The organism is Demequina rhizosphaerae (assembly GCF_000971255.1).
In the GTDB taxonomy this organism is placed as follows: Bacteria; Actinomycetota; Actinomycetes; order Actinomycetales; family Demequinaceae; genus Demequina; species Demequina rhizosphaerae.
Genome location: NZ_BBMC01000006.1, coordinates 111,345 through 168,574 on the forward strand (window position 1 = coordinate 111,345; position 57,230 = coordinate 168,574).

Below are 57,230 nucleotides of genomic sequence, written 5' to 3' on the forward strand. Positions count from 1 at the left end.
CGGTGAGGTTGAAGAAGTCGAACGGGCTGGTGCCCGCGGAGCTGGGGTCCTCCAGTACGAGGTGGTCGATGCGGGCCTGCGTGAGGTTGTCCGCCGTCAGGGTGACGCGGCCCGACGGGTAGTCCTCGGGCGCCGTGCCCGCTGGCGGGTCGCCGAGCGGTCCGCCGGTCCACTGCTTGTCGAGGCCCACGTTGAGCGGCACGTCGACGATCGCGATGACGTCCGAGTCCTCGTCCGTGTAGGTCTCGTCGTCGATCACCGCGGTGGCGCCCGCGTCATCCCGGATGAGCGCCTCGCCGTCGGCCGGGTCGCCCTCGTTGTAGGAGTCGTGGCCGGTGACCGGGGTGCCGTCCGAGCGGCGGTCGTCGCGGATCTGGAAGTTGAGGGTGATGGGACGAGACTCGTCGAAGGTGCGCGCGACACCGGAACCGGCCGGGGGCGCCGTCGGGTCGGTGGTGGTGAGACGTGCCGATCCCTCGACGAACACGAGCCGCACGCCGATCGTGTCGGCCTGCTCCGCGGCGGTCAGGGTGTACCCCGGGAAGGTGCCGTCGCACGCGTCGGGGCACGGGTCGTTGGTGGCGTCGACCCAGCCCTGTCCCTCGCGGTAGAGCTCGACCGCCTGGACCTGGTCCCACTGGATGAGGGGGTCCGTGGCGGTGGTGATCGGGTCGATCGAGACGAGGTCGAAGGCCTCGTAGAAGGACTCCGCGATCGGCGTGCCCGCCGGGTCGGGGATGTCCGAGATGGTCATCGAGTCGACGCCCGAGACGCCGCCGGTGCCCCACAGGAGCTCGGCCTGGATGATGTCGCCGGTGCGCGCCGCGACCACCTGCTGGATGATGTCCTTCTCGACGTACTCCCCGGTGCCGCCGTTGCCGTTGCCGCCGGAGTCCGGGTCGATCGGCAGGATCTCGACCTCGTCGCAGCCCTCGTCGGACAGGGCCGGGTCGGTCAGCTCGGAGTCGGCGCCCGCGGTGGCGCAGTTCTCGATGACGAGGGGCTCGTCCCCGATGTAGTCCTCGGCGAGCTCGAAGACGATGTTGGGCTGCACCGTGGTGCCGGGCGGGAAGCCCGTCTCCGAGGTCGAGTCGTAGACGAACTGGAGGCCGCCGATGTCGTCCGGCCACGGCCCGGAGTAGGACCACGTCGTCGGGCCCGTGATCGGGCCCGCGAGGGTCTCCCACGAGTCGCCGTCCCAGTAGTTGACGGTGAGCGTGCTGTTCGCGAGCACCGCGACCGACGCGATCTCGGTGGGGTCGAAGGCGTCCCAGAACTCGCTCGGCAGCACCGGGGTGTCGTCCGTCGCGCTCGTCGCCGGCGGGTCCTGGACCACGATCTGGTCGGCGCCGACCGTGGTCGCGTCGTCGGGGAACGGCACCTCCGTGGGCGCGGTGGTGGTGCCGCCCGGCAGGGTCGCGACGATCCACTCTCCCGCGTTGCCGAAGATGGCGCCGGGGATGAGGTTCTTGCCCTGCGTGGCGTCGAGCAGCGCGAGGAAGGTCGAGAAGTCGTCATCGGCCTCGTCGGTCCCCGACACGTCCGACGGGGAGGTGCCCTCGACCCCCACGGTGTCGTCGTGCTGGGTGAGCTCGTTCGGGTCGTCGGGGTCGGTGCCGAGCGTGACGTCGACGGTCGCGGTGGCGTCGGGCGGGATGGTGCCCTCGAAGTCGATCGTGAACCGCTCGACCTCGCATCCGGCGGCGGGGTCCGGCGGCACGGCGCCGTCCGCGAAGGACGTCGGGCCGTCGGTGCCGCCGCCCACGCACTCATAGGTGATGGTCGCGGACGTCGCCCCGGCGGGCCACACGGGCGCCGAGGGGAAGCCCTCGAACGACATCGAGTCGTCGAAGCCCGGCGTGCCGTCCGCCGGCTCGGTGAGGCTGAGGTGCGCGAGGTCCTCGGTCCACGTGTTCGTCCCGGTGAGCTCGGCGTTGAACTCGCTGCCGTGGGGCGCGCTGTCGGGGGTGACCGTCTTGCCGGCCTCGACGGACGGCACGTTGGGCAGCAGCGTGTAGGTGTCGTCGGCGTTCGCGGACGCCGTCGCATCGTCCCGCGAGACCTCGCTCGTCGCGGTGTTCGTCACGGGGATCGCGGTGTCGACGGCGCCGTTGTCGCGCTGCTCGAGACCCGCGGTGATGGTCGCGGAGGAGCCCGGCTGGATGAGGCCGCCCGTCGAGCTCGAGTAGGTGACGCGGAAGCCGCCGACGTTGCTCGTGTCCGCGGGGATGTCGGTGACGGGCACCCAGGCGCCGTCGATGTAGAGCTCGAGCTGCGCCTGGTCGGCGTCGGCCGGGTACGGCGGCCCGTAGTCGAGCGAGGTCAGCGTGAAGTAGTCGAACGTGCCGCCCGCCGCCGCGGGGTCCTCCGGGTCCTGGACCACCAGCTCGGTGACGCCCTCGTCGGAGGTGTTGGTGGCGGTGAGCGAGAAGCTCGCGTCCGCCCCCGGCTCGGCCAGCGCCGAGGTCGGATCGTCGAACGCCTTGGTGATGTCGGTCGTGAGGTCCAGGGGCACGTTCGGCGTGACGGTGGCGGTATCGGTGACGTCGTCGGTGTCCGGGTTCGTCGCCGTGAAGAGCGCCTCGTTGGTGAGCGGCACGCCGTCGGCGGAGTACGGCAGATCGTCCACCACGACGGTGATGATGATCTCCGCGGTGTTGCCCGCGGCCATGCCCTGCGAGTCCGCCGGGTCCGTGATCGGGTCCGTGAACGTCACGTTGACGGTCTGGCCGTCGATCGACGACGTGAATCCGGAGTTCGTGGTGACGGAGACGTTGATGGGGGTGAGCCCGTCGGGGATCTGGTCGATCACCTGCGCGTTGGTGCAGCCCTGCGCGAACGTCGTGCACTGGATGTTGATGTTGAAGTCGAACGTCTGGCCCGGGACCACCTCGGTCTCGCTGGCGGTCTTGGTGATCGACAGCTGCGCGGCCGGCTCGGCGGAGGCGACGGTGGCGCCCGCGACGATCCCGAGGCTCGCGAGCAGGAGCACGAGAAGAGCAGACAATCCCCGTCGCCGTGTGGGCACGTGACCTCCTCGAGCGATGTCGTCGCCGCACCCACGGGCGCGAGCGCACCTTTCGTCACGTTAACCCCATCTGTCACATCTTGCGAGGGTTGTGCCCGAATCGTGCTCCAGGGCCCGGGATGGGAGCATTTCCTGGTGCTCGACAACTACCGCGCGATCCTCGCGCACCCCGGGGCGAAGGCCTTCGCCGCCGCCGGCCTGCTGGCCCGCCTGCCGATCTCGATGTTCAACATCTCGGTGATCCTCATGGTGCAGCTCCAGTACGACAGCTACGCCATGGCCGGCCGCGTCGCCGCCGTCGGCACGCTCGTGTGGGCCGCGCAGACCGTCCCCACCGCGCGGCTCGTCGACCGCATCGGCCAGCGCCGCGCCATGATCCCGCTCACGGCGGTCTTCGTCCTCGGCGCGGTGCTCGCGATCGTCACGGCGATGTCCCACGGCCCGGAGTGGCTGCTGTGGATCGCCGTCGCGATCGCATCGATCCAGGGACCGCTCGGCTCGCTCACCCGCGCGCGCTGGTCCCACCTGCTCGAGTCCGACCGCGACATCCACACCGCCTTCTCCCTCGAGGGCGCGCTCGACGAGGTGCTCTTCGTCTCCGGCCCCGCGCTCGCGACCATCCTCGCGACGCTCGTGTGGCCGCCACTGGGCGTCGTCGTGTGCCTCGCCGGGCTCGTCGTGGGGATGACGATCCTGCTCGCGCAGACCGGCACCGAGCCGGAGCCGCGCGCGGGCGGCTCGGCGGGCTCGCTCGGCCTGCGGCTGCCGGCCGCGGTCATCGCGGTCTCGCTGGTGACGATCGGCATCGGCGCGATGTTCGGCGCCTTCGACATCTCGGTGGTGGCGTTCGCGGACGAGGCTGGCCGCCAGACCCTGTCGGGCGTCGTCATCGCGATCGTGTCCGCGGGCTCGCTGCTGGGCGGCCTCTTCTACGGCTCGCGCCACTGGCGTGCCCCCCTGTGGCAGCGCACGGTGCTCACGGCGCTGCTCATGACGGTCGGCTTCGGCGCGCTCGCGTTCGCGCCGAACGTCTGGTGGCTCGCGGGTCTCGGCCTGCTGGCCGGCCTCACGATCGCGCCGACGCTCACCAACGCCGACACGGTGGTGCAGCGCGTCGTGCGCCGCGACCAGATCACCGAGGGCATGGCGTGGTTGCGCATCGGCATGGGCGTCGGCGTCGCCTTCGGCGCGTGGCTCGCGGGCGGGCTCATCGAGACCAGCGGCGCGCGCGCCGGGCTCGGGATGGGCGCCGCGGGGGCGGGCCTGGCGCTCGTCCTCGTGCTCGCGAGCGCGGGCGTCCTGCGCCGCAGCACCGAGCGCGGAGACGCCGCGCACCTGCCCGACGCACCCCCGCCGTCGGAGCGCGAGGAGCCCGTCGAGCAGCCTCCGACGCCGCCCCACATGTGATCCGTTACCGCGTGCCGGAAACGACGGGACCTAGGTCCCCTCCCCGGTGCGCGGCGGCCGGATACCGTCGTAGACACAAGGTTTTCGCGATGGCACAGCAGCCATCCGATAGATCGTGGCTCGGGCGTCCATCCGGGGACTTGGCCGCCCGAGCCGCACCCCTTCCGTGCGCCGGCGTTCCGCTCCCTCCCCCTGGGACGCCGGCGCCGGATATTCCCCTCCACCAGGCGCATCGCCGCCCTAGGGTGGAAGCATGGGTCCGGACCTCCACGTCGACACCCTCGTCACCGCGGTGCTCACGGTCGCCCTCCTGCCCCTCGCCGCGCTGCCCGCGCTGGGCGTCGTCGTGCGCCGCTACGGCCGGCTCGCCGGGTGGCCGCTGCTCGCGGCGCTGGGGCTGCTCGCCTCCGCGAGCGCGCTCGCCGCCTTCACCGTGTTCCCGCTCCCGCGGCCGGGCCAGCTCGTGTGCGACGGCGGCTCCGTCGTGGCCGGCTGGCAGCTGCTCCCCCTCGGCTCGATCCTGCCGATCGTGGGCGACATCGGCGAGGTCGGGCTCGTGTCCGCGCTCACGGGCTTCGCCTTCCTCCAGGTCTTCCTCAACGTCGTCCTGTTCGCGCCGTTCGGCTTCTTCCTCCACCAGGTGACCCGGTGGCGGCTCGCGACGGTGGTGGCGGCGTCCGCGGGCACCTCGATCCTCATCGAGCTCGCGCAGGGCACCGGCGTGTTCGGCCTCTACCCGTGCCCGTACCGGATGCTCGACGTCGACGACGTCCTCGTCAACACGCTCGGCGGCGCGCTCGGCGCGCTGCTGTCCCGCGCGGTCGCGAGCCGCGCGTTCGCGAACCCCGTCCCGGTCCCCGACCTGGCCCCGCCCAGCGCGCCGCGGCGGGCCTTCGCGCTCGTCGTCGACCTGCTCGCGGTCACGACGGTGTCGTTCGCCGCGACCGTCGTCATCGTCGTGTCGCTCGCGGACGGCGGGTCGCTCAGCGCCGCGCAGGAGCGGATCGACCATCCCGTGATCTCGATCGCGATCAACCTCGCCGCGGGCGTCGCCGTGGTGCTCATCCCGTCGCTGCTCGCGCGCGACGCGACCACGCCCGGCCAGCTGCTGCTCAACATCGCGCCGGTCGACGTCGACCACGGGGGGCGCCCCCACGGCGGCCGGCTGGCGACGCGCTGGGCCGTGCGGTGGGTGCCGTGGGCGATCATCCCGTCGCTCCTGCCGGTGCTGCTCGTCGGCGAGCTGCTGTCGGTGCTCGCCCGCCGCGACCGCCGCTCGCTCAGCGACCTCGCGTCGGGGACGGCGATGCGGTCGCGCCCGGCGCTCGCGGCCGCCCGGGCGGGTGCGCCGCGGGACGATGCGGTGGAGGACCCGGCCTAGACGACCGGCTCGTCCCGGCGCGCCGGCAGCGAGACGCGCACGCTGAGACCGCCCTCCTCGCCCGGCCACGCATCGACGACGCCCTCGTGCACCCGCGCAACGCGCGCGACGATCGGCAGCCCCAGGCCGTGGCCCGCGACCTCGGAGCGCTGATCGCCACGCGAGAACCGCTCGAACAGCGCGGGGATGTCGGCGGCCGCGAGCGCGGGACCCGCGTTGGACACCTCGACGAGCGCGCGCCCCGCCTCCGACCACACCCGGCAGCGCACCCAGGCCTCGGACGCACGGTTGTAGCGGAGCGCATTGTCGACGAGGTTCGCCAGCATGCGCTCGACGAGCACCGGGTCGCCGAGCACGGGCGCGTCGGCGATGTCGAGATCGATCTCGACGCCCGCGGCGGTGGCCCGGGGCGAGGCCGCCGACACCACCTCGGCGGCGACGTCCGCCAGGTCGAGCGGCTCACGCGTGTGGATGACGTCGTCGGCGCGGGCGAGCGTGAGCAGGCTCGTCATGAGCGAGTCCGCACGGCCCACCTGCTGCTCCACCTCCTCCGCGAGCTCGCGGGCCTGCCTCGAGGGCCGGGGCGAGGTGAGCACGTTGTCCGCCGAGGCGCGCAGCACCGCGAGCGGGGTGCGCAGCTCGTGCGAGGCGTCCGCCGCGAAGCGCTGCCGCGCGTCGAAGGCCGACTCGAGGCGCGCGAGCATGCCGTTGAAGGCGCGGCGCAGCCGCCCGAACTCGTCGTCGGGTCCCTCCTCGGACAGGCGGCGGTCGAGCGTGCGCTCGGACAGCGTGCTCGCGGCCTGCGAGATCTCGTCGACGGGGCGCAGCACACGGCCCGCGAGCCACCACGCGAGCGCCACCGCGACGAGCGCGGACAGCGCGAAGGCGAGCAGCGAGCGCTGGAGCAGGTCGTCGAGGACGTTCTGCCGCACCTGCGCGGCGATGTCGGCGAGGGCCTGGCCCACCGCATCGTCCGGGCGTCCGCTCGGCATCGGTGTCGGCGCGTCGGGGAGCGTGACCCCCTGGTCCGCCAGTGCCTCCTCGAGGAGGCGCTGGCGGTCGGCCTGCTGCGCCTCGGGCGTGGTCGCGCTGGCGACGAAGAGGTACGCCGTGGTGACGAGCACGCCCGCGAGCACGACGAACAGCAGCGCGAACAGCGCCGTGAGCTTGGTGCGGATGGTCAGCCTCACGCGTCGTCCCCTCCGCGCAGCACGTAGCCCACGCCCTTGATCGTCTCGATGAGGGCCGGCTCCCCGAGCTTGCGGCGGAGCGTCACCATGGTGACGCGCACGGAGTTGGTGAGCGGGTCCGCGTACTCGTCCCACACCTTCTCGAGGAGGGTCTCGGCGGACACGACGCGTCCGGGCTGAGCGGCGAGCACCTCGAGCACGCCGAACTCCTTGGGCGACAGCGTGATCGCGCGGCCGTCGCGCTGCACCGCGTGCTCGTCGGGACGGATCTCGAGCCCGCCGATGCGCACGTGCGGCCGGGGCGTGGCCCCGGCGCGGCGCCCGAGCGTCCGGACGCGCGCCGCGAGCTCGGCCATCGCGAACGGCTTCGCGAGGTAGTCGTCGGCCCCGAGGCCCAGGCCCTCGACGATGTCCTCGAGGCGCCCGGCCGCGGTCAGCATGAGGATGCGCGGCGGCTCGGGCGCCGCGGACAGCGTCCGGCACACCTCGTCGCCGGAGACGCGCGGCAGGTCGCGGTCGAGGACCACCACGTCGTACGGGTTGACGGCCGCCTTCTCGAGGGCCTCCTCGCCGTCGCGCGCCACATCCACGGCCAGCCCGGACCGGCGCAGCCCCGTCGCGACCTCACGCGCGAGGACCGCATGGTCCTCGACGACGAGCACCCTCACGCGCGGTCTCCCTTCGTCAGCGGACCGCCCGGCGCACGCACGGGGGGCGCGCACGCCGGACGGCCGGAACAGCCTAGGCGGCGCTGGATTCAGCCAGCATAAGGATCCGCGTCGCGCTACGGCCCGCCGGCGTCGACCTCCACGGGGTCGCCGCCGACGGTGAGCCGGTAGACGCGCTCCTTGCCGCCCTTCGTGCACACGGCCTGCAGCTCGCCCGGGTTGTTGTAGGTCCCCGGCGCGTAGGTGCCCGGCGCGGGGGTGCACAGCTGGGCAGGCAGGCTCGCGGCCGCGAGGCGCCACTGGTCGGTGACGAGGTCGACCACCACCCACGTGCCGGCGCCGGTCGAGCCCGCGGCCTTGCCCGAGTCGTCGAGCCGCTGCGCGAGGAAGACCGCGGTCGTCGCCGCCTTGCTGGTCCACGCCTCGAGCCCCGAGCCCCCCTTGCCGTTGACGGCGCCGTCGTCGACCAGGTTGTCGAGCGCCTTCTGCGCCGCGAAGGTCCGGAAGTCCGCGCCGCCGTCGCGCACGAACAGCGACTGGAGCGTGCCGGCCGAGGAGTACCCGGCCCACAGCGTGCCGCCGCCCTCGTGCGGCCCGAGCGGCTCGACGGACCGGATGACGCCCTTCTTGTTGCGCTGCAGGCTCGGCACGCCGTCGCCGCCCCACGCGTCGACCACGAGCCCCGAGTCGAGCTCGACCTGGACCACCTGGGAGGCGTCGGAGTCGGTCGTGCGCGCGGTCCACGCGAGGCGCGCGTCGATGTCGGACTCGAGCACGACGACCGCGACGTCCGTGCGGAGGTCGAAGAGCTTGAGAAGGTCGCCGTCCGGGGCCGCGAGGTACAGCGCCTGCGCGGTGCCGCCCGGGCGCCACGTGTCGCCGCCCGCGCTGTGCACCTCGACGGCCCACGACTCGTCGACGCACTCCCACGTCTCGTCGGTCATCCGGCGCGCCTTCGGCAGCCCGTCGGGCTCGTCCTTGAGGACGGCCGGCCGCTCCTTGCCCTTGAGCGACTCCCAGTCGCAGCCGTCGGCCGCGACGACGGTCGCCGACGGGCTGGACGATGCGCTCGGCGAGGCGGCGGGTGCGGCCGCGGCGCCCTCGGGGAACAGGACGGGGGTCACGGTGAGGTAGGTCCCGTAGAGCAGGCCGGCCCCCACCAGGACGCCCGCGGTCGCCCCGAGCACCTGACCCCAGCGCGACATGGACACCTCCTGTCCGTGAGGGTAGCGGCGTCGGACGATGCGCGGGGGCCGTCCACGCCGGGCGCTAGGTTGTCGGGATGACCGCCCGGATCGCCATCGTCACCACCCGCGAGCTCCCCGTCCCCGACGCGGACGAGGACCTGCTGCTGCCGCACCTGCCGGAGGCGGCCCTCGTGGCCTGGGACGACCCGCAGGTCGACTGGAGCGCCTACGAGGTCGCGATCCTGCGAAGCACCTGGAACTACCACGACCGGCTCGACGAGTTCCTCGCGTGGGCGCGCGCCGCATCGTCCGTCACACGCCTCCTCAACCCCGTCGACACCGTGGTGTGGAACACCGACAAGCGCTACCTCGGGGACCTCGCCGCCGCGGGCTTCCCCACGGTTCCGACCACGTTCGTCGCGCCGGGCGAGGCCGCGGACGGTGCGGCGGACGATGCGGTGGTCGCCCTGGACGGCCACCTCGTGGTGAAGCCGTCGGTGGGCGCCGGCTCGAACGGCGCCCGCCTGTTCCACGGCGACGAGGAGGGCGCGCGGGCGCACCTCGCGGCGCTGCACGCGCAGGGCAAGGTCGCGATGCTCCAGCCCTACCTCACCGAGGTGGACACCGCGGGCGAGACGGCGCTGGTCTACCTGGGCGGACGCTTCTCCCACGCCGCCCGCAAGGCCGCGATCCTGTCCCGCGACATGTCGTGGGAGACGGGCCTCTACGCCGACGAGAAGGTCGCGGGCACCGCCCCGAGCGAGGCCGAGCGCGACCTCGCCGACCGCATCGTCGCGGCGCTGCCGGGGATGGGGCACCCCGACCTCGCCTACGTGCGCGTCGACCTGCTGCCGACCGCGGACGGCCCCGTGGTGCTCGAGCTCGAGCTCACCGAGCCCAGCCTGTTCCTCGCGCTCGGCGAGGGCGCCCCCGAGCGTGCGGCGGAGGCCTTCCGCGCGCTGCTCTGACCGTCTTCGGCGCCCCCGGGAGGTGCTGAGTGCCCAGGATCGGCGATTCCGGGCGCTCAGCACCTCCCGGGGCGCGGGAGGGCGAGGGTGAGCGGCGCGGGCGGAGCGCGCATCGTCTACTCTTGACCCCCGAGGGGAGTACTTCCCAAGCCCCGTTCCGGTCAGTACGAGATCTCCGTGGATCCTCCCGGGCGGGCGCCGCACCAGCGGCGAAGGAGACCTCAGGACTTCGCCGTACCTGAGGAGCCCCATGTCCCCGCTCGTCCTCGAGGCCTCCGCCTCCACCGAGCTCACCACCATCGCCACCCCGGCGCTGTGGCTCGGCACCATCCTGGCCGTGATCGGCCTGCTCGTCTTCGACTTCGTCATCACGCGCAAGCCGCACGAGGTCTCCTTCAAGGAGGCGCTCGCGTGGACCGCGTTCTACATCGCGCTGCCGCTCGCGTTCGGCGGCTGGGTGTGGGCGACCCACGGCCACGACATCGGCGTGAAGTACTACACCGGCTACATCGTCGAGAAGTCGCTGTCGGTCGACAACCTCTTCGTCTTCATCCTCATCCTCAGCGCGTTCGCCGTGCCGCGGATCCTCCAGCAGCGCGTGCTGCTCATCGGCGTCGCCGGCGCGATCGTGCTGCGCGGCATCTTCATCGCGCTCGGCGCGGGCCTCATCGCGACCTTCGACTGGACGTTCCTGCTCTTCGGCGCGATCCTGCTCGCCACCGCGATCAAGGTGTTCCGCGACGCCCGCAGCGAGGCCGAGGAGGAGATCGACCCCGAGCAGATGCGCATCGTCAAGGTGCTGTCCAAGGTCTTCCCCGTCACCGGCGAGTACGAGGGCACCAAGGCGACCGTCATCCGCAACGGCCGCCACGCGCTCACGCCGCTCGCGCTCGTGATGGCGGCGATCATCTTCACCGACATCGTGTTCGCGGTCGACTCCGTGCCGGCCGTCTACGGCATCACCGCGGACCCGTACCTGGTGTTCGCGACCAACGCGTTCGCGCTGCTCGGCCTGCGCGCGTTGTACTTCGTGCTCGAGGGCGCGCTGTCGAAGCTGGTCCACCTCGGCTACGGGCTCTCCGTCATCCTCGGCTTCATCGGCGTCAAGCTCGTCCTGCACTGGGCGCACGGCGTGTGGCCGGGCGTGCCCACCGTGCCCACCACGCTGTCGCTCGTCGTCATCGTGGGCGTTCTGGCCGTCACCACGGTCACCAGCCTGCGAGCGTCGAAGCGGATCGAGGCCGAGAAGGCGGCCGCCGAGGCCGCGCCGCACACGGGCCTCATCGACCCGACCCGCTGACTCCCGCCTTCTGACCGACGTCGCGCACCCCGCCGGGAAGGACCGGCGGGGTGCGCGCGTTGTCGCCACCGGAGGTGCATGGATGAGACGCAGGATCGGACGCTGGATGTTCATGGCGATCGCGATCCCGGTGGCCGCATGGGCGCTGGGAGCGATCGCGGACAAGGTCGAGGAGCGCAACGGCCCCGACTCGAAGGCCGCCAAGGGGTTGCGCGTCGGCAAGCAGGTGCTCCGACCCGGCTCCTGAGACGCCCCCGCCCCGCGGACGATGCGGGGCTCCGGTTGACGCCCGACACTCCTGCTATCAGGCTGGGGTCAGGACGGGCCGCGCGCCCGACGGACCCGGGGAGCGTGATGGACATCTCGTTCGAGGCGCCCGCCGAGCCTCCCGTGCTGGTCTCGACCGCGCGGCTGGCCTTCCCCCTGCCCCGCGTGTGGACCGCGGTGACCGAGCCGCTGTACGTGCAGCAGTGGTGGGCGCCGCACGGCTACGTCAACCGCAGCGTGGACATGGACGTCGAGCCGGGGGGCGCGTGGCGGGTGGTCCAGTCGGACCCCGAGGGCAACACCTTCAGCTTCTACGGCCGCTACGACAAGGTCGAGCCGCAGTCGCAGCTCACCTACACGTTCGTGTCGGAGCTGTTCCCCGACGTGCTCACGTGGATGCGCGTCGACATGGGCGAGACGCCCGCGGGGACGATGCTCGTCATCAGCCACATGTTCCCGGACGACTACCACCGCACCGGCTACCTCAACCTCGGCGGCGTCGCCCGCATGCGCGAGTCGGCCGAGCGCCTCGAGGCGCTGCTGCGATCTATGTCGTGACCCGCGGCTCGGCTAGTGTCGGGCTCATGATCGCGGACCCGTTCTCCGTCCCGCTCGAGCGCCTGCGGCGCCGCACCTCGGCGAAGTGGCGCCACTACGAGCCCGACGTGCTCCCGCTGTGGGTGGCGGAGATGGACGTCGACCTCGCCGACCCCATCCGCGAGGCCCTCGAGGAGGCCGTGCGCGAGGGGGACATGGGCTACGCCGGCTCGACCCCCTACGTCGCCGCCTTCGCCGACTTTGCGCGGCGGTCGTGGGGCTGGGACGTCGACGAGGCGCGCGTGTCGCCCGTCGCGAGCGTCATCCAGGGCTACGTCGACGCGCTCGTCGAGCTCACCGACGCGGGCGGCGAGATCATCGTCAACCCGCCGGTCTACCCGCCGTTCTTCCTCTACCTGCGCCAGGCGAAGCGGGAGATCCGCGAGGCGCCGCTCGGCGCGGACCTGCGCCTCGACCTCGACGCGATCGAGCGCGCGATGGCGGAGGCCACCTCGGGCGGGCGTCGCGCCGCGTACCTGCTGTGCAGCCCGCACAACCCGGGCGGCACGGTGCACACGCGCGAGGAGCTCACCGCCCTCGCGGAGCTGTCGCACCGCTACGGCGTGCCGGTGGTCTCCGACGAGATCCACGCGCCGATCGTCTTCCCCGGCGCCGAGTTCGTGCCCTACCTCGAGGTCGACCCGGCGGGGCTCGCGCTGCACGCGGCGTCGAAGGCGTGGAACCTGGCCGCCATCCCGGCCGCGGTGCTCGTGGGCGGGCCCGATGCGGCCGGGCTCGACGCGTACCGGTCGGGCAAGCACCACGGCCCCACGCAGCTCGGCGTGATCGCCCAGACGGCGGCGTACACGCACGGCGGGGAGTGGCTCGAGGCGATGCTCGCGGGGCTCGACCGCAACCGCATGCTCGTGCGCGACCTCGTCGCGGAGCACCTGCCCGGCGTCGGCTACACGGTGCCCGAGGGCACGTACCTCACGTGGCTCGACTTCGGCGACATGCTGGGCGACGAGCCCGCGTACGCGCTCATCGACCACGGCCGCGTCGCGCTCAACAACGGCCCGTACTTCGGCACCGGCGGAGCGGGCCACGCGCGGCTCAACATCGCCACCTCTCCGGAGATCCTCGAGGAGGCGGTGCGCCGCATCGCGACGGGCATCGCGCGGGCTCAGGACGCGGGCTTGTCCCAGGTGAGCGTGTAGCGCCACAGCAGCTCGCGGCGGTACTCGGAGCCGGGCAGGATGCGCTCCGCCGCCTCGCGCACGTCGCGGAACGAGTGCGTGGCCGGCCACCGGCAGTCGCAGCCGTGGTCCCAGTAGCCGCGGAACAGCCGGTGGAACTTGTCGACGAACGTCGCCCACACGTCGCGCGGCAGGTCCTGCGGCCAGTTCGCGTTCGCCATGCCCACGACCAGCAGCCGGCCGCCGGGCGCAACCAGGTCGCGCAGGCGGGTCAGGCCCTCGTCGAGGTCGAGGTGGTGGAGCACCGCCGACGCGGTGACGACGTCGTAGGTGTCGAGCGGCGAGGCCAGCGCGTCGCCCGCCCGGTATGTGATCGACGGCGACTCCGCGGGCTCCTCCTCCGTCGACGTCAGCAGCTCGACCGTGTGGCCCTGCGCCCGCGCGCGGGCGATCGCGGCCGGGTCGACGTCGATGCCCGTCACCTCGAGCCCGCGCGCCGCGAGCCGGCGCGCGAGGTGCCCCTCGCCGCAGCCCACGTCGAGCGCGGTGCGCGCGTCGTCGGGGATGCTCCCGAGCAGCGGCGACATGTAGTGGATGTTGTAGTTCCAGCGCTGGTGGTCGGGGCGCTCCTTCGCGGCCTGCGGCGTCTCCTCGCTCATGACGCACCATCATCCCCCACCCGGGCTGGGACCTCGGTCCCGATCGTGGGAGAATCGCCCGCGTGAGCGAGAGCGTGTCGAGGCTGGGCCGCGCGGCCGGCGCCGCCGCGCTGTCCACGTTCTCCGCGCTGGCCCTCCACGTCCTCGCGGGCGGCCACACGCCCACGCTGCTCGCCGTCGCGGCGCCGCTCGGCGCCTCGTTCGCCGTCGCCGCGCAGCTCGCGGGCCGTCCGCTCGGTCGCTGGCGCCTCGCCGCGATCGTCGCCGCCAGCCAGCTCGCGCTCCACACGTCGTTCTCCGTGGGCGCCGCCGCACCGGTCGCGCTCGAGGGGCACGCGGCCCATGACCCGTCGGCCATCGCGGACGCCGTCGCCGGCTCCGCGGTCCACGCGCACGCCGCGTCGATGCCGCTCGCGCACGCGCTCGCCGGCGCGCTCACCTACGTCGGCATCCGCCGCGCCGGCGCGGCGCTCCGCGCGCTCGCCGCCCTCGCCGCGCTCGTGTCGCGCGCGCTGCTCGCAGGCCTGGCGATCGGCCCCGTGCCCGCGCTCGCCCCCGCCGCCCGCATCGTCCCGACGCCGCGCGCGCCGCGCCGCATCGTCCCCCACGCGCTCGTCTCCCGTGCGAGCCGCGCCCCTCCCGTGACCGCCTGAGCAGCCCACCCGCGCGGATCCCGCGCACCCCCTTTCAGGCAAGCCGCGCGCCGGCACGCCCTCGCACGCGCGCGCACCCATCACAGGAGAGTCATGTCCACCCGTCCCCGCTTCCTCGCCACCGCCGCCGTCGCGCTGGCCTCCGCCGCCGCCCTCGCGGGCTGCGCGTCCGACACCGCCTCCTCGGAGGCCTCGCTCACGGTCGAGGACCCCTGGGTCAAGACCGTCGAGTCCGGCATGACCGCGGCCTTCGCCACCCTCACCAACACCACCGACGCCGACCTCACCGTCGTCGCCGCCTCCTCCGACGCCGCCCCGATGATCGAGCTCCACGAGGTCGTCGACGGCGACATGCAGGAGAAGGACGGCGGCTTCACCGTCCCCGCCGGCGAGACCCTCACGCTCCAGCCCGGCGGCTACCACCTCATGCTCATGGGCGTGGAGGAGCCGATCGTCGCGGGCGACGAGGTGGCCTTCACGCTCGAGCTCGAGGACGGCTCGACCGTCGGCTTCACCGCGACCGCGAAGGACTTCGACGGCGCCAACGAGGACTACGACGGCGAGTCGATGGACGCGGAGTCCTCGCACTGATCATGCGCGACTCCGCTCGACACGGTCCCAGCCGGCGGCAGCTCCTCTTCGGAGGGGCCGCCGTCGGCGCCGCCGCGGCCGCCACGCTCGGGGCCGAGCGCGCGGGCCTGCTCCCCGGCTCGGACGCCGGCCCATCCGCCGATACCGCCGGCATCAACGGCGAGCGCATGGTGCCGTTCCACGGCGCCCACCAGGCGGGCGTCACGTCGACGCCCGGCGCGCACGCCACGTACCTCGCCTTCGACCTGCTGCCCGGGACCGACCGGGACCGTCTCGCCGCGTGGCTGCGGCTCCTCACGGACGATGCGGCCCGCCTCACGCAGGGCCGCGGCGCCCTCGCGGACCTCGAGCCCGAGCTCGCCGCGCGCCCGGCGGGGCTCACCGCGACGTTCGGCCTCGGCCGCGAGGCCGTGGCGCGCGCCGGCGCGGAGGTCCCCGCGTGGCTCGGCCCGCTGCCCGCCTTCGAGGAGATCGACGCGCTCGAGGAGCGCTGGTCCGACGGCGACGCGATGGTCCTGCTGCACGGCGACGACCCGACCGCGATCGCGCACCTCGCGCGCATGATCGTGCGCGACTCGCGGTCCTTCGCGTCGCTGCGCTGGCGCCAGAGCGGCTTCCGGCGGGCGTACGGCTCCGACGCGCAGGGCACCACGATGCGCAACCTGTTCGGCCAGGTCGACGGCTCGACCACGCCCAAGCCCGCCGACGACGCCTTCGGCGCCGCGGTGTGGGCCGGGGACGAGGCTCCCGCGTGGCTGCGCGGGGGCACGTCGCTCGTGCTCCGGCGCATCGCGATGGACCTCGAGGGCTGGGACGAGGTGGGCGTCGAGGGGCGCGAGGCCTCCGTGGGTCGACGCCTGTCCGACGGCGCGCCGCTCACCGGCGGCTCCGAGCACGACCCGATCGACCTCGAGGCGACCGACGCGAGCGGGTTCACGGTCGTCAACCCGGCCGCCCACTCGGCCCGCGCCCACGTGAGCGACCCCGCCCGGGGCATCGTGCGCATCGGCTACAACTACGACGACCCGGTCGAGGCCGGGGCGGTCGACACCCAGGGCCGGCCCGCCGTGTCCAACGTGGGGCTCCTGTTCGGCTCGTGGCAGCGCGACGTCGACGCGCAGTACGTCCCGATGCAGCGCCGCCTCGCGCAGGCGGACCTGCTCAACACGTGGACGACGCCCATCGGCTCCGCGGTCTTCGCGATCCCTCCGGGCTGCGAGGAGGGCGGCTTCGTCGGCGAGACGCTCTTCGCCTGATCGGGTAGCGGCCGGAAGGGGTCGCCCGTAGCCTCGTCGCATGAGCACAACGGGGTGGTCGGGTCCCGCCGCCGACATCGCCGTCACGCAGTCCGCGGTCCGCTCGCTGCTCGAGCGCGATCACCCCGACCTCGCGTCGCTGCCCCTGGGGGACGCGTACGAGGGCTGGGACAACGTCACGATCCGGCTCGGCGACGCGCTCGCGGTGCGCATCCCGCGCCGCGCGCACGCCGCGCAGCTGATCGAGCGCGAGCACGTGTGGCTGCCCCGCCTCGCGCCCGCGTGGGACTTCGCGGCGCCCGTGCCCGAGCGCATCGGCGGCCCGTCCGACGAGGTGCCGTGGGCCTGGGCCGTGGTGCCGTGGCTGCCCGGCGTGCCCGCCTACGACGAACCGCTCAGCGGCCGGGGCGCCGCGGACCTCGGCCGCGCCCTCGCGCGGCTCCACGCCCCGGCCCCGCCCGAGGCGCCCCGCAACCCGTTCCGGTCGTCCCCGCTCGCCGAACGGGCCGAGCGCTTCGACGACCGCGTCGAGCGGCTGCTCGAGACGGGGGTCGCGCTCGACGCGGACCTCGCGCGCGAGCACTTCCACGCGGGAGCGGTCCAGCGGCGCCCGCTCGAGACGTGGGCGCACCTCGACCTGCACGGCGCGAACGTGCTGACCCGACGCGGGCGCCTGGCCGGCATCCTCGACTGGGGCGACCTGGGCGTCGCGGACCCCGCGACGGACCTCGGGCAGGCGTGGTGCCTCGTGGGCAGCGCGCGCGTGCGGGACCTGCTCAAGGGCTACGACGATGCCGTCACGCCGCTCGACGAGGCGGCGCTGCTGCGGATGCGCGCCGAGGCGCTCGCCTACGCGGTCACGCTCGCGTCGCTCGAGGAGCAGCCGTACCGGGACGCGGGCAGGCGCGCGCTGGCCGACCTCGACGTCGCTGGCTGAGGGCCGAGGCTTCAGGCGCCCATCTTCTGGAGGAAGGGCTCGAGCTCGACCCAGTTCTCCTCGTCGCTGCGGTCGTCCCGCCACAGGGACATGTACTCGGCCTTGGTCTGCTCGGAGGCCTCGTTCCACACGCGCAGCGCGTGCTCGAGGTCCTTGTGCCAGTAGCCGACGATGCGGAAGTGGGTGAGCGGCAGGCCGTACCCGCGACGCAGCATCGTGCGGATCGCGCGCGAGTCCTTCGCCTCGCACGCCACCCAGATGTACGCGCCCGCCTCGCGGTCGAGGAAGCGGTCCTCGAGCGCGATCAGCGCGTCCTTGAGCACCGAGGCGCGCACCCCGTTGCCGCCCAGCCGCCACTCGATGGTCGCGGTGGCGGCGGTGGGCAGGTCGCGGGCCTCGGCCATGTCGGCGAGCTCGACGACCACGTGGAACTCCTCGTCCGCGTCGGCCTCCGCGAGGATGCGCGCGATCGCGGGCAGCGCGGTCGCGTCGCCGACGAGCACGCGCGTGCCCGCGCCCTCGGGCGCCTTGTAGTAACCCTTCGAGTCCGACACCTCGGTGCGGTCCCCGGGGCGAGCCGTGCGGGCCCACGTGGCGCCCGGGCCGTCGCCGTGGATGAAGACCTCCATCTCGAAGCCGTCCTCGACGTGCCCGCTCACCGTGTAGTGGCGCGCGCTGTGCCCGTCCGCATCGGCGGTCTCCGCCCCCACCTCGACGTGCACGCACTCGTCGGGGGTGCCGTCCGAGACCCACGCGCCGGGATCGTCGAGACGCAGCCGCACGCGCATCATGTGCGACGTCACGACCTCGGTCGCGGTGATCGTGGCGGCGTGGACGGTCTCCATGGGGCTCCGTTCAGGGGATTCGCGGGGGCCTGCGAGGAAGGTGAGCCTCACCTCACCGTTGCAGTGTAGACCACATCCGCAACGGCGACGTTGCCTAATTCAAACGCACGAAATGCGGGCGTCACAACGTTATGCGCGGCTATCGTGTGGCCGTGGCCTTCGCTCCCCTTCACACCTCCAGACTCGTGCTCCGCCCGTTCACGGCGGCGGACGCCGAGGACTTCGCCGCGCGCCGCTCCGACCCCGAGACCGCCATGTACCAGGCCTGGCGGATCCCCTACTCGGTCGAGAAGGCGCTCGCCCTCATCGAGGAGAGCGAGAAGCACGACGGCCCGATGCCGGGGCACTGGTACCAGCTCGACGTGCAGCGCGTCGCCGACGGCCGCACCGTGGGCGACGTCGCCGTGTACCTGCACGAGCACGGGCACACCGCGGAGATCGGCTACACCCTGCACAGCTGGGCGCGGCGCAAGGGGTACGCGACCGAGGCCGCCGCCGCGCTCATCGACCACCTCGTCGACGTCACCGGCGTGCACCGCGTCGAGGCGTCGACCCACCCCGCCAACGAGCGCTCGATCCAGGTGCTCAAGCGGCTCGGCTTCGAGGCCGAGGGCGTCAAGCGCGAGGCCTTCTGGGTCGAGGACGAGGTGTCCGACGACGCGATCTTCGGCCTGCTCGCACGGGACTGGCGGTCGCGCCGCGACCTCCTGGGGATCTGACTTCACGGAATCTTCACGGAAGCGCCCCGAGGCGCTTCACACGGCGGCGATGGACTGGGGTCATCCGAGGGAAGGAGACCCCGATGACCACGCACACCACGCGCCTCGCGCTCACCGCCGCCGCGGCCGGAGCCGCGCTCCTCGCCGTCCCGGTCGCCGCCTGGGCGGGCGCCGGGAACGGCGGCAGCGACGACGACGCCGGGAACGGCACGCAGACGCGCATCGAGTCCGGGATGGGCATGATGAGCGGCTGGGGCCGCACCGACGATGACGACGGCACCACCGGCCGACGCGGCGGCATGGGCATGGGCCGGTCCGCGGGCGCCGGCGCGGGCGCCGGCATGGGCGTCGGGGACGGCAGCTGCCTGGACGATGCGGTGGTCGAGGGCGACGCGACCGATGCCGACGCCGCCTCGCTCGCGGCGATGGCCGACGAGGAGCGCATGGCCCGCGACCTCTACCTCGAGCTCGCCGACGCCTGGGACCTGTCCACGTTCGACAGGATCGCGGCCGCGGAGGACCGCCACCTCGACGCTGTCGTGCGACTGGCCGACGCGCACGGGCTCGACGACCCGACGGAGGACGCCGAGGCCGGCGTCTACGCCGACGCGGACATCCAGGCGCTGTACGACGAGCTGCTCGCGCAGGGCTCGGAGTCCGAGACCGCCGCGCTGGGGGTGGGCGCGCTCGTCGAGGAGACCGACATCGCGGACCTCCGGGCCCAGGACGTCGACTCCGACGCGATCGCCTCGACCTACGCGCGGCTCGAGCACGCGAGCGAGCACCACCTCGCCGCGTTCGTGCGGGCGCTCGACGCCGCCGGCGCCACGTACTCGGCATCGGTCCTGGATCCGGCGGAGGTGGAGGACATCACGGGCGTCCCCGCTCCGTAGGATGACGAGCGTGGCGGGACGCACCGTGCTGGTGGTCGACGACGAGGAGAACATCCGTGGCCTCGTCGGCGGCTACCTGCGCCGCGACGGCTTCGAGGTCGCGGAGGCCGCGAGCGGCGAGGACGCCCTCGCGGTCCTGTCGCGCGACCCCGTCGCCCTCGTCCTGCTCGACGTGCGGCTGCCCGGCATCGACGGCGTCGAGACCCTGCGCCGCATCCGCCGCACCTCGGACGTGCCCGTCCTCATGCTCACGGCCCGCGCCGAGGAGGCCGACCGCATCGTCGGCCTCGAGGTGGGCGCGGACGACTACGTGACGAAGCCGTTCAGCCCGCGCGAGGTGGTCGCCCGCGTGCGGGCCATCCTGCGCCGCGGCGACTCCGGGGGCCGCTCCCCCGACCGCCTCGACGTCGCGGACGTGAGCATCGACCTCGGCGGCCGCGAGGTCACCGTCGGCGGCGCCCCCGCGACGCTCACCGCGCTCGAGTTCGACCTGCTCGCCGCGCTCGCCTCCGCGCCGGGCCGCGTCTTCACCCGCCGCCAGCTCATCGAGCGCGTGTGGGGCTGGGACTTCTTCGGCGACGAGCGCATCGTCGACGTGCACGTCCGGAAGCTGCGCCGCGCCCTCGGCGACGACGCCGAGCACCCGCGCCTGCTCCACACGGTGCGCGGCGTCGGCTACAAGCTGGCGACGCCGTGAGCACCGTGCGCGGGCGGCTGCTCGCCTCGCACCTCGCGGTCGCCGCGGTCGGCGTGGTCGCGCTCGTCGCGGTCGGCAGCGTGGTCGCGAACGTCACCGTCAACCGCCGGATGGGCGGCGCGCGCGGGGCGATGATGGGCCAGGAGAGCGCGCGCGACCTCCTCGCGGACGTGCTGCCGCTCGCGCTCGGATGGGGCGCCGCGGCCGGCCTCGCCGGCGCCGCGGTCGCCGCGCTGCTGATGTCGCGCCGGATCGCGGGCCCGCTCGCGGCGATCCGCGAGGCCACCCGCGCCATCGCCGCCGGCGACTACACGCGCCGCGTGCCGCGGCCGCCCGAGGAGGAGCTCGCGGCCGTCGCGGCCGACGTCGACGCGCTCGCCGCGCGCCTCGCCGACGGCGAGGCCCGCCGGGTCCGGCTCGTCGACGAGGTCGCGCACGAGATGCGCACGCCCCTCACCACCATCCGCGGGTCGATGGAGGGCCTCATCGACGGCGTCGTCGACCCCTCGCCGGAGGTCTACGAGCGCGTCGCCGGCGAGGCCGCACGCCTGCAGCGCCTCGCGGAGGACCTCTCGACGCTCTCGCGCGCCGAGGAGAGCGCCCTCGCGCTGAGGACCGGGCCGGCGGACCTGGCGGCGCTCGCCCGCGAGGCCGCCGATCGGCTGCGCCCGCAGTTCGAGCACCGGGGCGTGACGCTCGAGGTGGCCGCGGCCGCCCCGGCGGCGGTGACGGTCGACCGCGACCGCATCGCGCAGGTGCTGGTCAACCTCCTCGGCAACGCGCTCGCGCACAGCCCGGACGGCGGGGCGGTGCGGGTGACCGTCGCGGTGCGGGGAGACGATGCGGTGGCCGAGGTCGTCGACGAGGGCGACGGGATCGCGCCCGAGGACCTCGACCGGGTCTTCGAGCGCTTCTACCGCGGCTCGGGGTCCGGGGAGCGTCCCGGCCGCGGCATCGGCCTCACGATCGCCCGGTCGCTCGCCCGCGCACACGGCGGCGACGTCACCGTCGCCTCGCCGGGGCGGGGCCGCGGCGCCACGTTCGCCCTCGTGCTGCCGCGCGCCGAGGAGGCGTGACGCGACCCCCCGCCGCCGCTAGGGTGGCACGCATGCTCCCAGGTACGCGCACGGAAGAACCCCTGGTGGTGACGGACGAGACGGTCCGCGCGCTGATCGACGACCAGTTCCCGCACCTCGCGGACGTCGAGCTCGGCCGCCGGTACACGCTCGAGGACCACTTCGCGATCCGCATCGGCGACCACCACGGCGCGCTGTTCCCGCGCCTCGCGGCCGACGACGCGCTGTTCGAGCGCGCCGCCGGCCTGGTCGCCCCGCACCTCGACACGTGGGCCTTCCCCGTCAGCGCTCCGATCGAGCGGGGCCGCCCCGGCCGCGGCTTCCCGTACCACTGGGCGCTCGTCGACTGGGTGTCGGCGTCGACCGCGGCCTTCGTGCCGCTGCACTCGTCCTCCGCGCGCGACCTCGGCGCGGCGCTGCGCGAGGTCCACACGCTCGCACCCGCCGACGCCCCGGAGAACCCCCGGACGGCGCCGCCCCTCGCCTCCCTGCTCGAGGACTGGGAGCGGCTGCTCGTGTTCGCCTCGCTGCGCGGCGCCCCCGAGAACCGCGTGCTCGACGTCGAGGCGGCCGACGCGCTCTTCCGCACCGGCGTCGCGACGCGCGTCGACGTGCCGCCCACGTGGACCCACGGGCGCCTCGAGCCGCGCTCGATCCAGTCCGACCGCGGCCGCTTCGCGGGGCTGCTCATCTGGCACAACTTCGGCGCCGGCGACCCGGCGGCCGACCTGGGCGGCGCCGCGACCGTGGTGCCGCTCGACATGCGCGACGAGCTCTACGGCGGCTACGGCGAGGTGAGCGCCGCGACCGCGTGGCGCGCGCAGTCGTACCAGCTGCTCGCCGCGATGCGGCACATCCAGCTCGACGACCCGTTCCTCGCGCGCATGGCGTGGGAGCGGCTCATCGAGCTCGGCCTCGCGCACGAGGCCTGAGCCGCTCTCCCTCCCCTCCCGCTCTCCCCACCCTCGCTGCCCGCCAGCGCCGTCGCCTCGCCTCGCCTCGCCTCGCCTCGCCTCGCCTCGCCTCGCCTCGCCTCGACAGCCCGCCTATCAGGCGCGATGCTGGGGACATGCGGGCGACGATGCGGCGGACCGGGCGGGCGCTTGTGCTCGTCTGGGCGGCCGCCGCGCTGGCGGCTTGCGGCGCGCTCTCGGGCTCCGACGAGCCGTGGAGCGAGCCCTCCGACTACACGTACGAGGCGACCATCACGGTCTTCGGCCCGTCCGCGGGCCGGTGGCGCGTCACCGTGCGGGACCACGAGGTCGCCGCGGTCGAGCCCCTCGACGAGCTCGCGAGGTCCTCGGGCGTGATGCTCGAGGACTTCTCGACCTTCGCCGACTACGAGGACTGGCACGCCGAGGCCCTCGAGCGCGGCGCCGCGGTCAGCCGGCTCGCACGGACGCATGACGGCGCCCTCAAGAGCTACGAGTACGACGGCGACGAGCAGGCGGCCGACGACGAGTACCTCGTCGTGGTGTCAGAGGTCACCGTCCCGTGATCGGTGCGCATCCTCGCCGGTAGCGGCCCGGACGTGGGACAGTAGGCCGCATGGACATCTTCGAGACCCCGCTCCCCGGAGTCGGCGTCCGCTACGAGTTCACCGCGGAGGGCGGCGACCACGTCGGGGTGGTGGTCCGTCGCGACGGCAAGCGCGACCTCGCGTTCTACGATCGCGAGGACCCGGACGCGTGCCGCGGCACGGTCGAGCTGTCCGAGGGCGACTCGGGCAAGCTGGCGGACCTGCTCGGCGGGACGAACATCATCGCCCGCCTCGAGGACCTGCGGCACACGATCGTGGGGCTCGCGATCGAGTGGGTGACGATGCCCGCGGCCGGCGGGCTCGTGGGCCGGTCCCTCGCGGAGGGCCGGATCCGCACGGAGACGTCCGCCTCGGTCGTCGCGGTCATCCGCGGCGATCAGGGCATCCCCGGCATCGAGCCGTCGTTCATCTTCGAGCCGGGGGACGTCGTCCTGGTCCTGGGCTCCGACGAGGCCGTGGACCGCGCGGCCGCGATCCTCACGGGCTGAGCCGTGATCGCCGCGACCGCACCCGTGACGGGCCTGCGTGTCGCAGTGGAGGGCGCCCACGGCGACATCGCGCTGGTGTTCATCGAGCTCGGCATCATCTTCCTCGTCCTCGCACTGCTGGGCAGGCTCGCGGGCCGCATCGGGATCCCCTCGATCCCGCTGTACCTGCTCGCGGGCCTCGTCATGGGCGAGGGCGGGTTCATCCCCATCCGCGCGGGCGAGGAGTTCCTGTCCATCGGCGCGCAGATCGGCGTCGTGCTGCTCCTGCTGCTCCTGGGCCTCGAGTACTCGCCAGACGATCTCAGGGTGGGCATGCAGACCACCTGGAAGGCCGGCATCCTCGACCTCGTGCTCAACGCGACGCCGGGCTTCGCCGTCGGGCTCATGATGGGCTGGTCGGTCACCGCGTCGGTGCTCCTCGCGGGCGTCACCTACATCTCCAGCTCGGGCATCATCGCGCGGCTGCTCGACGACTTCGACCGCCTCGCGAACCGCGAGACGCCCGTGATCCTCAGCCTGCTCGTGATGGAGGACATCGCGATGGCGCTGTTCCTGCCGATCCTCGCGGTCATGCTCGTGGGCGCGACGCTGCTGCAGGGCGCGGTCGCGGCCGCCATCGCGATCGCGATCGTCGCGGTGGCCTTCCTCTTCGCCATGCGCTTCTCGCGCCAGCTGTCGACCGCGGTGCACTCGCACTCGCGCGAGCTGCTGCTGCTCAGCGTGCTCGGGCTGGCGTTCCTGGTCGCGGGCCTTGCCGAGGCGGTCCAGGTGTCCGCCGCGGTGGGCGCGTTCCTCCTCGGGCTCACGCTGTCGGGCAACGTCGCGGACCAGCTCCGCGGGCTCATGCCGCCGCTGCGCGACGTGTTCGCGGGCATCTTCTTCGTGTTCTTCGGCATCGGCATCGACCCGCGCGACCTGGGACCCGTGGCCCTGCCCGCGCTCGGCCTGGCCGCGGTCACGCTGGTGACGAAGGTGATCACCGGGGTGTGGGCGGCACGCCGGGTGGGCATCGGCCCCAAGGGCCAGTGGCGCACCGGCCTGTCGCTCGTGCCGCGCGGCGAGTTCTCGATCGTCATCGCCGGGCTCGGCGTCGCGGGCGGCGCGCAGCCGCTGCTGGGTCCGTTCGCGGCCGCGTACGTGCTCATCCTCGCCGTCGCCGGCTCGGTGCTCATGCGCTACGCCGACCAGATCCCCCATCCGCTCAAGGCGGCCGCGGCACGGTCACGACCACGCCCGGCCGTGTGAGACGATGGGCCATCGTCCCGCCGGGCCTCACCCGAAGGACGATGCGCCGGCCACGTCGCGCAGTTGGCGTGGCTTCCGCGCGAGGACGCGCGAGATGTTCTTCTCCCTGTGAGGTTCCGTCATGCTCACCCCCTACCGGGGCATCCTCGCCCTGCCCGGCGCCCGCGCGTTCACCGCCTGGGGCCTCGTCGCGCGCATCCAGATGGGGCTGACGGGGCTCGCCACCTTCCTGCTCGTGCAGATCGAGTACGGGCGCTACGAGTACGGGGGCATGGTGGTCGCCGCGATCGCCGTGTCGTACGCGCTGGTGTCGCCGCAGGTGGGCAAGCTCGTCGACGCGTACGGGCAGTCGCGCGTGCTGCGGATCGGCTACGCGATCGCGATCGTCGGCCGCATCGCCATGATCGCCGCGGCCCTCACGCACCAGCCGATCTGGGTGCTCCTGCTGCTCACGCCGCTGTTCGCGGCGGGCGGCACGCAGTCGACGCACACGCGCGCCCGGTGGACGCACATCGTCCCCGACAAGGACGCGCTCAACACCGCCTTCTCGCTGGAGTCCTCGCTCGAGGAGGTCCTGTTCATCGCGGGTCCCGCACTCGCCACGGTCCTCGCCACGCAGGTCGACTCGTGGGTGCCGTCCGCGATCGCCGTCGTCACGCTCGCGATCGGAGGCTACGGCTTCCTCTCGCTCAAGGCGACCGAGCCGCCCGCGCGCCGCGCGGATGCGCGCCGCTTCCAGGCCGAGCACGAGCACAGCACCGCGCTCGTCATCGACGGCACGCTCGAGCGCATCGGGCTGCCGCCGAAGCCGCGCGGCATGCGCCGCTACCGGGGCGCCCTGCGCGGCCACCTGCTCGTCACCACGCCCGCGCTCGTCGTCACGACGGTGATCTTCGGCACGCAGGGCGCGATGTTCGCCTCGGTGGACGCGGCTACCGTGGCGTTCGCCGAGGAGCTGGGCCACAAGGACATGGCGGGCCTCGTGCTCGCCGTGTGGGCCGTCGGCTCGCTCGTGGGCGGTCTCGCGTACGGCTCGCGCGTGTGGGCGCGCACGCTCGCCTCGCGCCTCCTGTGGGGCGTGTCCGTCACCGGCGTGGGCGCCGTCTCGTTCATGTTCGCCCCGGGCCTGCTCGCCCTCGGCCTCCTCATGTTCCTCACCGGCCTCGCCATCGCCCCGACCATGGCGGTGGGCGACGGCGTCACGCACGCGCTGGTGCCGCGGTCGCGCCTCACCGAGGGCATGACCTGGACGCGCACGGGCATGGACATCGGGATCGCCGCGGGCGCGTGGCTCGCGGGGGCCATCATCGATCGCCACGGTGCGCAGGGCGGCTTCCTCGTGACGGCGTGCGCGGGCCTGGCTGGCGTCGCCATCGCCGCGGTCTCGTGGCGCTACCTGCGCTCGCGCCGCGCCTACGAGGAGATGATCACGCGCGACGACGCGATCCCGGTCGCGGCGTAGGACGCCTCGGGGCCCGCACGGCCGGATAATGGGCGCGTGATCCGAGACGCCGTCCCCGCCGCCGACGCGGCCCGCATCGCCGAGATCTACGGCCACTACGTCGCGCACGACACGGCCACCTTCGAGACGGAGCCCGTCTCGACGGACGAGATCTGGGCACGCATCGCGCGGGTGCAGGAGCGCGGGCTGCCGTGGCTCGTCGCGGAGGCCGACGGGCGCGTCGTCGGCTACGCCTACGCCGCCCCGTTCCGCGACCGCGCCGCGTACCGGCACACGCTCGAGACGACGATCTACCTCGACCCCTTCGCGCGCCGCATCGGCCTCGGGACGACGCTGTACACGTCCCTGCTCGACCGGCTCCGCGGTCTCCAGGACACCGACCACGCCCCGGTCCGCTCGGTCATGGGCGTGATCGCGCTGCCCCATCCAGGATCCGTGACGCTGCACGAGCGCCTCGGCTTCCGGCACGTCGGCACGATCGCGGACGCGGGCTTCAAGCTCGACCGCTGGATCGACGTCGGCTACTGGCAGCTCATGCTCTGAGGTCGGGGTCCCGGACCCACCGGCCCAGCCGTTGGAAGCGTGTGCGCTCGGCCGCGGAGTGTCGTCGCTGCCCCCGCGCCACCGCATCGATCTCGGCGTCGGACACGCCGCGCATCAGCCGCTCGACCGCGTCGCGCGCGCGGTCCGAGCTGCCCGACCGCCAGGGGCTGTGGAGCAGGTCCAGCACCGTCTGGATCTGGCTCGCGACGCGGACGGGCCCGAGCTCGCCGACCATGCTCATGACGTCGGGTCCCCACGTGCGCTCGTCTCCGCGCCGCAGGCGCCACAGCGGGCTGCCCAGCACGCGCTCGTCCCGCGTGTGGAACTCGACCAGGGTGCCGAGCTCATCCAGGCGCCGCGCCCTCGTCTGGCGCGGCACCGTCACGTGCATGAATGCGCTGGAGCGGGGCGTTGCGCCGTGCAGCGACGCGGCGGTGAGGCCCGACACGTACGGCGCCTCGAGCCCGAATCGGGCTGCGGCCACGCGCCATCCCGCCTCCTCGGCGCCCGGCAGCCACGCGCGGTCCGCGCCGTCCGGCACCGCGACATGGATGCCCCGAGCGATCGTGACGATCCGCCCGCCCGCGCGCAGCGCTCGCAGCCGCCGGCCGGGATCGCCGATCACCGCGCGCAGGTCGGCCGTCGCGAAGAGCGGAAAGGCGGGCGGCACCTTGGACGCTGCCCCGCCGCACACCTCGGCCCATCCTTCGTGCTCGCGCATCGGCTCCCCCTCCCCGGCGCAGGGACCCGAGACTGTGTGCGCGAGGCTCCCGCTATTCATGCACGATGGTGCAGCGTGGGCGATCCGCACGGCGCCCCCGTCCGCGTCCCGAGGGGACCACGGCCGCGCCCGAGGGGCCGGGGACATCGCCTCCGCCGGCCGTCGCCTGCCCCGGCCGTCGCTTCGTGCATAAATCACGGGAGCGTCTGCCATCCACACTCGGCACAGGTGGTGACAGGAGACAAACCGGGCGCAAAAGGGCTGTTCAGGGCTAGGATGCGAAGGTGCCCTGCGGGGCGCGGAACCTTGAGGGGGGTTCTCATGAGGGGGAAGTTCACGCGCGCCGACGAGGGTTTCACGCTCGTCGAGCTGCTGGTGACGATGGTGATCATCGCGGTCCTGGCGGCGCTGGCGCTGCCGCTGTTCCTGACCCAGAGGCAGAAGGCCAACGACACGGCGGCGAGGGCAGACCTCACGTCGCTCGGCACGGCGATCGCCGCCGAGTACAAGGAGTCGAGCGCGGCGCCGTCCGTCGGAGTGGACGCGGACCAGTACAAGGTCGAGGCGAACTACGTCGCGAACGTGTCCGACGGCGTCGAGTTCCAGGCCTTCGTGCCGGGCGACGAGACGACGTGGTGCGTGTGGGTCAAGCACGCCGCGGGCGACGTCGCCGCCACGGGCATGCAGTACTCGGCGGCCGGCGGGCTCGGCGCCGGCACCTGCTAGCGCCTACGCGGCCTCTGCCTCGCGCCTACGCGGCCTCAGCGGCGCGGGCGACGAGCTCCGCGATCGCGCTCTCCTCGTCCTCGGAGAGCGAGACGAGGGCGTACGACGTCGCCCACATCGCGCCGTCGTCGAGCGCCGCGACGTCCTCGAAGCCGAGCGTGGCGTACCGGGACTTGAACTTCTCCGCGGGCTTGAAGAAGCACAGCACCTTGCCGTCCTTCGCATAGGCGGGCATGCCGTACCAGGTGCGGGGCGCGAGCGCGGGGGCCACCCGCGTGACGATCGCGTGGACGCGCTCGGCCAGCGCCCGGTCCGCGTCCGGCATCTCCGCGATCTTCGCGAGGACGTCCTCCAGGTCGGCGGCGGCCTTGTCTGCGCTCTTGGCCCGCTTGGCGGCGGCGCGCCTCTCGGCCGCCGTCTCCTTCATCGCGGCGCGCTCCTCGTCGGTGAACTCGCTCATGGCTCCGATCGTGCCACGGCCCGGGCCTCGCGGGGAGGTCCGGGCCGTGGCGACGTGCGGCGGAGCGCTACGCGCGGACGGCGCGCGTGGCCTCCATCATGTGCTCGAGCGTCGCGGTGGTCTCCGCGTACGCGCGCGTCTTGAGGCCGCAGTCGGGGTTGACCCACAGCTGCTTGCCGGGGATCGACTCCTTGGCGAGCGAGAGCAGCTCGGTGATCTCCTCGGTCGAGGGGACGCGCGGCGAGTGGATGTCCCACACGCCCGGGCCGATCTGACGCTCGTAGCCGTGGCCCTTGATGGCGGGCAGCACCTCCATGCGCGAGCGGGCCGCCTCGATCGAGGTGACGTCGGCGTTGAGGCCGTCGATCGCGTCGATGATCTCGCCGAACTCCGAGTAGCACAGGTGGGTGTGGACCTGGGTGTCGTCGTGAGCGCCCGAGGTCGCGAGCCGGAACGAGCTCACGGACCAGTCGAGGTACGCCGCCTGATCCTTCTTCTTCAGGGGCAGCAGCTCGCGCAGCGCCGGCTCGTCGACCTGGATGATGCCGATGCCGGCCGCCTCGAGGTCGCGGATCTCGTCGCGGAGCGCGAGCGCCACCTGGTTGGCGGTGACGCCGAGCGGCTGGTCGTCGCGCACGAAGGACCACGCGAGAATCGTCACGGGTCCCGTGAGCATGCCCTTCATCGGCTTGTCGGTCAGCGACTGCGCGTAGGCCGTCCAGCGCACGGTCATCGGCTCGGGACGCGTGACGTCGCCCCACAGGATCGACGGCCGCGTGCAGCGCGAGCCGTACGACTGCACCCAGCCGTTGACGGTGACGTCGAAGCCGTCGAGCAGCTCCGCGAAGTACTGGACCATGTCGTTGCGCTCGGCCTCGCCGTGCACGAGCACGTCCAGGCCGAGGTCCTCCTGGAGCTTCACCACGCGGGCGATCTCCGCCTTCATCGCCTCCTCGTAGGCGGCGTCGTCGATCTGGCCCTTCGCCCACGCGGCGCGCGCCTTGCGGATGTCCTGCGTCTGCGGGAACGAGCCGATGGTCGTGGTCGCCAGCTCGGGAAGCGCGAACCGCGCGTCCTGGGCCGCGGCACGCACCGAGTACGCCGGCCGGTCGAGGTCGGCGTCCGAGACGGCCGCGAGCGCGTCGCGGACGTCCGCCTTGTTGGTGCCCGGGTGCGCCTTGCGCGACGCGAGCGCGGCACGCGAGGCGGCGAGCGCATCGGCCACCGCCTCCTCGCCCTGCTCGCGCGCGGTCGCGAGGGTGACGACCTCCGCCACCTTCTCGTCCGCGAACGCGAGCCAGCTGAGCAGCTCGGCGCCCAGGTGCTCCTCGCCCTCGAGGGTGTGGGGCACGTGGAAGAGCGACGTCGAGGTGGACACCGCGACCGTCGCGCCGAGCGCCTCGACCTCCTTGGCCTTGCGGAGCGCCTCGTCGAGGTCGGTGCGCCAGATGTTGTGGCCGTCCACGACGCCCGCGACCACGGTGACGCCGGAGAGGTCCGTGCCCGAGGGCACGCCGCCGCGCACGAGGTCGAGGCCGATCGCCTCGACGCCGGAGTCGCGGAGCACCGGGAGCGCGTCGTCGAGCGCGTTGTACGGCGCCGCCACGAACAGCGCGGGACGGTTCGCGAGGGTCGCCAGCGAGCCGTAGACCTTGGCGGCGTTCGCGAGCACCTCGTCGCGGTCCGCATCGATGTCCGCCACGAGGATGGGCTCGTCGATCTGCACCCACTCCGCGCCGGCGGCCTTGAAGGCCTCGAGGAGGTTGCCGTAGACCTCGAGGGCGTCCTCGAGGCGGTCGATCGGGCGGAAGCCCTCGGGCGCCTCGTCGCTCGGCTTGGACAGGTACAGGAACGTCAGCGGGCCGGTGATGACCGGGCGGGTGAGGTAGCCCGCCTCCTTCGCCTCGACGAACTCGTCGACCCAGCGGGTGCTCGACTGCGCGAAGACCGTCTCGGGGCCGATCTCCGGAACGAGGTAGTGGTAGTTCGAGTCGAACCACTTGGTCATCTCGAGCGGCGCCTTGTCGCCCACGCCGCGGGCGATGGTCGAGTAGCCGGCGAGGTCGACGCCGCCGTCCGCGTCGCGCAGGTCCGCGAAGCGGGTGGGGATCGCGCCGAGCGTCACCGCGGCGTCGAGGACGTGGTCGTAGAACGAGAAGTTGCTGGGGATCGCCGACGCGTCCTTGTCGAGGCCGAGCTCGGCGAGGCGGGCGAGGTTCGCCAGGCGCAGCTCGCGCGCCGCGGACTCGAGCTGGTCCGCCGTGGTCGCGCCCTTCCAGAAGGACTCCAGCGCCCGCTTGAGCTCGCGCATTCGGCCGATGCGGGGGTAGCCCAGGATGGTGCCGCCCGGGAAGGTGTGCGCAGGGACAGAGACGTTGTTCTGCTCAGACATGATTCCTCATGAGGATGGTGCGCGGCGGGCTCGCCATTGCGCTTGGTCGACGCGCGCAGCGCCGAGTTGCGCGGTCAGACTAACCCGTCGCGACGCTCTCCGCCAGGGGGGATGTCCACCGACTGGACGCATCGTCCCACTTCGCGGACACGTGTCGATCAGTCCGCGGAGGCCTCCGCGTCGCGCATCTCGACGACCCGGATGAGCGCCCCCGTGCGGCTGCGCCGCTCGCCGCGGCCCACCACCGTCATGCCGAGCCCCTGGTAGACGGCGATGTTGCCGTCCTCGTCCTCGCGCACGAGGCACGACAGGCCCGCAAGTCCCGCGGCCCAGGCGTCCGCGCGCAGCGCACGCACGAGCGTCGCGGCGTGCCCGTTCCCCCGCTCCTCCGGCACGACGCCGAGCCGGCCGAAGTAGCGCGAGCCGTCCGCGGCGGGGTGGTGCTTCGCCATGGCGACGGCGCGGCCGTCGACGCGGAGGAGGGCGACGCGGGTGCCGCCGGCCATCTCCTCGCGGAGCGTGTGGGCGGTCTCGGTCATCGCGCCCGACGGCAGCCCCGTGGCCGCGTACTCGGCGAAGGCGCGGTGCATCACCGCGACCGCCTCGGCCGCGTGCTCGGGGCCGGCGTCGAGGACGACCTCGACGCCGCGGCTCACGCGGAGGGGCGCGGCTCGGCCTCGACGAGCGCGACCGGCACGCCCGCCTCGACCGTGCGGGACACGGTGCAGTGCTTCTCGTGCGAGGCGCGCAGCGCGGCGCCGATGCGCTTGCGCGCGGCGTCGCCGGCCTCGCCCTCGGGGAACGCGAGGTCGAAGAGCACGCGGATGTCCTCGAGGATGTTGGCGCCGTCCTCGGTCACCTTGTCGGCCGAGGCGGTCACCTCGAAGCGCTCGGGCTCGGCGCGACGCGTCGTCATGGCGTCGACGTCGATCGACGAGCAGCCGGCGATCGCGGCGAGCATGAGCTCGACGGGCGACAGCAGGCCCTCGCCGCGGCCGAAGCGCAGCTGGGCGCCGTCCTGGCCGGTGGCGACGTAGACGCCCTCGGACTCGCGGGTGAGGGTCACGGATCGGGGGGTGGCGGTGCGCGTCATGGGTCGATGGTCGCACGACCGCGGGGGTGCCGCGGACGTCCGCGCCGCCGACCGCGACGCGGGTCAGTCGCGGACCAGTCCCATCGCGTCGACGAGCTCGAGCGCGGCCGCGTGCTGGTTGAACGTGATGATGTGGATGCCGGGGGCGCCGGCGTCGAGCAGGCCCCGCGACAGCCGCGCGGCGTGCGCCACGCCCGCCGCCCGGGCCGCCGCATCGTCCTCCGCGACCTCGAGCTCGGCGAACAGCTCGTCGGGCGTCGGGACGCCGGTGAGCTCGGCGGCCCGCTTGGCGCGGCGCAGGCTCACGAGCGGCATGACCTCGGGGATGACCGGCAGGTGGATGCCGTCGGCGGCGGCGTCCTCGACGAGCGCGACGTACTGGTCGACCTCGTAGAAGACCTGGGTGATGGCGAAGTCGGCGCCGGCGTCCTGCTTGGCGCGGAGCACGTCGAGGCCGAGCTGACGGAAGCGCTCGATCGCGTGCTGCGCGGGGAAGGCGGTCACGCCGACGCTGAGGTCCTGCACGCCGTGGGCGCGCGCGACCTCGCGCAGCAGGGTGACGAGCTCGGAGGCGTAGAGCAGCCCGTCGGGGTGGGGACGCCAGTCGACCTGGCCGCGGGGCGGGTCGCCGCGCAGCGCGAGGAAGTCGCGCACGCCCTCCGCGAGGTAGGTCTCGATGACCTCGACGAGCTCCGCGCGGGACTGGTCGACGCACGTGAGGTGCGCGAGCGGCGGGATCGTGTGCTGGACCGCGAGCCGGTGCACGACGGAGCGCGACGTGCCGCGCGTGGTGCCCGAGGCGCCGTAGGTGATCGACATGAAGTCGGGCCGCGTCGCCGCGAGCAGGTCCATGGTCTCCATGAGGGTCGACTCGGCGGCGGGGGTGCGGGGCGGGAAGAGCTCGTAGGAGAGCGTGCGGCGCCCGGCGGCGAGCAGGTCACGGATCGTCATGGCGCGCTCACCATACCCGGCGCCCGCGGACCCGGCCAGAGGGGTGATGACCCCGGCCCCGCGCCGACGAGAAGTGCCTCCCGGTGCCGAAAACGGCGGCGGCCGCCGTCGCATCGTCCCTGCACACTGGTCCCATGATCACGGAGACGAACGACCTCGTCCGCTGCTTCGGCGCGGGCGACCCGCTGTACGAGCGCTACCACGACGAGGAGTGGGGGTTGCCGGTCCACGGCGACGCGGCGCTGCTCGAGCGCATCGTGCTCGAGGGGGCGCAGTCGGGCCTCGCGTGGATCACCATCCTGCGCAAGCGCGAGGGCTACCGCGAGGCGTTCTCTGGCTTCGAGCCGGACGCCGTCGCCGCGTTCGGGGAGGGCGACGTCGAGCGGCTCATGGCGGACGCGGGGATCGTGCGCAACCGCCGCAAGATCGAGTCGGCGATCGTCAACGCGCGGGCGACGGTGGCGCTCCGGGAGTCGGGCACGAGCCTCGACGAGCTGTTCTGGTCGTTCGCGCCGGCGCCGCGGGCCGTCGCGCCCGCCTCATGGGCGGAGGTCCCCGCCTCGACCCCGGAGTCCGTCGCGCTCGCCAAGGAGCTCAAGCGCGCGGGCTTCGTCTTCGTGGGGCCGACCACGATGTACGCGGCGATGCAGGCATGCGGCCTGGTAGACGACCACATCGCGGGATGCGTCGCCGCACGGGCGGGCTGAGGCGCGCACGCGATGCGCACCGGCGCTCACGCCCGTCACACCGCGCAACGTCCATCGCACTGGCGCATGGCGCCGCGCGCTGGCGCGAGTTGTCCACATTTGTATCCACTTGATGTGGATATGTCCGATTTCGCGCGCGTGCACGCTCGAAGCATGCGCGCCGTCGTCAGCAGTAGGCGCGACGGTGACGCTCGATGGCGTCCTCGAGCAGCGCCTCGACGATGCGCTTGTCGGCCGGCAGCCACGGCACGTCGCGCCAGCCGCCGGGCTCGAGCCAGCGCAGCTCGTCGTGGTCCTCGAGCGGGCGCGGCTCGACCGCGGCGCCGTCCGCGCCGGGCAGGATCCTGGCCCACCACACGCGCATGACGAGCCGCTCGAGGTCGGCGTCGCCCGGGCGCAGCATCCACACCGGGTCGTCGCCGCACGAGTCCTCGACGCCGTGCCCGTCGTCGGGCCCGATCACCTCGTCGCCGATCTCCACCTCGACCCCGAGCTCCTCGCGCAGCTCGCGGCGCAGGGCGTGCTCGGCCGTCTCGCCGCGCTCGACCTTGCCGCCGGCGAACTCCCACAGGCCAGCGAGCGCGGACGGCGCGCTCCGGCGGGCCGCGAGCAGGCGGCGCGGGGCGTCGAGGGAGTCGGTGATCGCCGCGGCGACCACGAGGCGGGTGTTGACAGGCACGGGGACCGCCCGTCTGCTACTCGGTGAGCGCCGCGTAGGCCTCGGCGTCGAGCAGGTCGGTCGCGGTCTCGGAGATCTCGACCTTGAAGATCCAGCCGTCGCCGTACGCGTCGGAGTTGAGCGTCTCGGGAGCGCCCTCGAGGGCCTCGTTGACCGCGACCACGGTGCCGGACACGGGCGAGTAGAGCTCGCTCACGGCCTTGGTCGACTCGAGCTCGCCGCAGACCTCGCCCGCGACGACCGTGTCGCCCACGCGCGGCGCCTCGACATAGACGATGTCGCCGAGCGCCTGCGCGGCGTGCTCGGTGATCCCGACGGTGACCTCGGCGCCCGCGTCGGGCTCACCGGACACCCACTCGTGCTCGGCTGAGTAGGCGAGCTCCTCGGGAACGTTCGACATGGCAACCCCTCTCTGGGGACGGCGGCAGTGGTGCGGCGGCGCCGGCGGTCCGGCCCTGGGACGAGCCTACGAGGCCCGCGAGTAGAAAGGTAGCGCGGTCACGGTCATGTCCTCGCGTCGGCCGCGCACGTCGATGCCGACGACGGTGCCCGGCTCGGCCAGCGTCGCAGGCACGTACGCCATCGCGATCGGGCGGCCGAGCGTCGGCGAGGGCGCCCCGGAGGTCACCACGCCCACGGTCTCGCCGTCGGCGTCGAGCACGCCGTAGCCGGCGCGCGCCGCGCGGCGGCCGTCGCCGAGCAGCCCGACGAGGACGCGCGAGGGCCCCTCGACCTTCGCGCGCAGCAGCGCCTCGCGGCCCACGAAGTCGCCGCGCGGCTTGGTCGGGGTGCCGAACACGACGATGCGCCCGAGCCCCGCGTCGAAGGGGGTGGTGTCGCGGGTGAGCTCCTGGCCGTACAGGGGCATCCCGGCCTCGAGACGCAGGGTGTCGCGGGAGGACAGGCCGCACGGGACGAGCCCGTCGTCGGCTCCGGTCGCGAGCGCGAGGGCCCAGACGGCCGCGGCCTCGTCGGCGTCGACGAACAGCTCGAAGCCGTCCTCGCCCGTGTAGCCGGTGCGCGCGACGAAGGCGTGGATATCGCCCTCGAGCAGGACGTTCGCGGCGGAGTAGTACCGCATCGCGTGGATGTCGTCGTCGCCGCGGGTGCACATGCGGGCCACGATGTCCTCGGCGCGCGGGCCCTGGACCGCGATGAGGGCCACCTCGCGGGAGATGTCCTCGAGGCTCGCGTCGAAGCCGGCGAGCCGGTCGGTGAGCTCGGCGACCACGACGTCCTTGTTGGCCGCGTTGGCGACGATGAAGAAGTGGTCCCAGTCGCGGCGGTAGACGATGAGGTCGTCGATGACGCCGCCCTCGGGCGTGCACAGCATCGTGTACTTCGCGCCCCACAGCGCCACCGCGGAGATCCGGCCCACGAGCGCGTGGTCGAGGAACTCGGCGGCCTGGGCGCCGCGGATCGAGATCTCGCCCATGTGGGAGAGGTCGAACAGCCCGGCGGCCGTGCGGACGGCCGTGTGCTCGGCGATGTCGCCCGTGTAGCGCACCGGCATCTCCCATCCCGCGAAGGGGACGAGCGTCGCTCCGAGCGCGACGTGCTGGTCGTGGAGCGGGGAGCGCAGGGTGGCGTCTGACATGCCGCCCAGCGTATCGGCGCGGGGCGCTACAGCAGCGCCAGCGCGACCGCGACGGCGCCGGCGAGGGCGCCGATCCCGCCCGCGACCGCGAGCCCCGTCCGGCGTCGCCGGGATCGCGCCGCGGCGGCGCGCCGCTCCTCGCGGCCGGACTCGTCGAGCACCTCGGGGGCCCGCTCGGTCGTGCGCGGCGGCTCGGGCCACACGCCCGCCCCGGCGGCGTCCTGCGTGTGACGGATGCGGGGGTAGTAGTGCTGCGGCGAGCCGCCGAAGTCCCCGGCGCGGGTCGGCGGGACGCCGCCCGCGGATCGCAGCCGGGCCTCGAGGTCCGGCGGCGGGCGTAGTGCGCCATCCTCGCGGCGCGGCGCCCGGTCGTCGGCCGGGCGCGTCGACACCTCGGCCGGGTCCGGCTCCGCGGGCTGGGTGGCGCTCTCGGCGATGCGCCGCCGCGACATCCGCGTCGGGTCCGCCGTCGCGCGGTCCGAGACCGCGGTGTCGTCGGCCGGCGGCTCCTCGCCGGCGCGGGCGCGGCGGGCGGAGACCCGGGTCTCGTGGTCGTCCGTCACGCGTCGCCTCGCCTCCGGGCGCTCGGCGTGGTGTCCTCGTGCTCGTCCGCGCCCCACACCGGCCACGGGGCGGCGTCCGCCTCGTGCGGCGTGGTCGACGTCGCGTCGGCGACCACGACGGTGACGTTGTCCGTCGCGCCGCGGCCGAGGGCGAGGTCGACGAGCGCGGCGGCCGCGGTCGCGGCGTCGCCGATCAACCCGGCGATCTCGCCGATCTCGCGGTCCTCGACCTCCTTCATGAGGCCGTCGCTCGCCACGATGAGCCGGCGTCCGGGCACCTGCGGCACGAGCCAGGCGTCCATCTCGAGGATGTCGTCGCCGATCGCGCGCGTGAGGATGTTGCGGTCCGGGTGGACGAGCGCCTGCGCGGGCGTGATCCGGCCGGCATCGACGAGCTCCTGCACGTGGGAGTGGTCGACCGTCACCTGGCGGAGCTCGCCGCCGTCGAGCGCGTACGTGCGCGAGTCGCCCACGTTGATCACCATCCACCACGGGCTGCCGCCGTGCATGACCGCGACAGCGCCGGTGAGGGTGGTGCCGGACGCGGCCCCCACGTCCGCCTGCACCGCCGCGACGTTGCGCCGCGCCTCGAGGTGCGCACGCGCGACGTCGTCCGGCGTGACCGGAGCGGTTCCGACCAGCGGCTGGAAGGCCGCCATCGCCGCCCAGGCGGCCTCCGCTCCGGCGAGGTGCCCGCCCATGCCGTCGGCCACGACAAACACGGGGGTCTCGGCGATGAACGCGTCCTCGTTGCGGGCGCGGCCGCCGACCGCGGTCACCCCCGCGCCCGCGACGTCCGGCGAGGAGTCCCCGCTCACGCGGTGCCTCGGCGTCGGATCTCGACCTCGACATCGCCGAGGATGAGGCGGCCCGCGACGGCCGTGGGCACACCTGCGGGCACCTGCGTCTCGCGGCCGTCCGCGTCGACGAGGAACGTGCCGTTGGTCGAGCCGAGGTCCTCGACCCACCACGTGCCGCGCTGAAGCACGAGCCGGGCGTGGGACTTCGAGACGGTGCGCGTCGAGTCCGCGAGGTCCAGCCGCCGCGTGCCGTCGACCGGCGGCATCCCGCCGAGCCGGCCCAGCAGCACCGCCGCGGCGTCGAAGCGGTGCGTGCCGCCCTCGGACGTCACGAGCTCCCAGGCCTCGCGCTGCCGGGTCGACACCTGGGTGCGGTCGTCGTGCTCGGGCGCGGGGGACGATGCGGCGGGCGCGGGCGCGGTCTCCGGCGCGGCAGCGGGCTCGGGGGTGGGCGGCGCGACGGGCGGCGGCGCGATGACGGACGGGCGCTCCGCCTCCGGGGCGGGCGGTGCCGGCGGAGCGGCCAGGTCGGCGGGCGGCTCGGGCGCGACGACGGGCTCGGGCGCCTGCGGCATCTCGAAGGTGGGGACCGTGGAGGGGGCGCGCGGCGGCGCGGCAGCCCCGCCGCGCATGTAGGGGCTGATCGGCATGGTGGGCGTCGGCTCGACGTACGGAGGTGCGGCGGGCTCCTCCGTGGCGGCCTCCGGCTCGGCGGCGGCCTCCGGCTCAGCGGCGGCCTCGGGGGCGGGCGGCGCGGAGGCGACCGCGGGCTGGACCGTGGTCTCGGTGGTGGTCTCGGGCGTCGGCTCGGGCGTCGGCTCGGGCTCCGCGGCGGGCTCGAAGGCCGGCACGGTCGCGGCGGCGGCCTCGGCCGTGGGCGCGGGCTCCTCCGCGAGCGGCTCGTCGGAGCCGAGCGCGGCCGTCCATGCGGCGGCCTCGGCGGGCAGGGTGCGGGGGGCGAGATCGGCGAACGGGGAGCGGCGCGCCACGGCGGGCGGCTCGTCGGCGAGGTCGCGCGGCGCGAGCGAGGCGTAGGGGGACCGGCGGGTCGGCAGCGGCTCGGTCGTCGGGGCGGGCTCCGGCTTCGCCTCGGCGACCACCTCGGGCTGCTCCGCCGCGGGCGCCGGCTCGGGCTCCGGCTCGACGAGCGCCTCGGGCGCCGGCTCGGGCTCCACGGCCTCAGCCTCCGCGGCCTCGGGCTCGGGCTCGGCGGCCGCGGTGCCGGGCATCGGCTCGTCATCGGGGTAGCCGTCGCTGCCGGTGAAGGGCTCGACCGGGTACATCGCGGCGACGTCGGGCCGGTCCTCGGGCGCGCGCGACCACAGCGCGGCGGCGGGGGTCGCGCCCCACTCGGGGGCCTCGACCACGGCATGCTCGCGCGTGTCGGCGGCGGGCACGGTCGCGAGCACCGCATCGTCCGCGGGCACGTCGGCCTCCTCGTCCTCCTGCGCTGGTGCGCGCACGGGAACCGTGCCCGAGACGGGGCGCACCATGGAGGACCAGCCGACGATCGCGGCCCACAGGCCGGGGGCGAGCGCGGCGAGCACGGGCAGCGCGCCGGACAGGGAGTGGTCGAGCCCGAAGCGATGCGTCTGCACGATCCACAGCACCCACGAGGTCACCGAGGCGACGCTCGCGATCGCGAGGCCGGCGAGCGCGATCGAGACGGAGCCGGCGAGGTAGGCGCCGTACACCCAGGAGGCCAGGCCCAGCCCCGTGGCGACGCGCGCCGCGACGGTGCCGGCGACGGTCGACTGCGTGAGCTGCGCGAACTCGGCGTGGCGGGCGACCGGGATCCAGGCGCGCGCCTGACGCGCGCCGACCTTCCGGAAGATCGCGCCGAGCGCGAGGCCCATCCACACGAGGCCGACCGCGTACGCGAGGACGAGCAGCCCGACCACCGCGATCCCGGTGAAGCCTTGCACCGTCGTCGCGCCGACCACCTCGGTCATGAGCCCTGCCGTCATCCCCGTGCTCCTTCCCTCAAGCCCCACGCCGTCGTGCCGAGGACGAGCCCGGCGCCGTCGACACGAGGCGCCACCGCTCATCGACGTGCACGCCCTCATGGCCCGGCGCGGCCGTCGTCACGTCCCTCCGGCCCAGCAGCGAGCGGGTCGAGAGCCGTGCGCCGAGCCTACGCCACCACCCCTGTCGCGCCCGGAGCTCCGCGCGGTCGGCCGCCAGCATGTCCCAGGCGCGCCGCGCATCGTCCCTCTCGACGCCCTCGCGCGTGAACGTGGCCCTGTCCGCGAGCGCCGCGAGCGCGACGCCGTTGGCGGTGCCGTAGGCCTCCGCGACCTCGCGCCGGGTGGCCAGCGGCATCGGCGCGAGGCCCGCGTCGAGGCCGAGGTCGACGTACTCGTCCCAGCCGCCCTCCGCGGCGGCGCGCGGCGCGGCGCGGCGCCGGCGCGAGCGGCGGACCGCCTTGGCCACGAGGATCGCGAGCAGCGGGCCCAGCAGCAGCGCGAGGACGAGCGCGCCGCCGAGCGCGACCCGCACCCAACCCGTGAACCACGAGGCGCCCGTCTCGACGACCGGCGCGGCCTCGCCTCCGCCGCTGCGGCCCTTGAGCGCCGCGACGGCCTCGATGGGCTCGGCGCGGTCCGGGTCGGTGGCGGTCGGCAGCTCGGGCTCGCGCTGCGTCGCGACCGTCGGCGACACGGGGTTCTCGTGCTGGGGGCTCACGTCCACGGGGATCCAGTCGCCCGCGCCGGACCGCACCTCGGTCCACACGCTCATGTTGCGACCGCGGCAGACCTCCTGGCACACGGGCGGCGTCCAGTCGTGGACGTCCGTCTCGGCGATGCGCACGCCCACGACGACGCGGGCGGGGAAGCCGAGCTCGGCGGCCAGCAGCGCGACCGCGACCGCGAACTGCTCGTCGTCGCCCACGGCCGCGACGAGCTGCGCGTCGGACGCGCTCGCCCCCGCCTCGGCCTCGCGCTCGACCAGCGCGGCGAACAGGCGGTCGATCCGGTCGTACGAGTGGCCCGCCGCGGAGGGCTCGAAGGCGTAGTCGCCCAGGTCCGTCACCCAGCGCGGCGACCCCTCCGCGGCGAGCGCGTGGCTGAGGTAGCCGCGGGCGCGCAGCCTCTCGACCAGCGAGGCGAGGCCCGCGCCGTCGCGGGTCACCCCCTGGTCCTCGACCCACTCGCGCAGCGACTCGGGGATGAGGTCCGCGGGAACGCCGGAGGCGCCGGGGGAGTCGCCCGCGTCCACGAGCGTCACGTCCGCGGGCGCGGCGGCGGTGATGCGCAGCTCGTCGCCCGCGGCGACCCCGCCGTCCACCGTGACGACGCCCGCGGTCGCCTCGGGCGAGTAGTAGAAGCCGTCGGCGAGCGCCGCGGCGCGGGGCCCGCCGAACGCCGCGCCGCCGAGCGCGCCGGGCAGCGGCGTCCACGGGCCCTCGAGCCCCTCGACGGTCACGGTGAGCGACACGGTCGCGTCGCCGTCGACCGGGAGGGCCGACGGCACGCGCTGGAAGCGGAGCGGCGTGTAGCCGTCGGGGGCCACGGCCGTGAACTCGCTGCCGTCGAAGAACGGCAGGGTCGCGACGCGGAGGCGGTCGGCGTCCCCCGTGACGGCGCCGACGGAGAACAGGGGCGCGTCGTAGCGCTCGTCCGTGAGGTACCCGCGGTAGGTCGACAGCGGCGACACCGAGCGGTCGACCACGAGCCGCGGCTCGATCGTCGTGCGCGCCACGTCCCGGGGCTGCGACTGCGCCGCCGGGACGGCGACCGCGGTGCCGATGAGGACGGCCCCGACCAGCACCGTCGTGCCGAGGATCGCGCGCCCCAGGGCGCGGCCGGGCGCACGCTCGCCGCGGATCCCGCCGCCCGCGGCGCGCAGCGCGCGGCGGCGCTCGTCGGCCATCCGCCACAGCATCCACGCGAGCGTCGCGCCGAGCGCGCCGAGGCCGATGAGGATCTCGCGGCTCAGCCCCGCGAAGGGCTCGGGCAGCGCCGACAGGCCGGTGCGGGCGGCGGGCCCGATCGCGATCGCGACCGCGAAGGCCGCGCCGCCGACCGCCGCCGCGGCTCCCCACCAGCGGGCGCGCGTGCCGAGCCAGACGATCCCGGCCGCCGTCGCGACGACGAGGGCGAGCGGGACCGCGAGCGTCGCCCCGTACTCGCCGAGCGGCACGGGGAGCGTGACCACGTCCTTCCATCCGGTGACCGGCGCGCGGATCGCCTCGACGAGCGCGTTCGCGAACGCCTCGGGCGCCGCGGTCGCGCCCGGGATCGCGACGAGCACCGCCGTCGCGAGATAGCCCGCCGAGGCGAGCGCCAGCAGCAGCACGGGCCCGCGCCGCAGGACGACGGTGAGGACGCCCGCGAGGAGCCCGACCGCGAGGCCGAGGACGACGACGAGCCCGTACGTCGACACGATCGCGTCCGTCGGGAGGTACACGCGCCGCAGGGTCAGCCAGACCGCCTCGACCATCGTCGCCGCGTAGAGGCACGCGGCCACGAGCACCGCGGTCGGCACCCGCCGCCGCGCGTCGCCCTCCGCCGCGCTCATCCGCGGGCCGCCCCTCGCGCGAGCAGCTGGCGCAGGTCCTCGAGCACGCCGAGGCTCACGAGCTGGAGCCCCCCGAGCACGTGCGTGCGCGGCTCGGAGGACGGGTCGCACACGACCGCGCCCACCGCGACGTCGGCGGGGAAGCGCAGCGCGGCCGTCCGCAGCCGCTCGTGCGCGAGCGCGGAGCCCGTGACGAGCACCGCGAGCGACGTCCCCGGGTCGTCCTCCGCGACCATCCGCGTCACGGTCCCGAGGTCCATCGCGGCGTGGGTCGACTCGACAGGGGTGAGGTCGTCGAGCAGCGCGCGAGGCGCATCCACGCGCAGCGCGCGCAGGGAGCGCACCGAGGCGCGGGCGAACTCCGGCACCTCGCCGCTGAGCACGACCCGCACCTCGCGGCCGTCCCGGATCGCGCGCGTGCCGAGCGACGCGACCGCGCTCACCGCCATCTCGAACTCGTCGTCGTCACGGTACGACGCGGGGTCCACGTCGAGGACGAGCATGAGCAGCGAGCGGCGCGTCTCCTCGAACTGGCGCACCATGAGCGTCCCGGTCTTCGCGGTCGACTTCCAGTGGATGTGGCGCTGCGCGTCGCCGCGCTGGTACTCGCGGACGGCGTGGAAGGAGATGTCCTCGTTGGTGAGGATGCGCACCGCCTGGCCCTCGAGGTCGCGGATCCAGCCGAGCGAGGTGCTCGGCACCTCGACGGTGCGGGGGTGCACGTACAGCGGCCGCATCTCGTCCCACGCGAGGTGGCGCCGCAGCAGCCGTAGGGGGTCCGTGCGCGTCGAGGCCGCCGGGCCCACCTCGACGATGCCGCGCGGGCGGGGCGGGATCACGACCCGCTCGGCCCAGCGGGCCCCGGCGCGCAGCAGCGGCACGTGCAGCTCGACGAGCGCCTCGCCCACGGGCAGCTCGACGCTGCCGGGCAGCGCCGCGTGCCGGCCGGCGTTCTCGACGACGATCTCGCCGGCGGCCTCCTCGCCGGCGACCACGGCGTCCCGCTCGAGCGCGAACTCGACCCGGTAGCGGACGTCGCCGAGGAGGAACGGCACCGCCGCGACGAGCAGCACCGCCCCCACCACGCCGCCGACGAGCGCCTCCTCCCAACCCAGCGCGAGCCCGAGCGCGAGCCCGGCCAGGGCCCAGCCCGCGACGACCCAGCCCGCGGGCGTCACGACGGAGCGCGCGGCGGACCAGGCGTCCGCGAGGACGTCGCCGGCGGCCCGCGCCGCGCTGTCGATGCGCAGCCGCGCCCCGACCGCCCTCGCGCGCGGGACGTCGGCGACCTCCGTGCGCGTCGAGTACGTCCCGGTCACGCCGCTGCGTGTCCGGGTCGCGGTGCGGTCGGGGCGCTCGCTCACGCGAGGTCCTTCTGGCTGGGCGGCGGGGTGTCGAGCAGGATCTGGCCGATGACGGCGCCCTGGGTGACGCCGTCGAACTCCGCCTCGGGGTCGAGGATGAGGCGGTGCGCGAGCACCACCTCGGCGAGCGCCTTGACGTCGTCCGGCACCACGTAGTGGCGGCCGTGCGCGAGCGCCCACGTGCGGCTCGCGCGGGCGAGGGCGAGCGCGCCGCGCATGGACGCGCCGAGCCGCACCTGGGTCGCAGTGCGGCTCGCTCCGACGATGCGGGCGATGTAGTCCGAGATGAGCGGGTGCTGCTGCACGTCGTGGGTGAGCGCGGACATCGCGGTGATGGCGTCGAGCTCGGCGATGGCGGGCACGGTGACGCGCGTGGGCCGCCCGGGCTCGAGGATCCGCAGCGTCGCGGCGTGGTCGGGGTAGCCCAGCGACGTGCGCATGAGGAAGCGGTCGAGCTGCGCCTCCGGCAGCGCGTAGGTCCCCGCCTGCTCGACCGGGTTCTGCGTCGCGATCACCATGAACGGCGCGCCCACCTCGCGGGAGACGCCGTCGACCGTGACCTGCCGCTCCTCCATCACCTCGAGCAGCGCCGACTGCGTCTTGGGCGACGCGCGGTTGACCTCGTCCGCGAGCACGACGTTGGCGAACACGGGCCCGTGGTGGAACTCGAAGCGCCCCTGGTCGTAGACCGTCACGCCCGTGACGTCGCCGGGCAGGAGGTCGGGAGTGAACTGGATCCGCGTGCTCGTGCCGCGGACCGTCTCCGCCATCGCGCGCGCGAGCGACGTCTTGCCGGTGCCCGGCACGTCCTCGAGCAGGAGGTGGCCCTCCGCGATCATCGCCGTGAAGGCGAGCTCGACCACGTGGCGCTTGCCCACCACGGCCCGCTCGACGTTGTCGGCGAGCTTGCCGAAGGTGGTCTCGAACCACTGCGTGTGCTCGGAGGTCAGGGCCACAGCGGCCTCCTTTCGTGTGGGCCCCGGCGGGGCCGGACGCCGCTCATGGCGTCACCGTCGGATCGGGCTCGGGGTCGGGCGGGGCGCCGCCGCACGTGACGTCGGCGCTGGTCCAGTCGGCGATGCCCGCGAGCGCCGCCTGGAACGTCACGACGACGCGCGCGGACCGCATGAGCGCCGCGTCGGTGGTCGGGGCGCCGTCCGCGTCCAGCATCGTCACCACCGGGGACAGGTCCGCGGCGGCGCCGCCGAGCGTGACCGTCGGGACGGTGCCCACCGTGCAGGCCGGGAACGTGACGGTGGGCCGGTACTGCGCGCCCGACTCGGGCGTCACGGGCGTCGTCTGCTCGGAGCACGTGCGCTGCCCGCCGCCGAAGTCGACGCAGTAGTACGCGGCCACCGACACGGCGCGGCCGGCGACCATGACGTCCGCGAACGACCGCGAGGTCGACCCGTCCGAGCCGCGGTACCAGAGCTCGAGGCCCGGACGCGGCTGCCACTGGGGCTCGCGCTCGAGCGCGGTGGTGCACGACGTCCCGGTGCCGTCGCATGTCGACGCCACGCGGTAGCCGCGCTGGAGCACCGGGGCGCCGGGGTCGGTGAAGGCGGCGAACACCACGTCGCGGGTCTCCGCCTGCCCGTAGGTCTGGCCGTCGGCGCGGCTCTCCGCGCACACCGTCACCGTGTTGGTCGCGTTGGCGTCGACGGGCACGGTGAACGATGCGGTGCCGCCCGACGCCTGCGTCGTCGCGTCGCAGCGGCCGCCGACCATGCGCCCGACCCACGTCGCGGAGCCGACGCCGCCGGCGGTCACGGTCGCGGTGATGGTGGCCTGGTCCGCGCCCGTCGTGTACGCGTGGGTCGCGCCGTCGATCGTGGGCCGACCGATGCCGTGGGCCGTGATCGTGACGGCGGCGCCGGCGGCAGCCGCGCCGTCCACGGGCGGCAGGTCGAACGCGGTGAGCGGCGTGAGCACGACGTCGACCGGCGTGTTGGAGCCGATCGCGACGCCGTCGAGCCGCTGCGTGCCCGCCCCCACCGCGACCGTCTGCTCCGTGCCGGCCGCCGCGATCCGGATCGCGCTCGTCGACGCGTCGGCGATCTCGAGCACGAGGTCGATGCGCTCGCCGTCGCCCGACGTGACCGACGGCGTCCACGACGCCACCGTCGGCGGCGCGGGCGGCGCGTACGCCCAGGCCGTGACCGATGCGGCCGCGCGCGAGCGGCCCACCGCGTTGACCGCGTACACGGCGTAGGTGTCCTTCGCGCCGTTGGCGAGCCCGGTGATCGCGGGGCACACGCCCGAGGCGGTGCAGGTCGCTACCGTGACGCCCCCCGACACCACCTCGAAGCGCTGGAGCGCGGGGTACGCGCCGGACGCCCCGCCGGGCGCGACGGCGAGCGTGACGGAGCCGTCCCCGTAGTCGACCTGGGACACGCCCCCGGGGGCCCGCGGGTAGCCCTGGAGGTCGAGGCTGATGCTGCCGGAGCGGTCGGCGGCGCTCACGCGGCCCTGCGCGTCGCGGACCCGGAAGACGGCCTCGCACACGCCGCCCGGGGCGTCGGAGGTCCAGGTGACGCGCACCTTGTCCGCGCCGGTCGCCTGGAAGCGGACGTCCGGGCAGTCGCCCGCGGCCTTGACGTCCACCACCTCGAGCGGGGTGCCGGGCAGCGGGTTGACCTCGCCGGCCGCGCCGACGACGTCGAGCGTGCAGCTGTCCCCGTCGGCCTGCGAGCAGCGCTCGACCACGGAGCCGCCCTTGGGCAGCTCGGAGGGCGCGGGCCCGACGACGAGGGACAGCACGCGCGGCTGCACCTCGGGGTGGTCGGGCAGGGACACGGTGACGGACTCCGCGCGCCCGGGCGCCGCATCGTCCCTCGCCACGATGGTGAGGCGGGCGCCGTCGCGCCGCACGTCGAAGAGCTGGCCCGAGTAGGTGGCGGCGACCTGGACGTCGGACGCCGCGGCACCCTCGGGCCACCGCACCATGCGGCCCAGGTCGAACGCCGCGGCGTCGCCGGGGGAGATCTCGAGCGACGCGCTCACGAGCGTGGGCACCGGGTCCGCCGGGACGACCGTCACCGGGATCGGCAGCACGGTCCACGCGTCCTGGCCCGCGAGCCGGACGGCCACGAGGCACGTGTCGGTGTACGGCGCGCCGCTGCCCGCGTCGTAGCGGACGGTCGTGCCGGCGACGGCGGTGCACGCGGCCTGCTCGCGCGCCCCGCCGGCGACGACCTGGGCGCCGTCGAGCTCGACCGCGGTGCCGTCCGGCGCCGCGAGCAGCGGCGCCACGTCCACGCTGACCGAGGCGCCCTCGTCGACGGTCACGTGCGCGTCCTCGCGCAGCGCGAGCCGGAGGTCCTGGCCGCCGAGCACCCGCAGGAAGCCGTACCCGACGGACGTGTCGCCCGCGAAGTCCGTGCCTTCGACGCGGAACGGGACGATGCGGGTCGCGTCGGGCAGCGGTCCCGAGATCTCGGAGCCCGCCACCGCGAGGTCGTCCTGCTCGCCCCAGAGCGACAGGCGCAGGGTGGCGGCGTCCCCGCTGGCCCACGCGACGGTGCCGGCGAGCACGTCCACGCCGGTGGGGAAGGCGTCCCTGGTCTCGAGGGTGAGCACCGTGTCCGCCACGATCGGGGTGTCGGTGACCCGCTCGCGCACGGCCTTGAGGACGATGCGCCCCTGGGCGAGCGAGCCCGTCGCGTTGCGGGCGGTGTAGAGGTAGGCGAAGGTGCCGACGTCGGGGCCGACCTCGAAGGTGACGACGCCGTCCGCGAGCTGGTCGGCCGTGTTGAGGCTCGCGGGCAGCAGCGCCGCGAGCGCCGCGCGCTCGTCCGTGCCCTCGGCCGCGTCGGGCCGCACGTCCACGAGCTCGAGGTCGCCGCCGGTGAGGTCGAGGTCGTTCGCGAGCGGCTGCACCACGACCCTGCGTCCCGAGCCCGCCTGCACCTGGACGAAGTCGGTGTACGTGACGGGCGCCGGGTCCGCCTCGACGGCGACCACGCCCACGCGCGCGGTCGCGGTCGCGGTGCGGCCGCGGGCGTCGATGACCCGGAAGTCGAATTCGTCCTGGCCCGCGAAGCCCGCTACCGACGCGTAGACGAGGGCCGCGCCGTCCGCGCTCACGCGGGCCGCGCCCTCGCCGGGCTGGGTCACGACCGCGTCGAGGCGCACCTCGTCGCCGTCGGGGTCGAGGCCCGTGCCGTCGAACTCGAGCCGCACCTCCTCGCCCGACGAGGCCCGCACCGCGAGGTCGCGCGGCGTGGGGGCGGCGTTCTCGGAGCCGTCGGTCACGGTCACGACGATCACGCCGGTGTCGCGCTGCGACGGGAAGCCGAGCACGTACGACGCGTACGGGATCCGGTACGTCCCGGGGCTGTCGGGCGCGAGGATGCGCACGAGCGGTCCGGCCGCGAACGCGAGACCGCCGCCCTGCGGCGCCTCGACCGAGCCGGCGTCGAGCGCGATGACCGCGCCCGCGGCCGCGACGTCGTTGTCGAGGACGCGCACGTCGACCTGCCCGCCCGCGCGGACGGTGATGGCGTCGTCCGCGACGAGCGGCGGCGCGGGGACCGCCGAGTCGAGCAGGATCACGGTGATCTCGCCGCGCACGGTCATCGCCGCCCGGCCGGATCCGTCGGAGACGGTGTACGACACGACGCCGAGCAGGCCGGGCTGGCCGTCGCCCGTGGTGCCGGACAGGCGCAGGGCGCCGTGGCCGACGATCGAGGCCTCGACGCGGGCGCCGTCCGTGGCGTCGACGGACGCGTCGGAGAGCAGCAGCACGCGGCCGCCCGGGTTGGTGACGGCGTCGATGACGTCGACGGTGACGTCCTCGTGGGGCCGCACGAAGGCGGTGAGCGGCACGGTGGCGAGCGCCTCGTCCTCGGGTGCGAGGACCGTGACGCGCGCGGTGCCGCGCGCCTGCACGGCCCCGTCGACCACGGTGACGTCGACCGTGTAGGTGCCGGGCAGCTCGGCCTGGAAGAGCACGCCGGACGCGTCGGGGGAGACCTCGACGGTCGCGGAGTCGACCGGATCGACGCTCGCCTCGGTGACGGTGGGGGCGCCCGCGCCGCCCGCGACCCGGTCCGCGAACGCGATCGAGGTCCGCACGCCGGCCAGCGCGGTGACGGCGAGGGGCTCCACGGTGAGGCGCGGCTCGCCGACGACGGTGACGCGCAGCGTGCGGCTCGCCGTCGCGCCGCGCGCGTCCGCGACCGTGACCTCCACCTCGATCTCGCGCGTGGCGCCGCCGTGCCGGATGACGACCGTGCCCGCGGGCGACGCGGCGACCGCGACCTCCGGGTCCTCGGACACGGCGCTCTCGACGTAGACCGGGTCGCCCTCGGGGTCGACCCATCCCTCGAGCACGTCGACGGTGACGGTGCCGCCGGACTCGACCTGGGGGGCGGGCCACTCGGCGACGCAGCCCGGGACGCCGCACCATTCCGGGGCCGTGTTGCCGCGCGCGACGTCGAGGGTGACGGTCGCCGGCTCGGACAGCCCCTCCGGCCCGGATCCGTCCGAGATCGCGTACGTGAAGGACGCCGATCCCTTGGCACCCGCCTCGACGGTGGCGACGAGCGACTGGCCGTCGTCCCCGATCGCCACCGAGGCGAACGAGCCGTCGGGCTGCGTGAGGCTCGCCGGGTCGATGGTGAGGAGGTCGCCGTTGGCGTCGTGGTCGTTGAGCAGCACCGGGAGGCGCACCTGGCGTCCCGAGCGCACCCCCAGCGCATCGTCCTCCGCGACGGGCGGGCGCGGGTCGCGCACCTCGGTCGAGACGTCCTGCTGCTCCTCCGCCGCCGTCGTCTGCTCGTCGGGCACCCAGTCCTGCGACGAGCGCACGAGCGTGCCCGAGGGCACCTCCCACACCCATCCCGAGCGGGCCTCGTTGAGGACCATGCGCGAGCCGTTCGAGCGCAGGGACGGCTCGCGCCGTTCGCCGAGCGTGCCGCCCCCGTAGTCGAGCGGGATCGTGGGCCCCGAGGAGCTCCACAGCGTGCCCTCGCCGTCGCCGTCCGGCAGCCACGCCGCGTAGACGACGCCGGCGAGCTCGGTCGGGGCCGCCGGGACGCCCGCGACCGCGTCCGAGCCGAAGACGCGTGCGGCCGCGCCGCCGTCGGCGGGCACCACGACGAGGCCGCGGCCGTCCGCGATCCGCACGTCCCCGCCCGCGGCGGGCCGCTGGAGCCGGGCGTCGGCGTCGGTGCCGGTCACGGTCGCGCCGTCGACGCCCTCGCGCCACAGCTCGGCCGTCTCGGCCTCGAGCAGCACCCAGTCGGATCCCGCGAAGGACACCTGGTAGCTCCCGCCCTCGGGGGCGTCGGGCACCGCGTCGATGCCGGCGACGGCTCCGTCGACGTCCGCCCGCACCACGCCGCCGAGCGTCGGGGAGTACGCCGCGACGTGACCGTCCTCGGTGACCGCGACCGCGACCGCGCGGAGCCCGTCGTCGGAGTCGAGCAGGAGCTCGCGCGGCTCGAGCGCGGTGCCGTCGGAGATCCGCCCGGCGAGCACGTCGCCGTCGGCGGCGAGGTACGCGACCACGTCGCCCTCGGCCGCGATCGCCGTGGTGCCCGCGGGCGTGTCGACGGCGCCCTCCGCGCCCGCCTCGAGGTCGACGGGGCGGCCGGCGTCGAGCTCGGTCACGGACGTGTAGCCGGCCGACAGGACGAGCAGGCTGCCGTCGTGCTGGAGGATCTCGGACGGCGAGTCGACCTCCTTGACGGTGTCGACCTCGGCGAGCTCCGTGTTGACGCGCGCGTAGCGCTCCCCGGCGCCGGTCTGCAGCGCCCACACGGTCGGGTCGACCGCGACGGCCTCGCGCTCGTCGAAGCCGGGCGCGACGATCGCGCCGACCGTGGCGGCCGCGAGGACCACGCCCGTGACGATGCGTCCGGTGCGGCGGCGGCGCGCGGCGGTGGCGCGCCCGACGTCCGTCACCCGCCGCCCGCCAGGGTCATCACGAGCACCGTCGTCACGGTGGCCGCCGCGGCGGCGCCGAGCGCCCACGCGACGATCGTCCGCGGGGTCGCGTGGGGCGGGCGGGCGAGCGTGCCGGTCGCGGTCGCCCGCCGCCGCTGCGCGATCGGGACGTGCGAGCGGACGGGCCCGCGCGGCGCATCGTCCACGGTCACGCGCGAGGCCTGCGCCCACGCGTCGGTGGGCACCTCGAGGGGCGTGACGGGCAGGCCGAGGTCGCGCTGCACGGCCTGGAGCGCCTGCCCGAACGCGAGCGCGCTGGGGAAGCGGTCGCCGGGGTCGCGGCGCATGCCGCCCGCGAGCGCGTCCTCGAGCGCGGCGGGCACGTCGTCGCGCCCGGTGGCGCGGTAGCGCGCCTTGAGGATCCGCGCCTTGAGCTGGTCCGGCGGGAGGCGGCGGTCGGGCTCGTCGAACGGGCTGTGCTGGGCGAGCAGCGTGTACACGGTCGCGGCGAGCGACCACACGTCCGATGCGACGGTGCCGGAGCTCATCCGGTCGATCACCTCGGGCGCGCTCCACGGCGGGCTCATCGCGACGTCGTCGGCGTCGCCGGCCATCACGGCGGTCGCGACGCCGAAGTCCGACAGCACGGGATGCCCGAACTGGGTGACGAGGATGTTGGACGGCTTGATGTCGCGGTGCAGCATGCCGATGCGGTGCGCCGCCTCGACGGCGGAGGCGATCTGGACCCCCACCGCGAGCACGTCGGCGACCGGGATCTGCTCGGCGCGGTAGCGGTTCGCGAGGGAGCCGGGGCAGTACTCGACCACCATGAACGGCCGGCCGTCGCCCGACACCGACGCCTCGTGCACCGTGAGGATCGACGGGTGCGCGCTCAGCGCGGCCATCACGTCCGCCTCGACGCCGAGGGCGCGCGCGGCAGCATCGTGCACGCGCGCGTGGAGCACCTTCACCGCGACCTGGCGGCGCGGCATGTCCTGCTGGAACAGGAACACGTCCGCGAAGCCGCCCTGCCCCAGCGGGCGCACGTAGGTGTACCCGGGCAGCACCGGCGGCTGGAGGGGCTGACGCGTCATGGCCCTCCGAGCCCGGGGTGGCGGCGGGACGGCGACGGGCTCATGCCGACAGCGTAGCCACCGGACCGCCCGTGGCGACGGTGCGCGGGGCCGTGCCTCAGGCCTCGTACTCGTCGAGCGGCGGGCACGCGCAGACGAGGTTCCGGTCGCCGTGCGCGTTGTCGATGCGGCGCACCGGCGGCCAGTACTTGTCGAGCCGCAGCGACGGCACCGGGAACGCGGCCTGCTCGCGCGCGTACGCCTGGTCCCAGCCGTCCGCGACCACCATCGCCATGGTGTGCGGAGCGTGGCGCAGCGGCGAGTCCGCGGCGGCGATGTCGCCGCGCTCGACCGCGGCGATCTCCTCGCGGATCGCGATCATCGCGTCGATGAAGCGGTCGATCTCGACGAGGTCCTCGGACTCGGTCGGCTCGACCATGAGGGTGCCCGCGACGGGGAACGACATGGTGGGCGCGTGGATGCCGAAGTCGATGAGGCGCTTGGCGATGTCCTCCGCCGTGATCCCCGTGGCCTTGGTGAGGGGGCGCACGTCGAGGATGCACTCGTGCGCGACGAGGCCGCCGGGGCCGCGGAACAGCACCGGGTAGTGCGCGTCGAGGCGAGTCGCGACGTAGTTGGCCGCGAGGACCGCGGTCTCGGTCGCGCGGCGCAGTCCGCCGTGGCCCATGAGCGCGATGTACGCCCACGAGATGGGCAGCACGCCCGCGGAGCCGTACGGCGCCGACGACACGGGCGCGCCCTCGCGGGCGAGCTCGGCGGGCGACTGCACGGGCGCGAGCGAGCGCGGCAGGAACGGCACGAGGTGCTCCGCGACCGCGACCGGGCCGACGCCGGGGCCGCCGCCGCCGTGCGGGATCGCGAAGGTCTTGTGGAGGTTGAGGTGCGAGACGTCGCCGCCGAAGTGGCCCGGCTTCGCGACGCCCACGAGCGCGTTGAGGTTGGCGCCGTCGATGTACACCTGGCCGCCCGCATCGTGCACCGCCGCGCACACCTCGCCCACGTGCTCCTCGTAGACGCCGTGCGTGGACGGGTAGGTGATCATGATGCAGCTCACCTTGCCGTCGTTGAGCGCGAGCTTGGCGCGCAGGTCGGCGAGGTCGATCTCGCCGTCCGCGGCGGTCGCGACCACGACGACGCGCATGCCGGCGAGCACCGCCGAGGCGGCGTTGGTGCCGTGCGCGGAGGCGGGGATGAGGCAGATGTCGCGGTCCGACTCGCCGCGCGAGCGGTGGTACTCGCGGATCGCGAGCAGGCCCGCGTACTCGCCGCGCGAGCCCGCGTTGGGCTGCACGGAGACGGCGGCGTAGCCGGTGATCTCCGCGAGCCAGCCCTCGAGTTGGGCGATCATCTCGCGGTAGCCGCCGGTCTGGTCAGCGGGCGCGAACGGGTGGATCTGCGCGAAGCCGGGCCAGCTCACGGCCGCCATCTCGACGGCGGAGTTGAGCTTCATCGTGCACGAGCCGAGGGGGATCATCGTGCGGTCGAGCGCGAGGTCGCGGTCCGCGAGGCGGCGCATGTACCGCATGAGCGACGTCTCCGAGCGGTGCGCGCTGAAGATCGGGTGCTGGAGGTAGTCCGAGGTGCGGCGCAGGCTCACGGGGATCGTCACCGTCGGGCCCGTGTAGACGGGACGCTCGGCGCGGCGGTCGAGGATCGCCTCGAGCAGCGCGGTGAGGATCTCCGGCGTCGTGCGCTCGTCGCACGCGATCGCGACGGCGTCCGCGTCGAGGCGGCGCACGTTGATGCCGCGGGCGGCGATGCGGGCGACCACCGAGTCCGCGCCGCGCGGCACCTCGACGACGATCGTGTCGAAGAAGTGGTCGTGGCGGACCGTGGCGCCGCGCGCGCGGAGCGCGTCGGCGAGCGTCGACGCCATCGTGTGGACGCGCAGCGCGATCTCCCGCAGGCCCTCGGGGCCGTGGTAGACGGCGTAGAAGCTCGCGATGACGGCGAGCAGCGCCTGCGCGGTGCAGATGTTCGACGTGGCCTTGTCGCGGCGGATGTGCTGCTCGCGGGTCTGGAGCGCGAGGCGGTACGCCGGGTCTCCGTCGGCGTCCACCGAGACGCCCACGAGGCGGCCGGGGAGCTGGCGCTCGAGGCCCTCGCGGACGGCGATGTAGGCGGCGTGCGGGCCGCCGAAGAACAGCGGGACGCCGAAGCGCTGCGTCGAGCCGACCGCGATGTCCGCGCCCAGCTCGCCCGGCGCCTTGATGACGCACAGCGAGAGGATGTCGGCGGCGACGGTGACGAGCGCGCCGGCCTCGTGCGCGAGGTCGATGAGCGTGGAGACGTCGCGCACCACGCCGGTCTGACCCGGCTGCTGGATGACGAGGCCCACGAGGTCGTCGGGGGCCTCCCAGCCCTCGCCGAGCTCCTGGACCTCGAGCGGCAGGCCGATCGCCTCGGCCTGCGCGCGCACCACCTCGACGGTCTGCGGGAGGCACTCGGCGTCGAGCACGATGCGGCCGCCGTCCTTGCCGCGGACGGCGCGGCGCATGAGGAGCACGGCCTCGGAGACCGCGGTGGCCTCGTCGAGCAGCGACGCGCCCGCGACGGGCAGCGCGGTGAGGTCGGAGACCATCGTCTGGAAGTTGAGCATCGCCTCGAGGCGGCCCTGCGAGATCTCCGCCTGGTACGGCGTGTAGGCGGTGTACCAGGCCGGGTTCTCGAGCACGTTCCGCTGGATCGCCATCGGCGTGATGGTGTCGTGGTAGCCCATGCCGATCATCGACACCTGCACGGTGTTGCGGGCCGCGAGGCCCTGGAGGGCGGTGAGCACCTCGGCCTCCGAGCGCGGCTCCGGCAGGACGAGCACGTCGTCGCCGCGGATCGACGCCGGCACGGCGGCGTCCACCAGGGTGTCCAGGGAGGCGTGCCCGACGGCGGCGAGCATGGTCTCGAGGGCGGGGGCGTCGGGTCCGATGTGGCGGTCGGCGAAGGAGGTCACCGGCCCATTCTTGCGCATCGTGCCCGGTGCTCCGCCTTGGTGTGGCGCATCGGACAGCGCGGGGCGCGCCTCGCGCGGGCATGCGGCCTGCCCCCGACGCCCGGGCACTAGCCTGAGGGCGTGAAGGTGACCATCCAGATCCCGTGCCTCAACGAGGAGACGACGCTGCCGCTCGTGCTCGACACGATCCCGGCGTCCCTCCCGGGCGTCGACGTGATCGAGGTGCTCGTCATCGACGACGGCTCGACCGACCGCACCGCGGAGGTGGCTCGCGCCCGCGGCGCGACGGTGATCCGGCACGCGCGCACGATGGGCCTCGCCCGGTCCTTCCGCGACGGCGTCGACCACGCGCTGCGCCACGGGGCGGACGTCGTCGTCAACACCGACGGCGACAACCAGTACCCGCAGGAGCGCATCGGCGACCTCGTCGCGCCGATCCTCGCGGGCGAGGCCGAGATCGTCATCGGCGACCGCCAGACCCACAAGATCGCGCACTTCTCGGCCTTCAAGAAGACGATGCAGCGCTTCGGCTCGTGGGTGGTCAACCGGGCGGCGGGCACGGACCTGCCGGACGCGGCGTCCGGCTTCCGCGCGTACTCGCGCTTCGCGCTGTACCGCCTCAACATCGTCACGCAGTTCAGCTACACGATGGAGACGATCATCCAGGCGGGCAACAAGCGCCTGGCGATCACGTCGGTCCCCATCGACACCAACCCGAAGACCCGCGAGTCGCGCCTGTTCTCCAACATGTTCGAGCACATGCTGAAGTCGGGCCAGGCGATCCTGCGCTCGTACATCATGTTCCGGCCGTGGGGCATCTTCGCGTCGCTCGCGACGCTGTTCGGGGTCCTCGGCGTGTTCCCGTACGTGCGGTTCGCGGTGCTGCGCGCGCTCGGCGACGAGGGCAACCACATCCAGTCGCTCATGCTCGGCGGCGCGCTCATCTCCGGCGCGCTCATCGCGGTGGCGCTCGGCGTGCTCTCCGACCTGCTCAAGACCAACCGGATCCTCGCGGAGGACCAGCTCGAGCGGCTCAAGGAGCAGCAGTACGGCCCCGTGCGGCCGATCACCGCCGCCGCACCGGACGAGGCGCCCGAGGTCACCCCTCCCGCGGAGCCGATCCGCGGGACGGACGCCCGGCGTCCCGACGTCGCGCGCCGATAGCGGTCCCGACCCCGAGGCCCGCCGCGTCGGCCGCGGTCATGAGGAAGCGGCTCACGAGCGCGAGGCTGAGCGCCTGCGCGGGCGTCGCGACGGGCGCGAGCGCGAGCACCAGGGCCGCCTCGCGTGCGCCCGCACCCGCCGGCGCCACGACCACGAGGAAGCCGACGAGCCACGCGAAGGCGAACGCGCCGGTCGCGACCGCGAGGCCCGCGCCGGGGGCGAGCTCGCGCAGCAGCAGCCACGCGTGCACGCCCAGCACCAGCCACATGAGCGTCGACCACGCCGCGGAGGCGAGCAGCGCGCGCCCGCCGACGTGCGCCGGCTCCTCGGTGCGCCGCGTCACGCGGAAGGCGAGCGCCACGACGCGCGCGAGCACCGGCGGCACCAGCAGGACCGCGAGCGCGGCCGCGACGACGAGCACCCACCAGTAGGCCGCGAGCGCGTCCGGCACCGCGAGGACCAGCCCCACCGCGCCCACGACGGCGGACGTCACCACGCCGACGACCATCGCGACGATCGACCCCGTCATCGCGCGGGGGCGGCTCACGCCGTGGTCGCGCGCGAACTCCGCCTGCGCGAGCACGGGCCACACGGACCCGGGCACGTACTTGCCGACCTGGGACAGCAGGAAGACCCGCATCGCCTCCGCGACGGTCGTGTCGAGGCCGATCGCGCGCATCACCGCGCGCCACGACATCGCGTTGACCCCGAGCGCGACCATGCACGCGACGAGCGATCCCGCGACCGCGCCCCACGTGAGGTCGCGGAGCGCCGCGGACACCTCGTCCCAGTTCGACACCACCGCCCACGCGAGCAGCCCGACGGCGACCGTGAGGAAGCCCCATCGCAGCGCGCGCCTCATCGGGCCTGCCGCTCCCACATGTCGGCGATGCCCTCGGCGAGCGGCACGCGCGGCTCCCAGCCGAGGGCGTCGCGCGCGAGCGCGACATCGAGCCACGTCGAGTCCGGGTCCACGCCGCGCGACTGCAGCCGCTCGATGCGCAGCGCGTCCCCTACGGCCTGATCGAGGAGCGCGAGCAGCTCGGACAGCGAGGTGGGCACGCCCGAGCCGACGTTCACCACGGGCGGCGCGTCGGGCCTCGCGACGATGCGCGCGACCGCGTCCACCACGTCGTCGGCGTGGACGTAGTCCCGGGCCACCGCGCCGTCGCCGTGCAGCGTGATCGCCTCGCCCGCGCGGACCGCGCGCATCCAGATCGCGAGCACACCCTGGCCGTGCGCGCCGCGCTGGCCGGGACCGTAGGCGTTCGCGATCCGCACCGCGGTGGAGGCCGGCCCGGCGTCGACGAGGATGCGCTCCTGCGCGAGCTTGTACGCGCCGTAGGCGTTCGGCGGCGCGGGCGCGTCGGACTCCGCGTAGGGCGGCACAGCGGGCCGGCCGTAGACGGCGCCTCCCGAGGACAGCAGGACGATGCGCGGCGGAGCGGGGCGCGCGGCGGCGGCCGTCGCGAAGGCGCGGAAAGCGTCGAGCTCGGCCTCGACCGCGCGCGGGTCCTCGGCCGCGACGGTGGGCGTGATGCCGCCGGCCGCCCACACGATCACCGGGACATCGGCGGCCCGCGGCGCGAGCGCATCGTCCACGAGGACGGGATCCTGCCTGGTGAAACCGGTGACGCGGGCGCCGCGGGAGGCGAGGCCGGAGAGGATCGCGGAGCCGAGGAAGCCGCCGGAGCCGACGACGGCCACGTCATACACTGTGCTCACCCACCCACCCCTCGACGTATCGGATGTCATCCTATGGCCGCGCCTCGCGTGCTCGTCCTGACGTCGACGCTGCCCGCGCGGATCGGTGACGGCACGCCCGCC

General features: G+C 74.5%; 51 protein-coding genes (2 of these 51 cut by a window edge). 25 read left to right on the top strand and 26 right to left on the bottom strand.

The window, feature by feature from the left end; genetic code table 11:
* Positions 1-3,028 carry the 5' portion of a DUF5979 domain-containing protein gene (locus AOM07_RS09795; RefSeq protein ID WP_084830236.1) on the bottom strand. The gene continues 4,313 nt to the left of window position 1, outside the view, so 3,028 of the gene's 7,341 nt are visible here — the first part of the coding sequence; the start codon lies at positions 3,026-3,028; the stop codon falls past the left edge of the window.
* 135 nt (positions 3,029-3,163) lie between these two features.
* Here AOM07_RS09795 and AOM07_RS09800 point away from each other — a divergent pair, with 135 nt between their 5' ends.
* Positions 3,164-4,435, top strand: a complete 1,272-nt coding sequence (locus AOM07_RS09800; protein ID WP_062313278.1) for an MFS transporter — start codon at positions 3,164-3,166, stop codon at positions 4,433-4,435.
* A 253-nt stretch (positions 4,436-4,688) separates the two neighbouring features.
* On the top strand, positions 4,689-5,816 hold the full coding sequence (locus AOM07_RS09805; protein WP_062313280.1) for a VanZ family protein: 1,128 nt from the start codon (positions 4,689-4,691) through the stop codon (positions 5,814-5,816).
* Here the strand turns inward: AOM07_RS09805 and AOM07_RS09810 are convergent.
* The 3 genes from AOM07_RS09810 to AOM07_RS09820 form a co-directional block, all read right to left on the bottom strand.
* Entirely contained in the window at positions 5,813-7,006 is a 1,194-nt protein-coding gene (locus AOM07_RS09810) for a sensor histidine kinase (protein ID WP_062313282.1), read from the bottom strand. The genes AOM07_RS09805 and AOM07_RS09810 overlap by 4 nt on opposite strands.
* The gene (locus tag AOM07_RS09815) at positions 7,003-7,674 is read right to left on the bottom strand and encodes a response regulator transcription factor (RefSeq protein WP_062313284.1); all 672 of its coding nucleotides are present in this window, start codon (positions 7,672-7,674) and stop codon (positions 7,003-7,005) included. Before AOM07_RS09815 ends, AOM07_RS09810 begins: the two co-directional genes overlap by 4 nt.
* A 116-nt stretch (positions 7,675-7,790) precedes the next feature.
* Complete coding sequence (locus AOM07_RS09820; RefSeq protein ID WP_062313286.1) at positions 7,791-8,879, bottom strand: hypothetical protein; 1,089 nt, start codon at positions 8,877-8,879, stop codon at positions 7,791-7,793.
* Between the two features lie 77 nt (positions 8,880-8,956).
* On the opposite strand from AOM07_RS09820, the gene AOM07_RS09825 reads away from it, so the two are divergent.
* The 5 genes from AOM07_RS09825 to AOM07_RS09840 all read left to right on the top strand — a co-directional run bounded on the left by AOM07_RS09825 (position 8,957) and on the right by AOM07_RS09840 (position 13,150).
* Positions 8,957-9,829 (top strand): ATP-grasp domain-containing protein, encoded by an 873-nt coding sequence (locus AOM07_RS09825; protein WP_062313288.1) that lies wholly within the window; start codon positions 8,957-8,959, stop codon positions 9,827-9,829.
* A 250-nt stretch (positions 9,830-10,079) separates the two neighbouring features.
* Positions 10,080-11,129: a TerC family protein gene (locus AOM07_RS09830; RefSeq protein WP_062313290.1), complete on the top strand. Its 1,050-nt coding sequence runs from the start codon at positions 10,080-10,082 to the stop codon at positions 11,127-11,129.
* Between the two features lie 82 nt (positions 11,130-11,211).
* Positions 11,212-11,376: a hypothetical protein gene (locus AOM07_RS14960; protein ID WP_169748149.1), complete on the top strand. Its 165-nt coding sequence runs from the start codon at positions 11,212-11,214 to the stop codon at positions 11,374-11,376.
* 107 nt (positions 11,377-11,483) lie between these two features.
* Positions 11,484-11,954 (top strand): SRPBCC domain-containing protein, encoded by a 471-nt coding sequence (locus AOM07_RS14965; protein ID WP_062313291.1) that lies wholly within the window; start codon positions 11,484-11,486, stop codon positions 11,952-11,954.
* A gap of 26 nt (positions 11,955-11,980) precedes the next feature.
* On the top strand, positions 11,981-13,150 hold the full coding sequence (locus AOM07_RS09840; RefSeq protein WP_062313293.1) for a MalY/PatB family protein: 1,170 nt from the start codon (positions 11,981-11,983) through the stop codon (positions 13,148-13,150).
* Here the strand turns inward: AOM07_RS09840 and AOM07_RS09845 are convergent.
* Positions 13,117-13,788 (bottom strand): class I SAM-dependent methyltransferase, encoded by a 672-nt coding sequence (locus AOM07_RS09845; RefSeq protein ID WP_062313295.1) that lies wholly within the window; start codon positions 13,786-13,788, stop codon positions 13,117-13,119. The two genes, AOM07_RS09840 and AOM07_RS09845, sit on opposite strands and share 34 nt — an antisense overlap.
* A 62-nt stretch (positions 13,789-13,850) precedes the next feature.
* On the opposite strand from AOM07_RS09845, the gene AOM07_RS09850 reads away from it, so the two are divergent.
* The 4 genes from AOM07_RS09850 (at position 13,851) to AOM07_RS09865 (ending at position 17,225) form a co-directional block, all read left to right on the top strand.
* The gene (locus AOM07_RS09850; RefSeq protein ID WP_062313297.1) at positions 13,851-14,441 is read left to right on the top strand and encodes a hypothetical protein; all 591 of its coding nucleotides are present in this window, start codon (positions 13,851-13,853) and stop codon (positions 14,439-14,441) included.
* Positions 14,442-14,534: 93 nt separating this feature from the next.
* The gene (locus AOM07_RS09855; protein ID WP_062313299.1) at positions 14,535-15,032 is read left to right on the top strand and encodes a copper chaperone PCu(A)C; all 498 of its coding nucleotides are present in this window, start codon (positions 14,535-14,537) and stop codon (positions 15,030-15,032) included.
* 2 nt (positions 15,033-15,034) lie between these two features.
* Entirely contained in the window at positions 15,035-16,288 is a 1,254-nt protein-coding gene (locus AOM07_RS09860) for a Dyp-type peroxidase (protein WP_062313300.1), read from the top strand.
* Positions 16,289-16,328: 40 nt separating this feature from the next.
* Positions 16,329-17,225, top strand: coding sequence for a phosphotransferase (locus AOM07_RS09865; RefSeq protein ID WP_062313302.1), 897 nt, complete (start codon positions 16,329-16,331; stop codon positions 17,223-17,225).
* An 11-nt stretch (positions 17,226-17,236) separates the two neighbouring features.
* Here AOM07_RS09865 and AOM07_RS09870 read toward each other — a convergent pair whose 3' ends face one another.
* Positions 17,237-18,070, bottom strand: coding sequence for a siderophore-interacting protein (locus tag AOM07_RS09870; protein WP_062313304.1), 834 nt, complete (start codon positions 18,068-18,070; stop codon positions 17,237-17,239).
* A 152-nt stretch (positions 18,071-18,222) separates the two neighbouring features.
* On the opposite strand from AOM07_RS09870, the gene AOM07_RS09875 reads away from it, so the two are divergent.
* The 10 genes from AOM07_RS09875 (at position 18,223) to AOM07_RS09920 (ending at position 26,733) form a co-directional block, all read left to right on the top strand.
* A complete protein-coding gene (locus tag AOM07_RS09875) occupies positions 18,223-18,789 on the top strand; it encodes a GNAT family N-acetyltransferase (protein WP_062313311.1) in 567 nt (188 codons plus the stop codon).
* 83 nt (positions 18,790-18,872) lie between these two features.
* The gene (locus AOM07_RS09880; RefSeq protein WP_062313313.1) at positions 18,873-19,682 is read left to right on the top strand and encodes a DUF2202 domain-containing protein; all 810 of its coding nucleotides are present in this window, start codon (positions 18,873-18,875) and stop codon (positions 19,680-19,682) included.
* 1 nt (position 19,683) lies between these two features.
* A complete protein-coding gene (locus tag AOM07_RS09885; protein ID WP_062313315.1) occupies positions 19,684-20,379 on the top strand; it encodes a response regulator in 696 nt (231 codons plus the stop codon).
* Entirely contained in the window at positions 20,376-21,455 is a 1,080-nt protein-coding gene (locus tag AOM07_RS09890) for a sensor histidine kinase (protein ID WP_062313317.1), read from the top strand. The genes AOM07_RS09885 and AOM07_RS09890 overlap by 4 nt, the downstream gene beginning before the upstream one ends.
* Before the next feature lie 65 nt (positions 21,456-21,520).
* Entirely contained in the window at positions 21,521-22,387 is an 867-nt protein-coding gene (locus AOM07_RS09895) for a phosphotransferase (protein WP_062313319.1), read from the top strand.
* A gap of 137 nt (positions 22,388-22,524) precedes the next feature.
* Complete coding sequence (locus AOM07_RS09900; RefSeq protein ID WP_156171904.1) at positions 22,525-22,953, top strand: DUF6174 domain-containing protein; 429 nt, start codon at positions 22,525-22,527, stop codon at positions 22,951-22,953.
* A gap of 50 nt (positions 22,954-23,003) precedes the next feature.
* Positions 23,004-23,483 carry a cation:proton antiporter regulatory subunit gene (locus AOM07_RS09905; RefSeq protein ID WP_062313323.1) on the top strand — a complete coding sequence of 160 codons (480 nt, stop codon included), beginning with the start codon at positions 23,004-23,006 and terminating at the stop codon, positions 23,481-23,483.
* Between the two features lie 3 nt (positions 23,484-23,486).
* Complete coding sequence (locus tag AOM07_RS09910; RefSeq protein WP_304512062.1) at positions 23,487-24,728, top strand: cation:proton antiporter; 1,242 nt, start codon at positions 23,487-23,489, stop codon at positions 24,726-24,728.
* Between the two features lie 121 nt (positions 24,729-24,849).
* A complete protein-coding gene (locus AOM07_RS09915) occupies positions 24,850-26,190 on the top strand; it encodes an MFS transporter (RefSeq protein ID WP_062313324.1) in 1,341 nt (446 codons plus the stop codon).
* Positions 26,191-26,226: 36 nt separating this feature from the next.
* Positions 26,227-26,733 carry a GNAT family N-acetyltransferase gene (locus AOM07_RS09920; RefSeq protein ID WP_062313326.1) on the top strand — a complete coding sequence of 169 codons (507 nt, stop codon included), beginning with the start codon at positions 26,227-26,229 and terminating at the stop codon, positions 26,731-26,733.
* On the opposite strand, the gene AOM07_RS09925 is transcribed toward AOM07_RS09920, so the two are convergent.
* Positions 26,723-27,454 carry a type IV toxin-antitoxin system AbiEi family antitoxin domain-containing protein gene (locus AOM07_RS09925; RefSeq protein ID WP_062313328.1) on the bottom strand — a complete coding sequence of 244 codons (732 nt, stop codon included), beginning with the start codon at positions 27,452-27,454 and terminating at the stop codon, positions 26,723-26,725. The two genes, AOM07_RS09920 and AOM07_RS09925, sit on opposite strands and share 11 nt — an antisense overlap.
* 321 nt (positions 27,455-27,775) lie before the next feature.
* Here AOM07_RS09925 and AOM07_RS14970 point away from each other — a divergent pair, with 321 nt between their 5' ends.
* Positions 27,776-28,180, top strand: a complete 405-nt coding sequence (locus tag AOM07_RS14970; RefSeq protein ID WP_062313330.1) for a type II secretion system protein — start codon at positions 27,776-27,778, stop codon at positions 28,178-28,180.
* Between the two features lie 25 nt (positions 28,181-28,205).
* Here AOM07_RS14970 and AOM07_RS09935 read toward each other — a convergent pair whose 3' ends face one another.
* The 5 genes from AOM07_RS09935 to AOM07_RS09955 form a co-directional block, all read right to left on the bottom strand.
* Positions 28,206-28,640 (bottom strand): iron chaperone, encoded by a 435-nt coding sequence (locus AOM07_RS09935; RefSeq protein WP_062313332.1) that lies wholly within the window; start codon positions 28,638-28,640, stop codon positions 28,206-28,208.
* A 67-nt stretch (positions 28,641-28,707) separates the two neighbouring features.
* Positions 28,708-31,032 carry a 5-methyltetrahydropteroyltriglutamate--homocysteine S-methyltransferase gene (gene metE, locus AOM07_RS09940; protein WP_062313334.1) on the bottom strand — a complete coding sequence of 775 codons (2,325 nt, stop codon included), beginning with the start codon at positions 31,030-31,032 and terminating at the stop codon, positions 28,708-28,710.
* 158 nt (positions 31,033-31,190) lie between these two features.
* Complete coding sequence (locus AOM07_RS09945; protein ID WP_062313336.1) at positions 31,191-31,688, bottom strand: GNAT family N-acetyltransferase; 498 nt, start codon at positions 31,686-31,688, stop codon at positions 31,191-31,193.
* On the bottom strand, positions 31,685-32,125 hold the full coding sequence (locus AOM07_RS09950; protein ID WP_062313338.1) for an OsmC family protein: 441 nt from the start codon (positions 32,123-32,125) through the stop codon (positions 31,685-31,687). Before AOM07_RS09950 ends, AOM07_RS09945 begins: the two co-directional genes overlap by 4 nt.
* A gap of 63 nt (positions 32,126-32,188) precedes the next feature.
* Entirely contained in the window at positions 32,189-33,076 is an 888-nt protein-coding gene (locus tag AOM07_RS09955) for a methylenetetrahydrofolate reductase (protein WP_062313340.1), read from the bottom strand.
* A 134-nt stretch (positions 33,077-33,210) separates the two neighbouring features.
* Here AOM07_RS09955 and AOM07_RS09960 point away from each other — a divergent pair, with 134 nt between their 5' ends.
* Positions 33,211-33,783 (top strand): DNA-3-methyladenine glycosylase I, encoded by a 573-nt coding sequence (locus AOM07_RS09960; protein WP_062313342.1) that lies wholly within the window; start codon positions 33,211-33,213, stop codon positions 33,781-33,783.
* 166 nt (positions 33,784-33,949) lie between these two features.
* Here AOM07_RS09960 and AOM07_RS09965 read toward each other — a convergent pair whose 3' ends face one another.
* The 12 genes from AOM07_RS09965 to gcvP all read right to left on the bottom strand — a co-directional run bounded on the left by AOM07_RS09965 (position 33,950) and on the right by gcvP (position 54,257).
* Positions 33,950-34,462 carry a (deoxy)nucleoside triphosphate pyrophosphohydrolase gene (locus AOM07_RS09965; RefSeq protein ID WP_062313344.1) on the bottom strand — a complete coding sequence of 171 codons (513 nt, stop codon included), beginning with the start codon at positions 34,460-34,462 and terminating at the stop codon, positions 33,950-33,952.
* Between the two features lie 16 nt (positions 34,463-34,478).
* On the bottom strand, positions 34,479-34,862 hold the full coding sequence (gene gcvH, locus AOM07_RS09970; RefSeq protein WP_062313345.1) for a glycine cleavage system protein GcvH: 384 nt from the start codon (positions 34,860-34,862) through the stop codon (positions 34,479-34,481).
* Positions 34,863-34,928: 66 nt separating this feature from the next.
* A complete protein-coding gene (gene gcvT / locus AOM07_RS09975) occupies positions 34,929-36,059 on the bottom strand; it encodes a glycine cleavage system aminomethyltransferase GcvT (protein ID WP_062313347.1) in 1,131 nt (376 codons plus the stop codon).
* Between the two features lie 26 nt (positions 36,060-36,085).
* Positions 36,086-36,622 carry a hypothetical protein gene (locus AOM07_RS09980; RefSeq protein ID WP_062313349.1) on the bottom strand — a complete coding sequence of 179 codons (537 nt, stop codon included), beginning with the start codon at positions 36,620-36,622 and terminating at the stop codon, positions 36,086-36,088.
* Positions 36,619-37,440, bottom strand: coding sequence for a PP2C family protein-serine/threonine phosphatase (locus AOM07_RS09985; RefSeq protein ID WP_062313351.1), 822 nt, complete (start codon positions 37,438-37,440; stop codon positions 36,619-36,621). The genes AOM07_RS09980 and AOM07_RS09985 overlap by 4 nt, the downstream gene beginning before the upstream one ends.
* Positions 37,437-39,389 carry an FHA domain-containing protein gene (locus AOM07_RS09990; RefSeq protein WP_062313353.1) on the bottom strand — a complete coding sequence of 651 codons (1,953 nt, stop codon included), beginning with the start codon at positions 39,387-39,389 and terminating at the stop codon, positions 37,437-37,439. Before AOM07_RS09990 ends, AOM07_RS09985 begins: the two co-directional genes overlap by 4 nt.
* A gap of 16 nt (positions 39,390-39,405) precedes the next feature.
* Positions 39,406-41,943, bottom strand: a complete 2,538-nt coding sequence (locus AOM07_RS09995; protein ID WP_062313355.1) for a TgpA N-terminal domain-containing protein — start codon at positions 41,941-41,943, stop codon at positions 39,406-39,408.
* Positions 41,940-43,307, bottom strand: coding sequence for a DUF58 domain-containing protein (locus tag AOM07_RS10000; RefSeq protein WP_062313357.1), 1,368 nt, complete (start codon positions 43,305-43,307; stop codon positions 41,940-41,942). Before AOM07_RS10000 ends, AOM07_RS09995 begins: the two co-directional genes overlap by 4 nt.
* Complete coding sequence (locus tag AOM07_RS10005; protein WP_062313359.1) at positions 43,304-44,263, bottom strand: AAA family ATPase; 960 nt, start codon at positions 44,261-44,263, stop codon at positions 43,304-43,306. Before AOM07_RS10005 ends, AOM07_RS10000 begins: the two co-directional genes overlap by 4 nt.
* Before the next feature lie 43 nt (positions 44,264-44,306).
* Entirely contained in the window at positions 44,307-50,216 is a 5,910-nt protein-coding gene (locus AOM07_RS10010) for an Ig-like domain-containing protein (protein ID WP_062313361.1), read from the bottom strand.
* On the bottom strand, positions 50,213-51,292 hold the full coding sequence (locus tag AOM07_RS10015; protein ID WP_062313363.1) for a serine/threonine-protein kinase: 1,080 nt from the start codon (positions 51,290-51,292) through the stop codon (positions 50,213-50,215). Before AOM07_RS10015 ends, AOM07_RS10010 begins: the two co-directional genes overlap by 4 nt.
* A 97-nt stretch (positions 51,293-51,389) precedes the next feature.
* A complete protein-coding gene (gcvP, locus tag AOM07_RS10020; protein WP_062313365.1) occupies positions 51,390-54,257 on the bottom strand; it encodes an aminomethyl-transferring glycine dehydrogenase in 2,868 nt (955 codons plus the stop codon).
* 102 nt (positions 54,258-54,359) lie between these two features.
* On the opposite strand from gcvP, the gene AOM07_RS10025 reads away from it, so the two are divergent.
* Positions 54,360-55,403, top strand: a complete 1,044-nt coding sequence (locus tag AOM07_RS10025) for a glycosyltransferase family 2 protein (RefSeq protein ID WP_084830241.1) — start codon at positions 54,360-54,362, stop codon at positions 55,401-55,403.
* Here the strand turns inward: AOM07_RS10025 and AOM07_RS10030 are convergent.
* Positions 55,339-56,265, bottom strand: coding sequence for a lysylphosphatidylglycerol synthase transmembrane domain-containing protein (locus AOM07_RS10030; RefSeq protein WP_062313367.1), 927 nt, complete (start codon positions 56,263-56,265; stop codon positions 55,339-55,341). The genes AOM07_RS10025 and AOM07_RS10030 overlap by 65 nt on opposite strands.
* Positions 56,262-57,128: an NAD-dependent epimerase/dehydratase family protein gene (locus tag AOM07_RS10035; RefSeq protein WP_169748150.1), complete on the bottom strand. Its 867-nt coding sequence runs from the start codon at positions 57,126-57,128 to the stop codon at positions 56,262-56,264. Before AOM07_RS10035 ends, AOM07_RS10030 begins: the two co-directional genes overlap by 4 nt.
* 33 nt (positions 57,129-57,161) lie before the next feature.
* Between AOM07_RS10035 and AOM07_RS10040 the strand changes: the two genes are divergently transcribed.
* Positions 57,162-57,230, top strand: partial view of a glycosyltransferase gene (locus AOM07_RS10040; protein ID WP_062313371.1) — the beginning only. The gene runs 1,113 nt beyond the window's last position; only the first 69 of its 1,182 coding nucleotides appear in the window; it begins with the start codon at positions 57,162-57,164; its stop codon lies off the right edge, out of view.

Excerpts from the sequence above, each read along its gene's own strand:
- AOM07_RS09805 (WP_062313280.1), top strand. The coding sequence starts at position 4,689 with ATGGGTCCGGACCTCCACGTCGACACCCTCGTCACCGCGGTGCTCACG.
- AOM07_RS09820 (WP_062313286.1), bottom strand. The coding sequence starts at position 8,879 with ATGTCGCGCTGGGGTCAGGTGCTCGGGGCGACCGCGGGCGTCCTGGTG.
- AOM07_RS09825 (WP_062313288.1), top strand. The coding sequence starts at position 8,957 with ATGACCGCCCGGATCGCCATCGTCACCACCCGCGAGCTCCCCGTCCCC.
- AOM07_RS09830 (WP_062313290.1), top strand. The coding sequence starts at position 10,080 with ATGTCCCCGCTCGTCCTCGAGGCCTCCGCCTCCACCGAGCTCACCACC.
- AOM07_RS14960 (WP_169748149.1), top strand. The coding sequence starts at position 11,212 with ATGAGACGCAGGATCGGACGCTGGATGTTCATGGCGATCGCGATCCCG.
- AOM07_RS14965 (WP_062313291.1), top strand. The coding sequence starts at position 11,484 with ATGGACATCTCGTTCGAGGCGCCCGCCGAGCCTCCCGTGCTGGTCTCG.
- AOM07_RS09840 (WP_062313293.1), top strand. The coding sequence starts at position 11,981 with ATGATCGCGGACCCGTTCTCCGTCCCGCTCGAGCGCCTGCGGCGCCGC.
- AOM07_RS09845 (WP_062313295.1), bottom strand. The coding sequence starts at position 13,788 with ATGAGCGAGGAGACGCCGCAGGCCGCGAAGGAGCGCCCCGACCACCAG.
- AOM07_RS09855 (WP_062313299.1), top strand. The coding sequence starts at position 14,535 with ATGTCCACCCGTCCCCGCTTCCTCGCCACCGCCGCCGTCGCGCTGGCC.
- AOM07_RS09860 (WP_062313300.1), top strand. The coding sequence starts at position 15,035 with ATGCGCGACTCCGCTCGACACGGTCCCAGCCGGCGGCAGCTCCTCTTC.
- AOM07_RS09865 (WP_062313302.1), top strand. The coding sequence starts at position 16,329 with ATGAGCACAACGGGGTGGTCGGGTCCCGCCGCCGACATCGCCGTCACG.
- AOM07_RS09870 (WP_062313304.1), bottom strand. The coding sequence starts at position 18,070 with ATGGAGACCGTCCACGCCGCCACGATCACCGCGACCGAGGTCGTGACG.
- AOM07_RS09880 (WP_062313313.1), top strand. The coding sequence starts at position 18,873 with ATGACCACGCACACCACGCGCCTCGCGCTCACCGCCGCCGCGGCCGGA.
- AOM07_RS09885 (WP_062313315.1), top strand. The coding sequence starts at position 19,684 with ATGACGAGCGTGGCGGGACGCACCGTGCTGGTGGTCGACGACGAGGAG.
- AOM07_RS09900 (WP_156171904.1), top strand. The coding sequence starts at position 22,525 with ATGCGGGCGACGATGCGGCGGACCGGGCGGGCGCTTGTGCTCGTCTGG.
- AOM07_RS09905 (WP_062313323.1), top strand. The coding sequence starts at position 23,004 with ATGGACATCTTCGAGACCCCGCTCCCCGGAGTCGGCGTCCGCTACGAG.
- AOM07_RS09915 (WP_062313324.1), top strand. The coding sequence starts at position 24,850 with ATGCTCACCCCCTACCGGGGCATCCTCGCCCTGCCCGGCGCCCGCGCG.
- AOM07_RS09925 (WP_062313328.1), bottom strand. The coding sequence starts at position 27,454 with ATGCGCGAGCACGAAGGATGGGCCGAGGTGTGCGGCGGGGCAGCGTCC.
- AOM07_RS14970 (WP_062313330.1), top strand. The coding sequence starts at position 27,776 with ATGAGGGGGAAGTTCACGCGCGCCGACGAGGGTTTCACGCTCGTCGAG.
- AOM07_RS09935 (WP_062313332.1), bottom strand. The coding sequence starts at position 28,640 with ATGAGCGAGTTCACCGACGAGGAGCGCGCCGCGATGAAGGAGACGGCG.
- metE (WP_062313334.1), bottom strand. The coding sequence starts at position 31,032 with ATGTCTGAGCAGAACAACGTCTCTGTCCCTGCGCACACCTTCCCGGGC.
- AOM07_RS09950 (WP_062313338.1), bottom strand. The coding sequence starts at position 32,125 with ATGACGCGCACCGCCACCCCCCGATCCGTGACCCTCACCCGCGAGTCC.
- AOM07_RS09955 (WP_062313340.1), bottom strand. The coding sequence starts at position 33,076 with ATGACGATCCGTGACCTGCTCGCCGCCGGGCGCCGCACGCTCTCCTAC.
- AOM07_RS09960 (WP_062313342.1), top strand. The coding sequence starts at position 33,211 with ATGATCACGGAGACGAACGACCTCGTCCGCTGCTTCGGCGCGGGCGAC.
- gcvH (WP_062313345.1), bottom strand. The coding sequence starts at position 34,862 with ATGTCGAACGTTCCCGAGGAGCTCGCCTACTCAGCCGAGCACGAGTGG.
- gcvT (WP_062313347.1), bottom strand. The coding sequence starts at position 36,059 with ATGTCAGACGCCACCCTGCGCTCCCCGCTCCACGACCAGCACGTCGCG.
- AOM07_RS09990 (WP_062313353.1), bottom strand. The coding sequence starts at position 39,389 with ATGACGGCAGGGCTCATGACCGAGGTGGTCGGCGCGACGACGGTGCAA.
- AOM07_RS09995 (WP_062313355.1), bottom strand. The coding sequence starts at position 41,943 with ATGAGCGCGGCGGAGGGCGACGCGCGGCGGCGGGTGCCGACCGCGGTG.
- AOM07_RS10015 (WP_062313363.1), bottom strand. The coding sequence starts at position 51,292 with ATGACGCGTCAGCCCCTCCAGCCGCCGGTGCTGCCCGGGTACACCTAC.
- gcvP (WP_062313365.1), bottom strand. The coding sequence starts at position 54,257 with ATGCGCAAGAATGGGCCGGTGACCTCCTTCGCCGACCGCCACATCGGA.
- AOM07_RS10030 (WP_062313367.1), bottom strand. The coding sequence starts at position 56,265 with ATGAGGCGCGCGCTGCGATGGGGCTTCCTCACGGTCGCCGTCGGGCTG.